The 57,671-nt window shown below is 31.4% G+C and carries 46 protein-coding genes (2 of these 46 only partly in view); 17 read left to right on the top strand and 29 right to left on the bottom strand.

Translation table 11 applies throughout. The annotated features are described in order from the left end of the window. Nucleotides 1–529: the 3' end of a TonB-dependent receptor gene (locus tag ACKTTR_RS10480; RefSeq protein ID WP_408027792.1), read on the top strand. It extends 1,700 nt beyond the left edge of the window; only the last 529 of its 2,229 coding nucleotides appear in the window; the start codon falls outside the window, past its left edge; the stop codon is at nucleotides 527–529. A 116-nt stretch (nucleotides 530–645) separates the two neighbouring features. On the opposite strand, the gene ACKTTR_RS10475 is transcribed toward ACKTTR_RS10480, so the two are convergent. The 6 genes from ACKTTR_RS10475 to ACKTTR_RS10450 all read right to left on the bottom strand — a co-directional run bounded on the left by ACKTTR_RS10475 (nucleotide 646) and on the right by ACKTTR_RS10450 (nucleotide 7,201). After that, a complete protein-coding gene (locus ACKTTR_RS10475; RefSeq protein ID WP_408027791.1) occupies nucleotides 646–1,443 on the bottom strand; it encodes an anti-sigma factor in 798 nt (265 codons plus the stop codon). Next, on the bottom strand, nucleotides 1,443–1,970 hold the full coding sequence (locus ACKTTR_RS10470; protein WP_408027790.1) for an RNA polymerase sigma factor: 528 nt from the start codon (nucleotides 1,968–1,970) through the stop codon (nucleotides 1,443–1,445). Before ACKTTR_RS10470 ends, ACKTTR_RS10475 begins: the two co-directional genes overlap by 1 nt. A gap of 164 nt (nucleotides 1,971–2,134) precedes the next feature. Then, nucleotides 2,135–4,729 (bottom strand): zinc-dependent metalloprotease, encoded by a 2,595-nt coding sequence (locus ACKTTR_RS10465; protein ID WP_408027789.1) that lies wholly within the window; start codon nucleotides 4,727–4,729, stop codon nucleotides 2,135–2,137. Between the two features lie 87 nt (nucleotides 4,730–4,816). Continuing rightward, nucleotides 4,817–5,383 (bottom strand): YdeI/OmpD-associated family protein, encoded by a 567-nt coding sequence (locus ACKTTR_RS10460; protein ID WP_408027788.1) that lies wholly within the window; start codon nucleotides 5,381–5,383, stop codon nucleotides 4,817–4,819. 1 nt (nucleotide 5,384) lies between these two features. After that, nucleotides 5,385–6,713 (bottom strand): M28 family peptidase, encoded by a 1,329-nt coding sequence (locus tag ACKTTR_RS10455; RefSeq protein ID WP_408027787.1) that lies wholly within the window; start codon nucleotides 6,711–6,713, stop codon nucleotides 5,385–5,387. Between the two features lie 104 nt (nucleotides 6,714–6,817). Next, on the bottom strand, nucleotides 6,818–7,201 hold the full coding sequence (locus ACKTTR_RS10450; protein WP_408027786.1) for a DUF6249 domain-containing protein: 384 nt from the start codon (nucleotides 7,199–7,201) through the stop codon (nucleotides 6,818–6,820). Between the two features lie 138 nt (nucleotides 7,202–7,339). Here ACKTTR_RS10450 and ACKTTR_RS10445 point away from each other — a divergent pair, with 138 nt between their 5' ends. Then, a complete protein-coding gene (locus ACKTTR_RS10445; RefSeq protein ID WP_408027785.1) occupies nucleotides 7,340–7,924 on the top strand; it encodes an RNA polymerase sigma factor in 585 nt (194 codons plus the stop codon). Continuing rightward, entirely contained in the window at nucleotides 7,911–8,324 is a 414-nt protein-coding gene (locus ACKTTR_RS10440; protein WP_408027784.1) for a hypothetical protein, read from the top strand. The genes ACKTTR_RS10445 and ACKTTR_RS10440 overlap by 14 nt, the downstream gene beginning before the upstream one ends. 4 nt (nucleotides 8,325–8,328) lie before the next feature. Here the strand turns inward: ACKTTR_RS10440 and ACKTTR_RS10435 are convergent, their stop codons facing one another. The 6 genes from ACKTTR_RS10435 to ACKTTR_RS10410 all read right to left on the bottom strand — a co-directional run bounded on the left by ACKTTR_RS10435 (nucleotide 8,329) and on the right by ACKTTR_RS10410 (nucleotide 16,221). Beyond that, entirely contained in the window at nucleotides 8,329–9,501 is a 1,173-nt protein-coding gene (locus tag ACKTTR_RS10435; protein WP_408027783.1) for a nuclear transport factor 2 family protein, read from the bottom strand. Between the two features lie 169 nt (nucleotides 9,502–9,670). Further along, a complete protein-coding gene (locus ACKTTR_RS10430) occupies nucleotides 9,671–11,485 on the bottom strand; it encodes a DUF885 domain-containing protein (RefSeq protein ID WP_408027782.1) in 1,815 nt (604 codons plus the stop codon). 49 nt (nucleotides 11,486–11,534) lie between these two features. Continuing rightward, nucleotides 11,535–12,155: an SGNH/GDSL hydrolase family protein gene (locus ACKTTR_RS10425; protein WP_408027781.1), complete on the bottom strand. Its 621-nt coding sequence runs from the start codon at nucleotides 12,153–12,155 to the stop codon at nucleotides 11,535–11,537. 122 nt (nucleotides 12,156–12,277) lie between these two features. Further along, on the bottom strand, nucleotides 12,278–14,191 hold the full coding sequence (gene htpG / locus ACKTTR_RS10420) for a molecular chaperone HtpG (RefSeq protein ID WP_408027780.1): 1,914 nt from the start codon (nucleotides 14,189–14,191) through the stop codon (nucleotides 12,278–12,280). A gap of 66 nt (nucleotides 14,192–14,257) precedes the next feature. After that, nucleotides 14,258–15,337 (bottom strand): phosphotransferase enzyme family protein, encoded by a 1,080-nt coding sequence (locus tag ACKTTR_RS10415; protein ID WP_408027779.1) that lies wholly within the window; start codon nucleotides 15,335–15,337, stop codon nucleotides 14,258–14,260. Then, entirely contained in the window at nucleotides 15,328–16,221 is an 894-nt protein-coding gene (locus ACKTTR_RS10410; RefSeq protein ID WP_408027778.1) for a sugar phosphate nucleotidyltransferase, read from the bottom strand. Before ACKTTR_RS10410 ends, ACKTTR_RS10415 begins: the two co-directional genes overlap by 10 nt. A gap of 70 nt (nucleotides 16,222–16,291) precedes the next feature. On the opposite strand from ACKTTR_RS10410, the gene ACKTTR_RS10405 reads away from it, so the two are divergent. Then, nucleotides 16,292–18,094, top strand: a complete 1,803-nt coding sequence (locus ACKTTR_RS10405) for a sodium:solute symporter family protein (RefSeq protein ID WP_408027777.1) — start codon at nucleotides 16,292–16,294, stop codon at nucleotides 18,092–18,094. Nucleotides 18,095–18,169: 75 nt separating this feature from the next. On the opposite strand, the gene ACKTTR_RS10400 is transcribed toward ACKTTR_RS10405, so the two are convergent. Next, a complete protein-coding gene (locus ACKTTR_RS10400; RefSeq protein WP_408027776.1) occupies nucleotides 18,170–19,561 on the bottom strand; it encodes a Gfo/Idh/MocA family protein in 1,392 nt (463 codons plus the stop codon). Nucleotides 19,562–19,670: 109 nt separating this feature from the next. On the opposite strand from ACKTTR_RS10400, the gene ACKTTR_RS10395 reads away from it, so the two are divergent. Continuing rightward, nucleotides 19,671–20,681, top strand: a complete 1,011-nt coding sequence (locus ACKTTR_RS10395; RefSeq protein ID WP_408027775.1) for a 3-oxoacyl-ACP synthase III family protein — start codon at nucleotides 19,671–19,673, stop codon at nucleotides 20,679–20,681. Between the two features lie 446 nt (nucleotides 20,682–21,127). On the opposite strand, the gene ACKTTR_RS10390 is transcribed toward ACKTTR_RS10395, so the two are convergent. Next, nucleotides 21,128–23,497 (bottom strand): TonB-dependent receptor domain-containing protein, encoded by a 2,370-nt coding sequence (locus ACKTTR_RS10390; RefSeq protein WP_408027774.1) that lies wholly within the window; start codon nucleotides 23,495–23,497, stop codon nucleotides 21,128–21,130. Nucleotides 23,498–23,583: 86 nt separating this feature from the next. Beyond that, on the bottom strand, nucleotides 23,584–26,022 hold the full coding sequence (locus ACKTTR_RS10385) for a TonB-dependent receptor domain-containing protein (RefSeq protein ID WP_408027773.1): 2,439 nt from the start codon (nucleotides 26,020–26,022) through the stop codon (nucleotides 23,584–23,586). Between the two features lie 96 nt (nucleotides 26,023–26,118). Between ACKTTR_RS10385 and ACKTTR_RS10380 the strand changes: the two genes are divergently transcribed. After that, nucleotides 26,119–26,481 carry a CoA-binding protein gene (locus ACKTTR_RS10380; RefSeq protein ID WP_408027772.1) on the top strand — a complete coding sequence of 121 codons (363 nt, stop codon included), beginning with the start codon at nucleotides 26,119–26,121 and terminating at the stop codon, nucleotides 26,479–26,481. Here the strand turns inward: ACKTTR_RS10380 and ACKTTR_RS10375 are convergent. The 5 genes from ACKTTR_RS10375 to pyrR are packed head-to-tail and all read right to left on the bottom strand — an operon-like array spanning nucleotide 26,478 to nucleotide 29,630. After that, on the bottom strand, nucleotides 26,478–27,419 hold the full coding sequence (locus tag ACKTTR_RS10375; protein WP_408027771.1) for a ribonuclease Z: 942 nt from the start codon (nucleotides 27,417–27,419) through the stop codon (nucleotides 26,478–26,480). The two genes, ACKTTR_RS10380 and ACKTTR_RS10375, sit on opposite strands and share 4 nt — an antisense overlap. Next, nucleotides 27,420–27,740: a T9SS type A sorting domain-containing protein gene (locus tag ACKTTR_RS10370; protein WP_408027770.1), complete on the bottom strand. Its 321-nt coding sequence runs from the start codon at nucleotides 27,738–27,740 to the stop codon at nucleotides 27,420–27,422. A 43-nt stretch (nucleotides 27,741–27,783) separates the two neighbouring features. Further along, nucleotides 27,784–28,116: a hypothetical protein gene (locus tag ACKTTR_RS10365; protein WP_408027769.1), complete on the bottom strand. Its 333-nt coding sequence runs from the start codon at nucleotides 28,114–28,116 to the stop codon at nucleotides 27,784–27,786. 2 nt (nucleotides 28,117–28,118) lie between these two features. After that, a complete protein-coding gene (locus ACKTTR_RS10360) occupies nucleotides 28,119–29,051 on the bottom strand; it encodes an aspartate carbamoyltransferase catalytic subunit (protein ID WP_099213737.1) in 933 nt (310 codons plus the stop codon). A gap of 24 nt (nucleotides 29,052–29,075) precedes the next feature. Then, nucleotides 29,076–29,630, bottom strand: coding sequence for a bifunctional pyr operon transcriptional regulator/uracil phosphoribosyltransferase PyrR (gene pyrR / locus ACKTTR_RS10355; RefSeq protein ID WP_408027768.1), 555 nt, complete (start codon nucleotides 29,628–29,630; stop codon nucleotides 29,076–29,078). A 147-nt stretch (nucleotides 29,631–29,777) separates the two neighbouring features. Between pyrR and ACKTTR_RS10350 the strand changes: the two genes are divergently transcribed. Further along, nucleotides 29,778–31,670 (top strand): SulP family inorganic anion transporter, encoded by a 1,893-nt coding sequence (locus tag ACKTTR_RS10350; RefSeq protein ID WP_408027767.1) that lies wholly within the window; start codon nucleotides 29,778–29,780, stop codon nucleotides 31,668–31,670. An 82-nt stretch (nucleotides 31,671–31,752) separates the two neighbouring features. Here the strand turns inward: ACKTTR_RS10350 and ACKTTR_RS10345 are convergent, their stop codons facing one another. Then, nucleotides 31,753–32,694, bottom strand: coding sequence for a hydrogen peroxide-inducible genes activator (locus tag ACKTTR_RS10345; protein ID WP_408027766.1), 942 nt, complete (start codon nucleotides 32,692–32,694; stop codon nucleotides 31,753–31,755). Between the two features lie 116 nt (nucleotides 32,695–32,810). Here ACKTTR_RS10345 and ACKTTR_RS10340 point away from each other — a divergent pair, with 116 nt between their 5' ends. Both ACKTTR_RS10340 and ACKTTR_RS10335 read left to right on the top strand, forming a co-directional pair. Continuing rightward, complete coding sequence (locus tag ACKTTR_RS10340; protein ID WP_099213733.1) at nucleotides 32,811–33,281, top strand: Dps family protein; 471 nt, start codon at nucleotides 32,811–32,813, stop codon at nucleotides 33,279–33,281. A 114-nt stretch (nucleotides 33,282–33,395) separates the two neighbouring features. After that, nucleotides 33,396–34,784 carry a serine hydrolase domain-containing protein gene (locus ACKTTR_RS10335; RefSeq protein WP_408027765.1) on the top strand — a complete coding sequence of 463 codons (1,389 nt, stop codon included), beginning with the start codon at nucleotides 33,396–33,398 and terminating at the stop codon, nucleotides 34,782–34,784. 28 nt (nucleotides 34,785–34,812) lie between these two features. Here the strand turns inward: ACKTTR_RS10335 and ACKTTR_RS10330 are convergent, their stop codons facing one another. Next, nucleotides 34,813–35,592: a sulfite exporter TauE/SafE family protein gene (locus tag ACKTTR_RS10330; protein WP_408027764.1), complete on the bottom strand. Its 780-nt coding sequence runs from the start codon at nucleotides 35,590–35,592 to the stop codon at nucleotides 34,813–34,815. A gap of 46 nt (nucleotides 35,593–35,638) precedes the next feature. Next, nucleotides 35,639–36,559 (bottom strand): AraC family transcriptional regulator, encoded by a 921-nt coding sequence (locus ACKTTR_RS10325; protein ID WP_408027763.1) that lies wholly within the window; start codon nucleotides 36,557–36,559, stop codon nucleotides 35,639–35,641. Nucleotides 36,560–36,760: 201 nt separating this feature from the next. Between ACKTTR_RS10325 and ACKTTR_RS10320 the strand changes: the two genes are divergently transcribed. The 3 genes from ACKTTR_RS10320 (at nucleotide 36,761) to acs (ending at nucleotide 40,658) form a co-directional block, all read left to right on the top strand. Continuing rightward, entirely contained in the window at nucleotides 36,761–38,260 is a 1,500-nt protein-coding gene (locus tag ACKTTR_RS10320; RefSeq protein WP_408027762.1) for an aldehyde dehydrogenase family protein, read from the top strand. A 56-nt stretch (nucleotides 38,261–38,316) separates the two neighbouring features. After that, nucleotides 38,317–38,658, top strand: a complete 342-nt coding sequence (locus ACKTTR_RS10315) for a DUF779 domain-containing protein (protein WP_408027761.1) — start codon at nucleotides 38,317–38,319, stop codon at nucleotides 38,656–38,658. A 92-nt stretch (nucleotides 38,659–38,750) separates the two neighbouring features. Further along, on the top strand, nucleotides 38,751–40,658 hold the full coding sequence (acs, locus tag ACKTTR_RS10310) for an acetate--CoA ligase (protein ID WP_408027760.1): 1,908 nt from the start codon (nucleotides 38,751–38,753) through the stop codon (nucleotides 40,656–40,658). An 18-nt stretch (nucleotides 40,659–40,676) separates the two neighbouring features. Here the strand turns inward: acs and ACKTTR_RS10305 are convergent, their stop codons facing one another. The 3 genes from ACKTTR_RS10305 to ACKTTR_RS10295 form a co-directional block, all read right to left on the bottom strand. After that, nucleotides 40,677–41,360, bottom strand: coding sequence for a response regulator (locus ACKTTR_RS10305; RefSeq protein WP_408027759.1), 684 nt, complete (start codon nucleotides 41,358–41,360; stop codon nucleotides 40,677–40,679). Beyond that, entirely contained in the window at nucleotides 41,341–43,374 is a 2,034-nt protein-coding gene (locus tag ACKTTR_RS10300) for a tetratricopeptide repeat-containing sensor histidine kinase (RefSeq protein ID WP_408027758.1), read from the bottom strand. Before ACKTTR_RS10300 ends, ACKTTR_RS10305 begins: the two co-directional genes overlap by 20 nt. A gap of 65 nt (nucleotides 43,375–43,439) precedes the next feature. After that, the gene (locus ACKTTR_RS10295; protein ID WP_408027757.1) at nucleotides 43,440–43,670 is read right to left on the bottom strand and encodes a hypothetical protein; all 231 of its coding nucleotides are present in this window, start codon (nucleotides 43,668–43,670) and stop codon (nucleotides 43,440–43,442) included. A gap of 1,669 nt (nucleotides 43,671–45,339) precedes the next feature. Between ACKTTR_RS10295 and ACKTTR_RS10290 the strand changes: the two genes are divergently transcribed. The 4 genes from ACKTTR_RS10290 (at nucleotide 45,340) to ACKTTR_RS10275 (ending at nucleotide 51,264) form a co-directional block, all read left to right on the top strand. Next, nucleotides 45,340–46,803, top strand: a complete 1,464-nt coding sequence (locus ACKTTR_RS10290) for an alkaline phosphatase PhoX (protein ID WP_408027756.1) — start codon at nucleotides 45,340–45,342, stop codon at nucleotides 46,801–46,803. Between the two features lie 41 nt (nucleotides 46,804–46,844). Beyond that, nucleotides 46,845–48,596 carry a cytochrome-c peroxidase gene (locus ACKTTR_RS10285; protein WP_408027755.1) on the top strand — a complete coding sequence of 584 codons (1,752 nt, stop codon included), beginning with the start codon at nucleotides 46,845–46,847 and terminating at the stop codon, nucleotides 48,594–48,596. A gap of 115 nt (nucleotides 48,597–48,711) precedes the next feature. Continuing rightward, nucleotides 48,712–49,473 carry a hypothetical protein gene (locus tag ACKTTR_RS10280; RefSeq protein WP_408027754.1) on the top strand — a complete coding sequence of 254 codons (762 nt, stop codon included), beginning with the start codon at nucleotides 48,712–48,714 and terminating at the stop codon, nucleotides 49,471–49,473. A gap of 129 nt (nucleotides 49,474–49,602) precedes the next feature. After that, on the top strand, nucleotides 49,603–51,264 hold the full coding sequence (locus ACKTTR_RS10275) for a sodium:solute symporter (RefSeq protein WP_408027753.1): 1,662 nt from the start codon (nucleotides 49,603–49,605) through the stop codon (nucleotides 51,262–51,264). Here ACKTTR_RS10275 and ACKTTR_RS10270 read toward each other — a convergent pair. The 3 genes from ACKTTR_RS10270 to ACKTTR_RS10260 all read right to left on the bottom strand — a co-directional run bounded on the left by ACKTTR_RS10270 (nucleotide 51,261) and on the right by ACKTTR_RS10260 (nucleotide 55,684). Then, a complete protein-coding gene (locus tag ACKTTR_RS10270) occupies nucleotides 51,261–52,748 on the bottom strand; it encodes an NAD(P)H-hydrate dehydratase (RefSeq protein WP_408027752.1) in 1,488 nt (495 codons plus the stop codon). The genes ACKTTR_RS10275 and ACKTTR_RS10270 overlap by 4 nt on opposite strands. Nucleotides 52,749–52,838: 90 nt before the next feature. Next, nucleotides 52,839–53,528, bottom strand: coding sequence for a (d)CMP kinase (gene cmk / locus ACKTTR_RS10265; RefSeq protein ID WP_408027751.1), 690 nt, complete (start codon nucleotides 53,526–53,528; stop codon nucleotides 52,839–52,841). 116 nt (nucleotides 53,529–53,644) lie between these two features. Next, entirely contained in the window at nucleotides 53,645–55,684 is a 2,040-nt protein-coding gene (locus ACKTTR_RS10260) for a leucine-rich repeat domain-containing protein (protein WP_408027750.1), read from the bottom strand. 301 nt (nucleotides 55,685–55,985) lie between these two features. Here ACKTTR_RS10260 and ACKTTR_RS10255 point away from each other — a divergent pair, with 301 nt between their 5' ends. Further along, a protein-coding gene (locus ACKTTR_RS10255) for a T9SS type B sorting domain-containing protein (protein ID WP_408027749.1) crosses the window boundary here: on the top strand, nucleotides 55,986–57,671 show its 5' portion. 564 nt of this gene lie beyond the right edge of the window; only the first 1,686 of its 2,250 coding nucleotides appear in the window; it begins with the start codon at nucleotides 55,986–55,988; its stop codon lies beyond the right edge, outside the window.

Here is a 57,671-nt window from a genome sequence, read left to right as displayed (position 1 = left end):
GTACTTGTTATCAGAAGACGAGTTGGTATATGTTGGAGATGCTGGTATTGTAGAGCCTTCAGGAGAAGCACAACGTTATGGTATCGATTTAGGTCTTAGATATCAGTTAACAGATTGGTTATATTTTGATAGTGATGCTACTTTTACAAAAGCAGAAAGTGTTGAAGATCCGTCTGGAGAAAACAATATTCCTTTAGCACCTAAAGTAACTGTAACAGGAGGATTATCAGTAAATAATTATAAGAACTTTTCAGGAGGAATAAATTACAGATATATAGGAGACAGACCCGCAAATGAAGACAATTCAATAGTAGCAGAAGGTTATTTTGTTACCGATGCAAATATTAGCTATAAAATAAATAACATAACACTAGGTGTAGCGTTAGAAAATATTTTTGACGTAGCTTGGAATGAAACACAATTTGCTACAGAATCGAGGTTACAAAATGAGCCAAATCCTGTAGAAGAAATTCACTTTACACCAGGAACTCCGTTTTCTGCTAAAGCGACAATACGATATTCTTTTTAAAAAAAATGATAGTCCTGGGGGACTTGATAAGTTGTCATTTTTTTAGAAGGATTAATGACAACAAAAAATATAGCCGCTTTAAGCGGCTATATTAATTTATAAAATAGATTGTTATTTTATACTGCACCTAAAGTATATAACTGTTCTAAAGTAGGAGTTTCGCTTCCACCAGCTGGCTCCAGAGTAATACCGAAAGCTTGCGAATCATTAGGGTTATCAATAGTGAATATTTTATTATCACTAGCTGTAAAATTATCTATAGTTCCTAAACTAGTAGGAGATAAGGGGTCTAGTTTTAAAGACCATACTTGGTATACCTTTCCTTCTGGAGGATCAGGTAACCCTTGAACATCTAAGTAAATATTTTTAGAGTTTTTATTCCAGTATACTTTTGCATAAGCTTCTGGATATACTTTTTGACCTTGTAATGGAACCGTAACTATGTCTTTGCTTCTTATTACTGCTAAAAGTTTTTTATTTTCAGCTAAATCAGCATTAGTTTCATCTAACTGAATTTCATATTGTTCTTTAGCTTCATTAATAGTGTCTATTTGACCTTGTAAACTAGCACTCTTATTTAACGATAAAATTAAAGTACTACCAACAACTAAGGCAGCAGCCCATCCTGTATAAGTTACCCAATTATTTTTAGATGTTCGTAAAGGAATTGTTTTAGCTGAATCTTCTTTTTCTTGTAACATTTTTATTAAAACGTCTTTAAAAGAATTTTTAGCATCCTTAGGAGCAACATGAGAAGTAAGAATAGAAATAGACTTTTCAATTTCTTTTACCTCTTCTAAAATCTCTGGATGTTCCATCATCAAACTATATACTTGCTCATTTTCTTTATCAGAAAGAGCCCCAGCTATATATAGTTCTAATATTCCAGATTCTATGTGTTTATTTGTAGCCATTATTTAAGCATAAGTCTTAATTCGTTAATACAATTTCGGCTTCTAGTTTTTACAGTACCAAGAGGTATTTTTAAACTTTCAGAAACCTCCTTTTGTGTAAAGCCTTTAAAATAAAGAAGCTCTATTACCTTAATACAAGTATCTTTTAACTTGTTTACAAAGTTTTTTATACCAATTGCATCTGTTTTAGAGTCCAAACTATCGTGGTTCTCTAATATATCTACGAAAATTTCGGCATCAAGGTTTTTTGAACTATTCTTAAAGTTTTTAGATCTAGTTTTGTCAATAGCAGCATTTCTAGCAATATTGATAATCCATGTAAAAAAACGTCCTTTTTTCTCAGAATAAGTGTTTGCATTATTCCAGGCTTTTATAAAAACATCCTGTGTTATTTCTTCGGCTATTGTTTGATCTCTGACAATATTATAAACCACGCCAGTAACGCTTTGTTTATACATTTCGTAAAGACTTTCAAAAGCTTTTACATCTTTGTTTTTAAAATTTTTAACGAGGGATTCTAGTTGCATATAGTTAATTGATTGGAGTACAAAATACTAAAAATCATTTAGAATCTAACTAAATATCTTTTCTATTAGGTTTATTACTTAGTGATTAAAAGTCATAAGTGTATAGTAAAAAAGAAACCCCATCATTACAAAATGATGGGGTTGTGTTATAGTTATTAATACTACTATTTTACGTCTTTAAGAGTATTATTAATTAATAGTTTTAATTGATTTTTATGAGCTTTAGTAGCAATATTTCCAACACCATTACTTACCCATGACTTAATCCTATTTAAGTTGTATAAAGCCATAGCTTTAGAAGCATTTGTATACTTACTTTTACCATTAATCATTTTTAATAGCATCTTAGTATACTCTGTTTGTAAGTTTTGACGGAAAGAGTTTACATTGGTATTTATATCAGCCTTAAAAATAGCATTGTTAAGGTCTGTCATAAAATAAGCCAGTTTATATTGATTTCCATATAATTCTGAATCAGAAATTCTTTGTAAAGTGTTTCTGTGTAAAATATGATTTAAAACTCTTTTTTGATAGCTTAATACTTCAGCATGAATTTTAGGATCTTCAGATCTTACAAAGAAGTTAAAACCACGTCTTTGTCTTGCTAAATAGTTGTATAAATCTTTAGGAGCGTTAAAAGCGTTAGGAGCAAAAACATAGGTCTTTAGAGCTTCCATAGCTCTTTTTTGATCAGCTAAACTTACTGGTGTGTATGGTTGGCTAGCATTTTCTTGACCAGATACAGCTCTATCTACATAAACACCTCCAATGAATCTTGAAATTACATCACCAGCTCTAGCAGCTTGACCGTTTAAAGTGTAATAAGCGTTTCTAAGTTCTTCATAAGTTTGTCCTTCTTTTGAAAAACGTTGTTTAATGTTCTTCATCATGTTGTTGGCTAACTTGATACGATCAATTGAATATTTTATTTGATCGTTTGATAAATCGCCTGTCATAACACGAGGATCGATAGCCTTACCTGGAGAACGCATATCATCAGCATCGTTACCAAAAATTAATTCTGGTTTTGTTGATTGTGCTAATAAAGCGTCCATTTCAGCTCTGTTTTTAAAAGGAGTATAACCGTATTGGATAGCCCAAATATCGTAAGGTCCTACAGCAGTATCGTAATATTGACCTTGTTTACTTCTATCAAGTGTTAAGTTAATAGCAGCATAGTCCATAACAGAACCAGTTAAGCATTTCCCTTTTATAAAATTAGCATCCGCTAATTGTTCAGGAGAAAATAATTGACTAGCTTTCATATTGTGATTTAAACCTAGTGTATGACCTACTTCGTGCATGATTAAAGATTTCATAGCTTCTCTTTTCATGCCTTCCATTTCTAAATCAGAAGCCCCAGTTGCTGCTAAAACTGTTTTACCAAACATTGTGTTTTCGTGCATCAAATGACCTGCAGAACAGTACATGTGGTTGTTTTCATTTGTAAAAATAGCACGTGCTTCTTGTTCTGAAGAAGCTTTTGACACATCACCAAATATTTTATTGTATTTTACACGATTGGTAAAATGAACATATTCAAGCATAATATCAGCTCCTAGAATTTCTCCTGTTTTTGGATTCACAAAACTTGGTCCGTAACCACCAAAAGGAGGATTAGGAGATGAAGTCCATCGTAACACATTATAACGAACATCGCCAGCATCCCATGTAGCATCATCTGGCTGAACTTTTACAACCATAGCATTTTTAAATCCAGCTTTTTCAAAAGCCTCGTTCCAAGCTAAAACACCTTCTTTTATGGTTTCAATAAACTCTTTAGGTGTTGAGTTTTCAATCCACCAAGTAATTGGTTTTACAGGTTCAGAAATGGCTAATTCAGGGTTTTTCTTAATAAGTTTCCAACGATGTATAAAATCTCTATAGTTTACCGTTTCTGTAGAGGTCATGTCGTTAGTAGTAGTTAAAAAATAACCTACTCTAGGGTCATCCATTCTAGTTTGGTAATTATTTTCCGGAACGTTCATAAACGTGTGAAAAACCTTTATAGAAATATATCTACCATCTTTAATAGCTCTAGAACCTTGATTTAAGACTGAAGGGTTGTTGTATACATATTCAGTTTTAAGATTGGTATTTTCAGGATAGTTTTTTATGTTGTTTATTTTCGATTTGTTTTTATCGAATCTACCTAGTTTAAATGCAAAAGGTGAACTTTTAGGGAAGTTTGGAGCTTTAATTCGAGTAAAAGCTTCAGATATAAATAAGGTATTAGCATCTATTAAATATTCCCCTTTCTTTTCATCAGAAGCTAAAATTTTAGTACTAGCTATAATAGCATCACTAATATTTGCTCTTGCTGATTTTGAAATTGCATTATTTTCATCAAAATAAAATGAAGTGTTAGGAGCAACAAACTCAATTTTATTGAAGTGTTTTTTTATATTGAAAATGCTTGAACCTCTGTAAGCACCTCTAAAAGCACCAGCTTCCGTAACACCGTCAGCTATTTGCGAGAAATAAATAAAATCTTTGTTTAATTGTTCTTTCTTCAATAATAGCTTAATGTCTCCAGTAACTGTGTCTTGATAAATAGTAAATAAACCATCTAATTTTTTACTGCTTTTTGTTAAGCTTTTAATTGTCTTTTTAGGTTTCTTTTTATTTGATTTAGAAGAAACTTCTGTTTTAGCTTTGTTCTTTTTCTTTTTCCTTTTTTGAGCATTTATGTCTTGAATACCCGTTATTGAAATGGTTAAAAAAAGTAAACAAACTAATTTTAGTTGTTTTGTAAACATAATAATTTGTTTGAGTTGATAAATAAGGCAACCAATTTACTTTTATTATTGTTTAAAATTGTTAATTATATTATAAAATTTAACAGGTTATTTAGACTTTATATTGGCTTCGCACAAACAAATAATTTCATTAATTCGTTTTGCTCTTGTAGCTTCTCTTTTGGCTTGATGTATCCAGTATAAGTAGCTCTTACGGTAAGACGGAGCAAAGTTTTGATAGTTGTTAAAAGCAGTAGGGTTTTTGTCAAATTCAATTTGTAAATCTTCAGGAATAATTAAATTTTCTACAGCATCTAAAGCATTCCATGAGCCATTTTCTTTAGCAATTTTAACTGAATTAATACCAGCAGGATGCATTAACTTGGAGGTAGTTAGCTCTTTGATGTATTTTTTATTTAAAGCACTCCAAACACTTTTAGGCTTTCTGGGGCAGAAGTATTGTCGTCTTTTACCATCGCCTAAACTTTTCACAGTACTATCTATCCAACCAAAGCATAAAGCTACTTTTACTGCTTCTTCCCAACGCATACTAGGTATGTCTACGTCAACTTTGTATAAAATTAGATGAACTCCATCACTTTCATTATGGTTATCTAATAACCAAGCTCTCCATTCAATATGTGTTTTAAAATATAGATGAGGTTTGTCTTCCATTTTAGCGTATAATTTTTGAAGGAAACGAAACAATACTTTCGTGTCCGTCTTTACCTATAGCACTTACCCCAAAGAAGTAGTTGTCAAGAACAATCCCTTCTAAAGTAAACTCAGTAGTGTTTTCTACATATTTAAAGTTATCCCAAGTAGGAGAAGTAGTATCTCTCCAATAAATTTTATAGCCTTTAGCACCAATTACCTTATCCCATTTAAGTTTAGCAGAAGCTTCAACGATGCCTCCAATTCCCACATTTTTTGGAGAAGGTGGGGCAGAAGCAATACTTGCTAAATTAATAGCATTTACAGCTGTCAATTTTTTTGCATACTCAAAATTTACAAACTTTAAGCGGTCTCCATACTCAATACCATTTTCAGTTCTAATGTCTTGGTGTTGTTGTGTATAGTTTTCATGTGCCTCCATAATTCGTATACCCGCAAAACCAGCATCGTTAAAAGGCCTGTGGTGCCCACCACGACCAAATCTATCTAAACGATAAATCATTTTAGGATTCATTTCAGGCATATAAGTTTTGGTTGTTGTATAGATATAGCGTGCTAATTGACGTGAAATTCCGTCTACCTCACCACCATAAAAACGACGCGCTCTTCTTTGACGTTCAGTTTCGGTTGGAGGTACAGGTTCAGAAAAGATTCTAAACATACGATTGTCTATGACTCCATCAACACCTTTAATGTTTCCAATCATATCATTATTCATAACACCAACAATATTCCATTTTTTTTCCTTGGCATAGGCAGCTAATCCTTTTCCTCCAAACAAACCTTGTTCTTCACCAGACAATCCAACATAAATAATACTGTTTTCAAAGTTGTAGTTACTTAAAACACGAGCTGCCTCAATAGTTCCGGCCATTCCAGAAGCATTATCATTAGCTCCTGGTGCATCATCAGTAAAATTATTAGGATCGGAAATTCTTGAATCAATATCACCACTCATTACAATGTAATTGTTTGGATATTTAGTTCCTTTTTGAATAGCCACTACATTCACCACCCAAACATCTTTGGTAATTCTACTGTTGGTTCCTTTTTTTACCAAGTCTTTTTGATAAAATACCTCCAAGCAGTTATTACAATCAGAAGAAATTTTATCGAATTCAGATTTAATCCAACGACGAGCTGCACCAATTCCACGCGTATTAGAAATGGTGTCACTTAATGTATGACGGGTACCAAAGTTAGCTAGTGTAGTAATATCAGCTTTAATTCTGTCACTAGAAATAGCATTGATAATATCGTATATTTTAGTATCGGTTTGTGCTAATATATTTGTAGAAATAAGTAAGAATAGTATTGTAATTTTTCTCATGTTAAGGAATTTAGCTCACTAAATTACAAAACAAAAAAGAGAATAAAATTAGCTTTATTCTCTTTTAACATATTTATTCAAGTAGACGTTTATTTAAACAAATTCTATTCGTTATCTAATTTTTTAGTTTGATTAAACCCGATTAATAAAGCTCCTCCAGCACATAGAAAAATAGAAGCTACAAAGAAAATTTCAGAATCAATAGCATCTGTTGGGCGTGTTTCCCAAGGACCACTGTAACCAAAGAAAGAACTTAAAATAGCACCTAATAAAACGCCGACACCTATTCCCATAGCTAATAAGGCCAAGTTTAAGATAATAACTCTTCCTGTTAATGTAGAGCGCTTTTTTTCGCCTTGCATAAAAATTTTGGCATCTACACCTTTTTCAATTAAAGCTAAACGTTCTTTATTTCTTGTTGAATAGAATAAATAAAAGATTCCGAATATTACTGCAAACAAAAACATAAATACAATTGCTACTTCCATATTTTTAAGTTTAAAATGATTATTTTTAATGTGTTTGCAAGTATGACAGTTGTACTTTAAAAAAGGTTACAGAAAATTTTTACTTTTTTTTGATAAATACTTGTAACCTTTTCTAAAAAGATACAGTCATAGTATAAAATGACTATTATTAACGATCAAACTTACATAGATAAAATTCTTGAAGGAGATGCCAATGCTTATGCTTTTTTAGTAGAAAAGTATAAAGTAATGGTTTTTTCGTTAGCGTTAAAAATGGTAAAGAGAAGAGAGGAAGCTGAAGAAATATCACAAGATACTTTTATCAAAGCTTATAAGAACTTAAGCAAGTTTAAAGGAGAATCAAAATTTTCTACTTGGTTATATAAAATAACGTATAGAACTTGTTTAGATAGTTTGAAAAAGAATAAAGAAAGATATAATACTGATGCAATTGATGAAGTTACTATCAATAGAATAAAATCTACGGATAGTATTTTAAAAGGTATTGAACAAAAGGAAAGAGCACAAGTAATAAATAATTGTTTGTTAAATTTGTTAGAAGAAGAACGTTCTATATTGTGGATGTTTTATTTTGAAGAACTAAGTTTAAAGGAAATAGTAGAGATTACAGGCTTTTCTGAAGCTAATGTTAAAGTAAAATTACATAGAGCGAGAAAGAGTTTACTGAGTATAGTAGAGAAAAAAGTAGAACCAGAATTGATTAATCATTATGGGAGAAAATAAAAACATAAAGGAGTTAGACGCTTTTATAAAAAAGTATATCAACGAAATAGAAGAGGAAACACCATCTATTGATTTTACTGCAAATATTATGGGTACTATTTTAAAAGAAGAGCAATCTTCTATTTATAAAGCTACACCATTAATTTCTAAAGAAGTATGGGTTGTTTTAGCTAGTGTATTAGCTGTTAGTATGTTGTTTGTGTCAAAAGGAACTTCATTGAATTGGTTGAAAATACCCAAGATGAGAATAGATTACTTATCAAATATTCAAATACCTAATTTATTTGAAAACATTACAGTATCTAATCTAATGCTGTGTGCGTGTTTCTTTTTTACTGTAATGGTTTTTGTACAAATCTATTTTTTAAAAAATCACTTTACTAAAAGATTAAAAATGTAAACTATTACCGAACAAACCTAACCACACTAATTTTTCCATTAACTATTTCATAAATGGCAACAGCATGAAAGGTAGCTCCGTTTGCTGTAACTTCTTCTTCATCTATCACTACATTTCCTTTAACTACTCTACTAATAATTTTACAGTGTAAGTCTTTTGTAGCTTTAAACTTAGGAGCATATCGTTTACGCATTTCTTCAATACCTTCATATTCTAATTTATTTGGGTAGCTATACACTTTTACATCTTTAGCGTAAGGTTTTAAAAAAGCGTCTATATCTCTTTTATTATAAGCCTCTAATTGTTCTTGTGCTAAAGATCTAGGTGATACTTCTGCTACGATTGCTAGTTTTGTTCCCTCAGAATTTGCCATAATTCTTGAAATATTATTGATGTTTTCATTTTTAAACTGGTGAAAAACAGATACCTTTTTGTTAGTTCTAGGGTTGTATTGAAAAATCATGTTCTGATAAGCAATTAACAGCGTACCATCGGGAAGCCAACAAACATCCTGACTTGTTCCTGTTGAAATGATTTTTTTAGTTTCTTTAGAAATAGGGTTTAATGACCAAACTTCCCATTTTTTACTATTTTGTTTCATAAAGCTGACCAAGTTAGAGTTTGGAATTTTATGAAATGAACGTCCAGTTTGTTTAGCTACTGAGATGTTTGTGTTCTTTTTTAAGTCACTAATATAAAGTTCAAGAGTATCATTTACAATTACTGAAGAAATTATAAGGTTTTTATTATACCACATAGGGTATGCTACTACTAATTCTTTAATTACTTCTTTACTTTTACCTGTTTTAAAGTTATACTGATAAAAACGTTGTAAGCCATTATCATCTAAACGTACAGCAGAAACATCTTTTGAGTTGGGAATTCGTTGAGGAGAATATTCACCTCCATTAGGCGTATAATTAATAAAGCTCTTAGTTCTGTTATCAATAGAATATTTTACAATATCGGTTTGTCCATTTCTATTGGAAGCAAACAGTATAGTGTTGTCATCATAAAAATAAGGTTGGCTATCATATCCTTCATTATTTGAAATGTTTTTTCCATTGGTCACCTTCCATTTTCCATCTTCAGAATTGATATCAAATAAATGAATTTCGGTATTTGTTTGAGCAAAAGTAAAAGAAGTAATGAATAGGGAGTATAATAGCTTTTTCATCTGTTTATTTTTATCGTTTTTTATTGGTCCGATGTAATTCGCCAACAAAGATTTTGATAAGGGTCAATATTCCTTATGGCTCATTTCATAATAAATAAATTCAGGTCTAAAATACTAAAAAAGTCCGCTCTGAATAGTTAGAACGGACTTTTTATAAAGATTTACAAAGTTACTTTTGAGAAGCTATCCATTTGTCAATTTTGTTTTCTAATAGAGCTAGAGGAATACATCCTGTTTCTAAAACCTGATTGTGGAATTCTTTAATATTGAATTTATCTCCTAATTCCTTTTTAGCCTTAGCACGCAATTCACGGATTTTCAATTGTCCGATTTTGTACGATAATGCTTGTCCAGGATTTGCCATATAACGCTCAATTTCAGAGATAATACTTGCTTCACCTTCCGCTTCATTATCTAATGAATATTGAATCGCTTTTTCACGACTCCAACCTTTAGCATGTATTCCTGTGTCAACTACTAAACGAATCGCTCGGTGCATTTCCATACCTAACATTCCGAAGTATTGATAAGGATCGGTATATAAACCTAATTCTTTTCCTAAATTTTCAGTATACAATGCCCAACCTTCACCATAAGCACTGTACCATAAAGTTTTTCTAAAATCTGGTAAGTCTTCATTTTCTTGCGTTAATGAAATTTGATAATGGTGACCCGGAATAGCCTCATGCAAAAATAAAGCTTCATCAGAAAATACATTGTATTTAGTAGCATCAGGAATTGGTGTATAGAAAACTCCAGGACGAGTTCCGTCTAACGAACCAGGGTTGTATTCAGCACTTGCTGATGCTTCTCTGAATTTTTCAGTTTGCTTTACCACAAATGGAGTTTTTGGCTTGTTACCAAATAACTTTTCTAATTGTGGCTTCATTTTTTGGTGAATCGCATTAAAATTATCAATAATTTGTTGCGGCTCTGTATATGGCATTAACTCTTTGTTATTACGAACAAAATCAAAGAATTCTTTTAAACTTCCTTCAAAACCAACTTGTTCTTTTACTTTTTCCATTTCTGATAAAATTCGAGCAACTTCTTTTAGTCCTAATTCATGAATTTCATCAGCAGTCATATTGGTAGTTGTGTAGTTTTTGATAGCGTGTTGGTAATATTCTTTTCCATTAGGAATATCAGAAATACCACTACTTTCTCTACCAGCAGTTAAATAATCATTTTTCAAGAATTCATACATGGCTTTGAATGACGGAATTAATTTATCATTCAAAATATTGGTATATGCTTCTGTTAGTCTAGTTTTATCAGCATCAGAAAAATCAGTTGGTAAAGCGTTTATTGGAGAATAGAACAAATGCTCAGAAAAATCTGTGATTCCTTCAGATGATTTTTTAACAACAATTAGGCTTTCAAATTGAGGAATTACTTTTTGGATTAATGATTTTGGTAATACATATCCTTCTTCGACTCCTTGTTGCATACGTTCTTTAGCTGATTGTAACCACGTATTGTATTTGTCTAATCTACTTAACCAATTGTCGTAATCTTCAACTGTTTTAAATGGTTGTGCACTACTACCACTAGCCAATTGCCCCATAGTAAGGTTAATTGTCCACATTTGGTTAATAGGCATTAATAAGTCATTTTTATAACTAGCTTGTGCCAATGCCATATCACAGTCCCAATCCAATACAGCTTTACTCATTTGTTGACTTTCGGTTAAGTCAGCATCATTAAAATTGCTAAGTTTTGTTTTGTAGTTTTTGAAAAACTCATTGCTTTTCGCTTGATATTCGTCTGAAAGTGTGTTAGGAAACTGATCGTTAAAACGATTGTCACCAGCAAAAGTTGCATTTACAGGGTTTAATTGTAGTTTTCCTTCGTTATAGTCTTTTAGTAACTGATTAAACTCCATATTTTCTGGAGTAGTAGTGTTAACCGCTTCTTTTTTTTCTTGTTTGCAAGAAGAAAGAAGAGTAGCGGTAGCTACAATGGTTAAAAGGATTTTCTTCATGATTATATTTTTGAATGTGAACAAATATATCAAAAAGAAAAAGAGAGGGTTAGGTTGTTAATTGTGATTTGCTAAAAATAGCCTCTTTAATTAGGTTAAAAGCTTTTTCATGTCCCTCTGTGTTAGGGTGAACCCCATCATAGGTAAGTAAATTCTCTTTAACAATGTCAAATTTGCTATGTAAATCAATAAAATGAATGTCTTGCTTTTGAGCTATTGATAATAAAATGTCATTATATCTTAAAATATCTTTTAGTAACCTCTTTTTAATATTATTATCGTCTTCTATAACTGGAAGTATATTGATTAAATAGACAGTTGCATTGTGTTTTAAGGCATGTTCTATACATAAATTAAGATTATCACGGAATTTTTCTAAGGAAACTGCGTTTTTACCATTTAATAAAGCAATATCGTTAGCACCATAGGCTAGTGTTACAATATTGTTCCCGTCTTTCAAAAGTCTTGTGTTGAATTCGTTTGCAAACCTTTTAACTAAGCCTTCTGTTGTTTCTCCTCCAATACCCATGTTGAAAACACAAATCTCATCTTTTCTGGTTTTTAGAAAAAGTTTCATGCAGTGAGCTTTTAAACGATCTGCCCAACCACCTTTATCACTGTCATTTTCGCCTCTAGTAATACTATCTCCAAAACAAATAATATGCGTCATAATCTCAGTTTATTGCTGTTTTTTAGTGAAACGAATCTAATGTATTTTGTAGAGAATTAAAAACAAAAAACCTCTCTGTACATACAAAGAGGCTTTTTAAATTTATCTATGGAAGTTTACCATTATTTAATTAGTTCATATGAACGTTTGATAAAGTTGGTTAACTCTTCACCATGTAACAGGTTTTGAGATAATTTAGCTAAATCAAATGCTTGTGTAACTAATTGTTTCTGCTTGTCTTCATCAGCATTTAAAATTTCCGATACTAACTCGTGATTAGTATTTACTACTAAGTTGTACATTTCTGGCATGTTACCCATTCCCATCATTCCGCCACCACCAGTAGCACTCATTTCTTTCATACGGCGCATGAATTCTGGTACAGTAATTATGAAAGGAGAAGCATTAGAATCCATTGCTTCTAGCTGTACTGTATAGTTTGTGTTGTTTACAGCTCCTTCAATAACTGGCTTTAACTTCTCTTTTTCTTCGTCAGAAAGTTTTGAAATTACAGTGTCATCTTTCTTAATTAAGTTGTCAATATGGTCAGCATCCACACGCTTGAATTGTACTTTAGCATCGCCAGACTCCATCTCCAATTTTTGCATTAAATGCGAAACGATAGGAGAGTCTAATAATAATACTTCGTATCCTTTTGCTTTTGCATCTTCAATATAACTGTGTTGCGCATCTTTGTGGGCAGCATATAAAACGATATGATTTCCGTCTTTGTCAGTTTGGGCATCTTTGGTTTTTTCAACTAATTCGTCAAACGTAAAGAACTTGTCATCAACAGTAGGGTATAAGGCAAACTTCTTCGCTTTGTCAAAGAATTTTTCTTCCGATAACATCCCGTACTCAATAATAACCTTGATGTCGTTCCATTTTTGTTCAAAATCTTCACGGTTATTTTTGAATAAAGAAGAAAGTTTATCTGCTACTTTCTTAGTAATGTATCCAGAGATTTTCTTTACAGCTCCGTCTGCTTGTAAATAAGAACGAGAAACGTTTAATGGAATATCTGGAGAATCAATTACCCCTTTTAGCATTTGTAAGAAATCAGGAACGATTCCTTCTACGTTATCGGTAACAAATACTTGGTTTTGGTATAATTGGATTTTATCCTTTTGCATATCCAAGTTCTGCGTTAACTTAGGGAAGTATAAAATTCCTGTTAAGTTAAATGGATAATCTACATTTAAGTGAATGTGGAATAAAGACTCTTCAAATTGCATTGGATACAACTCACGGTAGAAGTTTTTATAATCCTCATCTTCTAAATCTGCTGGTTTTTTAGTCCATGCAGGATCTGTATTGTTGATGATATTGTCTACTTCAATTTGTTTGTGAGGTTCCGTTACTTCTTTACCATCTTCGTCTGTCGTAGTTTGTGGAGTAAAGTCAGGATCATTTATTTTCTTTGTTCCAAACTTAATTGGCACTTGGTTAAAACGGTTGTATTTAGTTAATAACCCACGGATTTTACCTTCTTCTAAAAACTCAGTAGAATCTTCAGCAATATGTAATACGATTTCAGTACCTCTGTCAGACTTGTCGTGCTCCACTAAAGTATATTCTGGCGAACCATCACATGTCCAGTGAGCAGCTGGTTCATCTTTAAATGATTTAGTGAAAATTTCTACTTTATCAGCAACCATAAAAGCCGAATAGAAACCTAATCCGAAGTGACCGATAACACCTGTTTCGTTTTTATCATCTTTATACTTTTCTAAGAACTCTTCAGCACCAGAAAAAGCGATTTGATTAATGTATTTTTCAACCTCTTCCATAGTCATACCAATTCCTTGGTCTTTAATAGTTAAGGTTTTCGCATCTTTATCAATACTTATTTCAATTTTAGCGTCGCCTAATTCTGTTTTAGCTTCACCAATAGAAATAAGATGTTTTAATTTAGTAGTAGCGTCAGTTCCGTTAGAAATTAACTCACGTAAAAAGATTTCGTGGTCAGAATACAAGAATTTTTTAATCAGTGGAAATATATTTTCAACCGATACATTAATGTTTCCTTTACTCATAAGTATATATTTTATTTGATATTATTTTCTGCTGAATGAATAGTCAAAAAAAATACCAAATAAAAATTAGTGACAAGATGACATATAAATGCTTTTTACAAAGGAATTTATTTCATGTTGTTGTTGACGAATTTTTTGAACCAAGGTAAATTGATTACTGGCTCTATCTAAATTATGTTCAGGATGTTTAGTTTTATAATAAACATCATTGTTTAAGTAATCTGTCAAAAAACGAAGTCCCATAATAAATGTCATAATTTGAATACTTATTGGAAGGTAGTTTACTTCTTGTTTAGAAATATTACTAGCTAAATTTTTTAGAAAACCTTCTGTATAACTTTTAAAATAATCAATATTAAAGTTTATCTTAGAAATGGTAGCCTCATCTTCTTCAGCAGTGTTGCAGATAGTACGTAAAGCATCACCATAATCAAAATGTATAGATCCTTTCATTACGGTGTCTAAATCAATCATGCAAATAGCTTTATTATTGGTGTCGAATAAAATATTAGAAATTTTAGTGTCATTATGAGTTACCCGCAACGGAATTTCTTTTTGATTGATAGCATGTTCAAGTACCATCATTTCTTTTTTGCTTGCTAATGCAAAATCAATCCATTTTTGGGCTTGTTTTTTTCTTGTTTTTGAAGCTGAAACTAGAGCCTCTTGAAATTCTTGAAAACGAAAAGACATCGAATGAAAGTTGGGTAATGTTTCTACCAAATCGTTTTCGAAATCTGATGTTTGTGCTAAAAATTCTGCTGTAATTAAGCCCGCTTGATATGCGATATCGTTAGAATTAACTTTTAAAAATGTTTGAGAGTTTTCAATAAACTCAGACAAGTTCCAAAGATGTTTATCATTATCTATTAGGTAATAGCTATTTTCTTTAGTAGGAATAAAATGAATTGTTTGTATTCCTTTTTTTGATAAATGTTGCGTGATTTTTATTTTGTTATGAATAACAGCGGCCGCTTTTTTAAAAACATTTGTGTTTATTCTTTGTAATACATAATTTACTCCTTTTTGAGTAATAATTAAGAAGGTATCGTTAATGTGCCCAGAATTGAATGTTTCAAAACGTTTAAAGGTATGTTTTGTTTGAAATTGCTGAAAAATAGCGGTTAATTTTTTTTCTAACTCCATAAACTTTCAGGATATATACCGTCTTTTTTTAATTTAGTTATTTTAGAAATCACCGCCGATTTATCTTCCTTATAGGTAACTCCTAACCAGCTTGAGTTCGTCTCTAAAACTTTTACGGTTGCTTTTTGGATTTCTAGTAAATGATTTACTACACTAGGTAGGAAAAATTCTTCTTTTTCCGTTTGATAGTTTTTCTTCAAAAATTGATAAAACAGCGTATCCATTTCTTGAAAGATAGTGGGAGCGAATCCCCAAAAATTCATTGAAACTAAGCTGTTTTTTTGAATTTCTTTTTCTTGGTTGTTTTCGGTATAAACTATACGATTGTTAACCGAACTTATGTTAGTGCGTTCAACAACTCTTTTTAAATAATTATCTGAGTCAAGGTAACATTCTCCTCTTGAAACACTTCCATTTTCAGAAAGTGTATTTTGAATTTTAAATCCGGCCATGGCATATTTACAAGAAGAAGAATCAGTTTTGTTTAAAAACTCAGCCATTTTTAAAAAAGCATTAGCTCCATAAAAATCATCGGCATTAATCACACAGAAATTTTCTTTAACTGCATCCTTAGCGGTTAAAAGAGCGTGAGCTGTTCCCCAAGGTTTTACTCTGTTATTATTTTTGAATTCTTCCGGAATATTGGTTACTTCTTGACAAACAAACTCTACCTTAATTTTGTTTTGAAGTTTAGGTAAATACAAGGCCTTTATGGTTTCTAAAAAATCTTGCCGAACTACAAAAACTACTTTTTTAAAGCCACATTTCACAGCATCATATATAGAAAAATCTATAATAGTTTCATTTTCATTACTAATAGTGTCCAATTGCTTTAATCCGCCATATCTAGTTCCCATACCAGCAGCAAGAATAACTAAAGTCATAATATTTATTTAAAAAGCCCAATATAATTTAATATGATTGATTATTTTGGTCGACATTAAATTTTATTTCATGAACTTAACTACGATTGATTATACTTTTATCTTTATTTTTTTCAGTATCACATTAGGAATAGGAATTTGGGTTTCAAAAAAATCAAAGCAAAGTACTTCTGAGTATTTTTTATCGGGTAGAAATATGCCATGGTGGTTGTTAGGAGTTTCAATGGTTGCCACAACTTTTTCGACAGATACTCCTAATTTGGTAACAGATATTGTTAGAACCAATGGTGTTTCTGGAAACTGGGTTTGGTGGGCTTTTTTGCTAACAGGAATGTTAACCGTTTTTATTTATGCGAAATTATGGAGAAAGAGTCAATCAACGACAGATTTAGAGTTTTATGAACTTAGATATGGAGGAAAACCAGCTAAATTTTTAAGAGGATTTCGTGCACTATATCTTGGAATATTTTTTAATGTTTTAGCAATGGCTGGTGTAACCTTAGCCGCTATAAAAATAGGGGAGGTAATGTTAGGTTTAACTCCAATTCAAACAATAGGAATTGCTTCGGTAGTTACTGTGATTTTTAGTGCTATAGGTGGATTTAAAGGGGTGGTGTACACCGATTTTTTATTGTTTTTTGTTGCTATGATTGGAGCTATTGGAGCTGCATTTGTAGCAGTAAACCATCCTGAAGTAGATGGTTTAGAGAATTTATTAACACATCCTAATGTAGTAGATAAATTATCAATTTTACCAGATTTTAATAATAAGGAACTACTTATATCAATTTTTATTATTCCGTTAGCAGTACAGTGGTGGAGTGCTTGGTATCCTGGAGCAGAACCAGGTGGAGGAGGGTATATCGCTCAAAGAATGCTGGCTTCTAAAGATGAAAATCACGCTATTGGAGCAACTTTTTTCTTTAATATTTTACATTATGCTTTGCGTCCGTGGCCATGGATTATTGTAGCATTGGCCTCGTTAGTAGTTTTTCCTGATTTAGCGAGTATAAAAGAAGCCTTTCCTAATGTGTCAGATGATAAATTAGGGCATGATTTAGCATATCCAGCTATGTTAACATTCTTACCTAGTGGATTAGCAGGTGTTGTACTTACATCGTTAGTAGCTGCATACATGAGTACAATTTCTACCCATTTAAATTGGGGAGCTTCTTATATAGTAAATGATTTTTATAAGCAAAATGTAAATCCGGATGCTAGTGAAAAATCATTGGTAAATGTAGGGAAAATAGCCACTGTTGTTTTAATGGTTTTTAGTGCTGTATTAGCTTTATCTTTTACTAATGCCTTAGAAATATTTAAGTTTATATTAATGTTTGGTGCTGGTACCGGACTTATTTTTTTATTACGTTGGTTTTGGTGGCGTATCAATGCTTGGAGCGAAATTTCGGCGATGGTAGCGTCTGGGATTTTTTCTTTAATATTTTATTTTAATTCAGAATATTTGTTTGGGAAAGATGGGGTGTTTGAGAGTTATTGGCAGTTTCCTTTAGTGGTGTTCTGTACTACTATTGTTTGGGTATTGGTTACTATGTTAACGAAACCGGAAGATGATGAAGTATTGATTAATTTTTATAAGAGAATTCAACCTAAAAAGGCAGGATGGTTGTATGTGTTAGATAAAGCAAAGGAGAAAAATATTGTAATAGATGAGCAGAAAGAAACAGTTAACTTAGGAAATGGTTTACTAGCTGCTTTTATAGGATGTATCTTAGTTTTTAGTTGTTTGTTTGCAACTGGGAATTGGATTTACGGAAACTACACAATTGCTACAGTCTTAACAATTATTTCATTAATATCAGTATATATTCTACTTGGATTATGGAAAAAAATTAAAGTTCATTTCCTATAATTTTTTTAAAAAAGATATAATAAAAAAACACTAAGCTTTCTAGCTTAGTGTTTTTTAGGTGTATATTGTAATAGGTTAAATGTCTCTTAACATTTCTGATTTATTTTTGTTTTTCCACGTTCCGCCTGTGAAATCTGGAACTTTAATAGAACTACTGTTCTGGGCTACAGATAATTCTGAAATAGGCGTAATAGCACTCCATAAAACACTATCATATACATTAATATCTAATGGTAACCCTTCATTTAAACATCTAATTAAACGGTAAATCATTACAAAATCCATACCTCCGTGACCTACAGAGTTGTCTGAAATTTGTGATTTTAGTTTGTCCCAAAGTGGATGGTTATATTTTTCTCTATATTCTTTATATTTTTCTGGTTTTAGCCATTCGTGTCCCCACCAAGCTAATTCTTCATCATTAATATACAATTTAGAAGGGTACCCTTCGTGTACAGCTTTTGTACCCACAACAGTATTTAAACGGTCGTAAGGCCTACCTGTATGTACATCAAATTGGAGCATAATAGTTTTACCTAATTTAGTTTTTATCATGGTGGTATTCATATCACCACACTTAATATTAGAAAACTTATTTATTCCTGCATGTTTGGCAGCGTCGCTTAAACTTTTTTCACGAGAACTCATAGATACTACATGGTCATATGTGTCACCACGACCAATATCCATATACTGACTTATTGGTCCCAATCCATGTGTAGTATAAAAGTTACCATCTTTATTTAAGTGGTGTTTTATTCTCCATTGATCTTCATAGTATTTTTCATCTAATAAATGTTTGCGTAAATCATGAATATAAGCACCTTCAGCATGTGTTAAATCACCAAAGACACCTTGATTAACCATATTCAATACCCATAGTTCTTCATTATTAAAACAACAGTTTTCTAACATCATACAATGTTTTTGAGTGCGTTCTGCTGTTTCTATCAATTTCCAACAATCTTCTAAGGTATAAGCTACAGGAACCTCGCAGGCTACATGTTTACCTTTCTCCATTCCATATAAAGCCATTGGTGTATGCCATTCCCAAGGAGTAGCAATTATTAATAAATCAATATCATCACGTTCAACAACTTTTTTCCATTCTTCAGGGTTACCATAATACGCATCAGCAGTTTTATTGTGTGTTTTTTTAAGATGTTCGTTTAGTTTGTCTGTTTTCTCTTTACGTAAATCAGAAACAGCTACAATTTCAGCGTTATCATTTTTTACTAACCAATCAAACATTTGTACTAGTACTTGCCCTCGGTTCCCGCAACCAATAATTCCAACATTGACTTTGTTTATTTTTGGAGCTTTTAGGGCAAAAGCAGTTCCTTTTGCAGTTTTATTTAATAAAGGAATGGTTTTGTCGCTAGCTTCTTCTTTACAAGAAAAGGCAGTAGACAAACCAAAAAACATAGCGGCTTTGGTTGATAATGAGAGGAAATCTTTTCTATTCATAAATAATTAGTTAATATTTGTAGTTTTATGTCTTTTTGTAAAGGTATTAATTAATTACTATTTTTACAGGCTGCAATTGACAACAACAAAATAATCAACATAAGAAAATATGTATAGTTCAAAAATTACAGGATTAGGTTATTATGTTCCTGAGAACGTAGTGACTAACGATGACTTGACTCAGTTTATGGAGACGAGTGATGAATGGATTCAAGAAAGAACTGGTATCAAGGAGCGTCGTTGGATTGATCCAAAAACTTCTGATGACTCAACATCAGTTATGGGGGCAAAAGCCGCTAAAATTGCTATTGAGCGTGCTGGGTTGACAAAAGATGATATTGATTTTATCATTTTTGCTACGTTGAGCCCTGAATTATACTTTCCAGGAGGTGGAGTACAAATTCAAGATTTATTAGATATGCCTACAATTGGTGCATTAGATGTACGTAACCAATGTTCTGGTTTTATTTATTCACTTTCTGTAGCTGATCAGTTTATTAAAACAGGAATGTATAAAAATGTTTTAGTAATTGGTTCTGAAAATCATTCAGGTGGTTTAGAACGTTCTACACGTGGTCGTGGAGTTACTGTAATTTTTGGGGATGGAGCAGGAGCAGCTGTTTTATCTCGTTCGGAAGAGGAAGGAAAAGGTATTTTATCTTCTCACTTGCATTCTGAAGGAAAGTTTGCGAAAGAATTAATGTTAGAAGGTCCTTCAACAGGACGTTGGGTTCCTGAAATCATAGAGGCCAATGATCCAGATGATACTTCTTACTACCCATACATGAACGGTCAGTTTGTATTTAAACATGCAGTTGTTCGTTTTTCAGAAGCTATCATGGAAGGTTTACAAGCAAACGGATTGCAAAAAGAGGATATTGATATGTTAATTCCTCATCAAGCGAATTTACGTATTGCACAATTTATTCAAAAGAAGTTCCAGTTATCTGATGATAAAGTGTATAACAACATTATGAAGTATGGTAATACTACTGCTGCTTCGGTTATTATTGCATTAACGGAAGCTTGGGAGAAAGGAAAAATAAATGATGGTGACTTGGTAGTATTGGCTGCCTTTGGTAGTGGATTTACTTGGGGGTCTGTAGTGATTCGTTGGTAATTTTAGTTTACATATAAAACAACAAATCCGAAGTTTTTTAACTTCGGATTTGTTTAGGTAATCTTACAGAAAATAGTTTTGATTTTATAAAAGTTATTTTTTGGTATTTAATCAATGATTAATCCTTATTGAATTCTGTCAAAATCATTATCGTCTTTGCATTCACAAACAACGAGTCTTGGTTTTTTGCAACAAATATCATCGGTGTATGCCCCTCTAATCTGTTTTTTTTCATCAATACTTAGTTGTTTTCCTAAAGTTGTTACTTTTTTTTCATGATTTTTTAATTTTTATTTTCTTAAGTGAAAAAATAGTAGTTTTGTTTACTAAAACCAAATGTTAAGTTAATAATAGAATATTTATAGGGTAGATTCAAGACAAGATTTGTTAGAAATACCAATGATAAGCGTTTTAGATATATAGTTAATGTATTAGATATTTTATTATTAAAACATACCTCCTTGGGCTTCATTACTATCTCTATATTTTCTGCTTTTACTCTTGTTCTTCCCGCTTCCAAAATTATAGGAAAAACCTAAGTAAATTGAGTTGTACTCCAGTGTATACTTTCCTTTTTGTATAAAAGGAGTGTTTGATGTATAATCAAAGTTTACATTATTAAAAATATCAGTACCCCTTAAGGTGATGCTTCCTTTACCTTCAAATACTTTTAATCTAGCTCCAGCATTAATCATAGTATATGGTTGTACAGTGTATTGAATGTTTTCACTTTTACCTCTAAAAATACCTGATAACTGGAGACTCAGTTTTTTTGAAGCTTTAAAAGAGTTATTTATGCGTCCCTTCACCAAAGTGTTTTTAACTGTTTCTAAGTTATTATTTAATATTCCTTGAGAATCTTGTATGTAGGTTTCAAAAGAAGGTCTAAGTGTCCACCATTTTATGGGTTTAAAGCTAGCAGAAAGTTCAATACCATAACTATCAGCAAAGTCATAATTGGTAAAAGAATTAATTGTCCTATCAGGGTTTTGATTGTCTTTTTGTAGTAATCGACCAATTTTATCGTTAGTTCTTCTATAAAATGTACCAAAAGAGATATAGCCTTTTGTAATTGTCCTAGTATAATTGAGCTCTAGTGAGTTTGTAAATTGCGGCTGTAAATAAAGGTTTCCTCTTGATATAGTTAGAGGCGAAAACCATTCTTGAATAGGAGTTACTTGATAAGCAGAGGGTCTGTCAATTCTTCTACTGTAAGCAAATTGTAACTTGCTTTTTTCAGTAAAGCTGTATAGAACTGATGCTGAAGGGTACCAATTAAAAATAGCATCTTTCAGGTGTGTGTTTCCTTGTTCAGTATTCGAGAAATGAGCATCTAAGTTAAATTGTTCTAACCTTATACCTGCTTGAATTGAAATTTTTTTGAACTCCTTGTTAAAATTTAGATATCCTGAATAAATACTTTTGTCATAATTTAACGTTGTACTTCCTACGAGTTCAAGAGAAGCCGAATCATTTATGTGTTCTCTATCAGTAAGTATTAAATTGTAAAAATCTTGCTTTCTAAATTCAACTCCAAATTCTAGTTTTCCAGATTTTATAGGTTTTACATAATCAATATTCAGCAACCAAAGTTTTCGTGTGTCTTTGATATTATTTGTATAATTATATTCTTTTGAATCAGGATTGATAAGTTCTTCGTTAATTGTTTTTTCAGGGTTTTTTGTTATAGAGTGATTGAATTCAATCTCTAAATGTTGTCCTTTACTATCAAAGTTGTAAACATAATCTATGTTATAGGTCTCATCTTTTTGATCATAATCAGAAAAACTCTTGTTATCAAAAACTAAAGAATTGTTTTCATGAACAAGGGTATTGGTTGCTAAACTATTATTATCGAAATTTTGAGATGTATATACAGATAATATACTTTGTGAAGTGATGTCTATGTCCACACCAAATTTAATATTATGAATATTTGAATTACTTAAAAAATCAATATTTTGAGTTAAGTTAGTGTCAGTTCTTTCTAAATCATTGAAGGTTTCATAATCACCCCAGCTTGTATTATAGTTTAGGTAAAAGTTAGTGATACCAGTTTTATAGTTAGTATTTAAGGAAATATCGGGTTTTAAATTTCTACTTTGTTTAGCACCAGCAGAAAAACTTCCATTAAATCCAATTTTAGTATTTTTTTTAAGAATTAGGTTGATAATACCGCTCATGCCTTCTGGAGTATGTTTTGCAGATGGATTTGTAATTATTTCAACACTTTTTACCGAGTTAGAAGGTATTTGTTTTAATAATTGAGCTGTATTTACGTTGGAAGGTTTTCCATTCACTAAAACTCTAACATTTTCATTTCCTCGTAAACTTATAGTTCCAGAAAGTTGATTAATATCTACAGAAGGAATATTTTCAAGCATCTCTAAAGAGGTAGCTCCAGAAGCTGTTAAATCATTACCTACATTAATAACTTTTCTATCAATTTTTTGAATAATAGTTGAAGTTTCCCCTTGTATTTCAACTTCATCTAATTGAGTGGTATTTTCTTCAAGAAAAACTATCCCTATTTTACTATTCTTTTTTAAGTCAATTTTCTTTTCAAAAGTTTTGTAACCAATGAATTGAAAAGTTAAAAGTAAATTTTCCTTTGGAAGATTTTCAATCTTAAAATTCCCTTTTTCATCAGAGATACTACCCGTTAGTATTTTATTGGAAGTGTTTTTGCAGGTAATTGTAACAAAAGGTAGTGGATGGTTGTTTTTTTTATCTAAAATGGTTCCTGTAAGTCGCTGGTTTTGTGCTTGACAAAAATAAGTACCTAGTAATAAAATTAATATTAGCAATCTTTTCATATGTTGAAGGGAATGAAATTGCGCTAAAAATAAAAAAAACGAAGTATTTAACTTCGTTTTTTTCAAATAATTAATAAAAAACTATTTTATAAGAAACCTCCGCCTCCTTGTCTTTCATTATTATCACGTTGTTTTCTAGCTCGGGCTTTGTTTTTTCCTCCACCAAATCTGTAGTTAAATCCAATATAAGCCGTTCTACTTTCCCATTTGAAACGTCCATTTTGAACAAAAGGTCTTTCAGAGTTAAATTTGAACCTCATAGTATTAAAAATGTCATTTACTCTCAAATTAATGTTTCCTTTTCCTTTAAGAATACTATAGTTAGCACCAATGTTAACCATTTTCATAGGTTCAACATTCCATTGAATGTCTTCTCTTGGACCTCTATACATTGCAAATAATTGTAAACGTAACTTTTTAGATACTGTAAAACTATTGCTTATACGTGCATTAAAAATATCTGTTTTAACTTCAGTAGTAGGAGCGTTAGGGTCACTTAAATCAGTAGTTCCAAATTGTTTTTGAGAATAGTAATCCATACTAGCGTTAGCTCTCCACCATTTTGCAATTTTATAGTTTGCAGAAAACTCTAAACCATACGCATCGGTATCATCAAAATTAGCAAAAGTTAATATTTGTTTTACATTATCAGCGTCAGCAGGATCTTTATAAGTAGCTCTGTTAATTACGTCATTAATGTTTCTGTAAAAGCTTCCTAAAGTTATAGATCCGCCTTTTATTTTTCGTGTATAGTTAAATTCAACTGAATTAGTGAACTGAGGAACAAGGTCAGGATTACCTATTGATGTAATTAAAGGTGTACTCCATTCTCTAATAGGGTTTACTTGTTGTATTCCTGGTCTGTCAACTCTTTTACTATAACTTAATTGAAATTGATCATTGTCATTTGGGTTAAAGGTAAAGAAAGCAGATGGGTATACAGTAAAAATATCATCAGTTACTTTCTCGTTCTTTACATCCCCATTTTCATCTAGTCCTGTAAAGTTTCCTTCAATTTTATATTGTTCAAAACGAGCACCTAATTGCATGTTAAGTTTACCAAACTTGTGGCCATAGTTTACATAAGCAGAGTAAATATCTCTATCGTAGGTGAAAGAAGAATTACCTACGTCTCTATAAGTATCAGGTTCTTCTACTAAAATTTGTTGGTTTGTTAAGTTAGTATTATCAGCATTGTTTACTCTATACTCTAAGCCTAGTTCAAGTTTCCCGTTTTTAGAAATAGGATTTGTATAGTCTAAGTTTAATAAAGTGCTTTTTCTGTTGTTATTAATATCATTAAAATAATCTGGTTGTGAATTTTCTAAAAAAATATTTTCTAAAAATTTTGGAGAATCATTTTTAGAGAAATTGGCTTCAAACTCTATGTTATGTCCTTCCTTTTCGAAATCATGTTTATAATTTACATTATAAGCTTGATTATGACTTTCATTTGTTTGTGTGTTAGGAGAGTGAGATATTAAATCACCATTGTTATCTGTAATTATAGCACGACCACTAGCATTACTATCAAACCAGTTTTGAGTAGTGTAAAGAGATAAGGTGTTTTTATCATCTAAATATATATCAGCTCCAATTTTAAATAAATGAGATTCATTATCATTAACAAAAATAAAGTCTTGGTTGTTAACTCCGGGTCTATTAACATAACCAAAGTTATAACGATCTCCACCATTAAATCCGTAGTTACCAAAAAAGTTAACCTTTCCTGTTTTATAGTTCATGTTTGTAGACGCATTGTAACGAACATAATGTCCAGCTTCAACACCAGTATTTATAGATCCATTAAAGCCCATGTTGGCATTTTTATTAAGAATAATATTAATAATACCACTCATTCCTTCAGGATTGTATTTTGCAGAAGGGTTAGTAATTAATTCAACGCTTTTAATAGATGTAGAAGGAATTTGTTTTAATAATTCAGAAGCAGGAATGTTGGTAGGTTTTCCGTCAACTAACACACGTACATTTTCGTTACCACGTAAACTAATGTTACCCGATTGGCTATCAACACTTACAGATTGTACGTTGTTTAATAACTCAGAAGCAGTGGCACCAGCTGAGGTTAAATCTTTACCAACGTTAATTACTTTTCTGTCTACCTTTTGGGTTACAGAAGAGGTTTCTGCACGAATTTCCACTTCGTCTAGAGTAGTACTATCTTCTTCAAGAGAGATAACTCCTAAATTAACTTTACTTGATTTACGATTTACAGAAACAGGCTTAGAGAAGGTTTTATATCCTATAAATTGAACTTCAACAATACTATTTCCTTCAGGTATATTTTTTATAGAGAATAAACCGTTGTCATCAGTAATTCCACCAGTAATAATTTTTTTGGCAGTATCTTTGATTATAATATTTACATAGGGAAGAGGTTGCTTGGTTGCTTGATCGACTACTTTACCAGTAATAACTCCTGGTTTGGGTAGGCTACTTTTAGGCATTTGTGCATAAATAGTTGTAGTAAATACAGCTAAAAGTATTAGTAATATGTTTTTCATTTTTGTTGTTTTTGAATTGTTTTGACGCTTAATAGACTCTTTATTGCCTAACTTTGTTACTTAGTTTAAGAGAGTTTAACGTATTATTAACAGAAAATGAAAAAACGTACTTTAGTACTAGGAGCTTCTTTAAAACCTTCTAGGTACTCGAATATTACTATTAAAAGGTTAAGAGATAGTACTATAGAAACTGTAGCAATTGGTTTACAAAAAGGAATTGTAGCTGATGTTGTTATTGAAACAGAGAGTATTTTTTTTGAAGATGTTGATACTGTAACTTTATACTTAAATCCTAACCGTCAGAAATCATATTATCAATATATAATTAATCTGCAACCTCGCAGAGTAATTTTTAATCCTGGAACCGAAAATTTAGAGCTTATAGAGTTGTTAAAAGAAAATGGAATTAAGAGCGAAATAGCTTGCACTTTGGTGCTTTTATCAACAAAACAGTATTAATTTAAAATTTCAACAGGAAAAGAATTGGTACTATATCGCTTTCCTGCTTCAGCTAATTCAGTATTTTTAAAAACTGTTTGAGCTTCGACTTTAAAATCATTAATGTTTTTATATCTGCTTGAATAATGCCCAATAATTAATTTGTTTGCATTTGCTTGATTAGCAATAGAAGCTGCTTGTTCCGCGGTAGAATGTTTAGTTTTATCACATAAATCTTCTCTATCTTTTAAAAATGTGGCTTCATGGTATAGCAAGTCTACATCTTTAATGAGAGGAACAATATCTGGTTTATAGGCTGTATCACTACAGAAAGCAAAACTTAAAGGTTTGGGCGGATCAATAGTAAGTTCTTCATTAGGAATTACTTCTCCAGTAGAAAGAGTAAAGTCTCTGCCAGCTTTAATGTTATGAAAGTCACAAGTTTCTATTTCATCATATTGCTGAATATTTTTAATGTGTAACTTTCTAAGTTTAGGTTTCTCAGTAAATAAAAAACCATTAGTATACACTCTATGATTTAAAGGAATGGTTCTTACAGAAACCTTATCGTCTTCAAAAATAAGTTCACTTTCTTTAGATTCTAATTCATGAAAAATAATAGGGTACTTGGTCCACGATTTTGAAACTTTTAACTGAAGTATTGTAACCTCTTTTATTCCTTTTGGACCATAAATATGTAACTCCTTTTCCCTGTTTAAAATTCCAAAAGTAGCAATAAGTCCAACTAAACCAAAAAAGTGATCACCATGTAAATGAGAAATAAAAATATGGTTGATTTTTGAAAAACCAACCTTGTATTTTCGCATTTGACGTTGTGTACCTTCTCCGCAATCAATTAAAAAATGACGATTGTTAATTTCTAAATATTGGGCAGTAGGGTAGGCATTAACTCTTGGGGTAGCAGAATGACAACCTAAAACAGTTAAGTGTAAGCTCATTTATTTAATTACAAAGCGTTTTGAGATTATTTCCTTATTGCTTTGTATTGCATAAATGTACATTCCAGATTTTAAATCATTACGTTGAAACGGAAAAGAGTTACGTCCCTCAACCACTTTAAGCTCTCTGCTATAAACTGTTTTACCTAATACATTTCTAACAGTTAAAATAACTGTTTGGCTATGTTTAGCATTAAAGTAAATAGTAGTATTGTTCGTAAAAGGGTTAGGGGATGCTACCAACTTCTCGATTGATTTTTCTTGAGAAAAACCGACGGAAATAGCTAAGAAAAAAGTTATAAATAGTATTTTTTTTACCATAAATTATCATTTAGGGGATGGATAATTATTTAAAAATATAAGGTTAAAAACCTAAATCACGTTGAATGTTTTCCATTTCTATAACATCTTCTGCTTCTACTAAAGTAGGAACAATGTTAAAGGTTTCAGGAAAATCATCAATAGTAACATCTTTAGATACAACTACAAAAGACATGCCATTGTTCTGATGTTCTTCCGCGTATTTCAAAAATAGCAAAATATTTTTGTTAGACGCATTAAAATCTTCTGAAATTACAATAATCAGGTTTTTTCCTGTAAGGTTTATATATTCATTTTCAAAGCTTTCAATGAAGTCAGAAAATGTTTTTTCATCAGAAGTTACTAAAGTGTAATCAGTTTTATCAGTTATGTTCATGACTATCTTTTTATTTGTTGTGCTAACAAATAAATAACTGCCATACGAACAGCAACTCCATTTTCTACTTGGTTTAGAATAATTGATTGATCACTGTCAGCAACATCACTTGTTAGTTCTACACCTCTGTTAATAGGTCCTGGGTGCATAATGACAATTTTTTTGCCAAGATTATCTAAAATTTCTTTGTTGATACCAAAAAGCTGTGTGTATTCTCTAGTTGATGGAAAATATTTTATATCCATACGTTCGTGTTGCACACGTAATACATTAGCAACATCACACCACTCTAAAGCCTTTTTAAGGTTCGTTTCTACTTCAACACCTAAACTAGAAATGTATCTAGGAATTAACGTACTAGGTCCACAAACTTTCACTTTAGCTCCTTGTAATTGCAGCGCAAAAATATTTGATAAAGCTACACGAGAATGTAAGACATCACCAACAATTACAATTTTCTTTCCTTTTAAGTCGCTATTTAAAGCTTCACGCATAGAAAAACTATCTAATAATGCTTGGGTTGGATGTTCATGTGTACCGTCTCCAGCATTAATAATTTTAGCATCTACATGGTTTGATAAGAAAATTCCTGCTCCTACATTTGAATGACGCATCACAACAATATCAACTTTCATTGATAAAATATTGTTAACAGTATCGATTAAAGTTTCTCCTTTTTTTACTGAAGATTGTCCAGCAGAAAAATTGATAACATCTGCAGATAAACGTTTTTCAGCTAATTCAAAAGAAAGCTTTGTACGTGTACTGTTTTCAAAAAATAAATTAGCGATGGTAATATCACGTAACGAAGGAACCTTTTTTATAGGTCGGTTAATGACTTCTTTAAAATGAGCAGCAGTTTCAAAAATAAGCTCAAGGTCATTTTTGTTAAGGTATTTAATTCCTAATAAATGTTCAACACTTAACTGCTTCATTTTAGTTTGTTTTTTTTATCATAACTAATCAAGCTTTGAGGGCTTGGGTTCAAGGTAAATTGTATCTTCTTTATGAGTTTCTTGCCAGTTAACAACTACTTTTTCTTCATTGATGGCATCTACTTGTCTTCCTCTATAATTAGGTTGAATTGGTAAATGACGGCTAAAACGACGATCAATTAATACTAATAATTCAACATTATCAGGTCTTCCATATGATTGTAGTGCTGTTAAAGCACTTCGAACGCTTCTTCCTGAAAATAATACGTCATCAATAATAACCACCTTCTTTCCTTCAATTAAAAAGTCAATTTGTGTAGAAGTGGCTTCTAAGGGTTCTTCTCTCCTGCGAAAATCATCACGATAAAAAGTAATATCTAACAAGCCTAACTTTAGGTCTTTAATGTCATACTCTTCTCTTAATAACTTAGCTAACCGATTAGCTAAATAAGAACCTCTAGGTTGTAATCCTATTAAAATGGTGTTAGAAAAATCGTTGTGATTCTCGATTAACTGACACGCTAATCGATGCAGAATGATTTCAATTTCTTTCGAAGTAAGTAGTGTTTTTCTGCTCATTTGTTGCTACCAAATTGGTTTGATAGTTCAACGTTCAAAATTAAGGCAAAAATTTACGCTGACAAAATTAAACTTAATGAAACGTAAAACTTGGTCTATAAAATTATCTTTACATTTGCGCACTTTTACAAAAGACTCTTAGAAATTATGATGAAATACATTAAAAGTAAGAAGATTAACATAAAAGACGATTCGTTAGCTGGTATTACGGTATCGTTAGCAATGATACCAGAAGTAGTAGCCTTTGCTTTCGTAGCCCAAATAAGCCCTATTGTAGCATTGTTTGGAGCTTTCGTGGTAGGAATTGTTTCCGCAATTTTTGGAGGAAGACCAGGGTTAATCTCTGGAGCAGCTGGTGCGGTGGCTGTAATTTTTGTAAACATGATACAAGAAGGACATGCAAAAGGGCTGTTGTTTGATACACCTGTAGAAAATATGGGGTACTTCTATTTATTGGCAGCTGTGGTTCTAATGGGGGTTATTCAAATATTAGCAGGAGTATTTAAGCTAGGGAAATTAGTTCGATTAATTCCACACCCAGTAATGATGGGATTCGTAAATGGTTTAGCGGTAGTTATTTTTATAGCTCAATTAGGAATGTTCAAAGAAAACAAGAAGGATATTTTTGGGCAAAACATGCGTAAAACTGAATCGAAAGAGTTGGTGTACAAAGTTGCAGATAACCAGGTGCAAGACTTAGCATCAAATGCAGCATTGTTTTCAATAAAAGGAAATTCAATTATTAATAATCAAACAAACCAAGAAGTTTTTGTAAAATCAGATACACAAGTTTTTGATGCAAAAACAAAAAAAGTTGTTTATAATATTGAAAACGACGGATTTTATTCAGTAAAAGATAGTGGAGTAGTAAAATCTACTTTACAAGGAACAAAGCTATATACTATGGTTGGATTAGTATTGTTAACTATGCTAATTATATGGTTACTTCCAAAATTAACAACAAAAGTACCAGCAGCATTAACAGCTATTTTAATTGTAACGTTTGTATCTATTTTTGGAGGATTAGAGTCTATAAATGTTGGAGATTTTATTAGAGATGGTGGAGGAGCTGGTTTAAATGGTTTTGATGAGATTTCTAAAAAAATGAATTTAGCAGAGCTTTGGAGTAATTTACCATTCAACTTAGATACTTTAAAATTTATAGCGCCTTATGCCTTTTTAGCAGCTTCGGTTGGGTTGATTGAAACGTTAATGACTATGAATTTAGTAGATGAATTAACTGACTCTCGAGGAGATGGAAATAAAGAATGTGTAGCTCAAGGTGCAGGAAATATGTTAAGCGGATTGTTTGGAGGAACAGGTGGTTGTGGTATGATTGGTCAAACCGTAATTAATATTAATGCAGGTGGTAGAGGGCGCTTATCAGGAGTTATGATGGCTGTTACTTTATTAATTTTTATCCTTTTTGCTGATAAATATATAGAGCAAGTGCCTATCGCAGCTTTAGTAGGAGTAATGTTTATGATGGTTATTGACACTTTCGCATGGTCTAGTTTTAGAATTATGAATAAAATTCCAAAATCGGATGCAATTGTATTAATTATAGTATCTGCGGTAACTGTAATTTTTGATTTAGCAATTGCTGTATTTGTTGGAGTTATTATTTCAGCATTAGTTTTTGCATGGGAAAATGCTAAAAAAATTAGAGCTAGAAAACGATTTAAAGAAGATGGAACCAAGATTTACGAAATTTGGGGACCTTTATTCTTCGGAAGTATTACTGCTTTTAACGAAAAATTTGATATTAAAAATGATCCAACTAATGTGGAGATTGATTTTGTAGAATCTCGTATTTCAGATCATTCAGCTATTGAAGCTATTTTTATATTAGTTGAAAAATATCAAAAGGCAGGGAAAAAGGTAACCTTAAAACATTTAAGTGAAGATTGTAAGGTATTGTTATATAAAGCAAGTCCAATTTTTGCAGATGTTATTGAAGAGGCGGTAGATGATCCTCGCTATCATTTAGCTGCAAATCCAGAAGATTTTCCAAAGTCTTTATCGGAGTACCGATTTTAAATCGCAGAGAGATAGCCAAATATTTAGATTAGGTTTGATAGAAAATAAAAAATCCCGCTAATTGCGGGATTTTTGTTGTTCTTTATTTTTTCTGAAGAGGACTTATAATTTCCACATCGCTAAAAGCAATAGCACCTCTAATCACACTATCAATAGTACTTTTTAGAGCTTCTATCAATTGCATTTTTAACTGAGACTTGTGATAAATCAAGCTAACTTCACGTGCAGGTGTTGGAGTTTCAAACTCTCTTAAATGAGTTTTATCTCGTTCATTTAAATCCAAAGTGTTTAAATAAGGAAGTAATGTCATTCCTAAACCATCTTTAGATAGCTTAATTAATGTATCAAAACTCCCACTTTCTAATTGAAAGTGATGTGTAGAACTTCTTTTATTAGTTCTACAAAGATTAATTACACTGTCTTTAAAACAATGCCCGTCTTCTAATAATAAAATATCATCAACCTCTAAATCATCAACTTTTAATTTCTTTTGTTTAAACAAACGATGCTCGCTAGGAACTAAACCAACAAAAGGTTCATAATATAAAACACGCTCTTTTATAGCTTCATTTTCTAATGGAGTAGCGGCAATGGCAGCATCAATATAACCATCCATTAATTTTCTAACAATTTCCTCTGTAGTTAATTCCTCAATAACTAATTGAACTTTAGGATAGTTTTTACTAAACGTTTTTAAAAACATAGGAAGTAGCGTAGGCATAATTGTAGGGATTATTCCTAGCCTAAACTCACCACCTACATAACCTTTTTGTTGATGTACAATATCAATAATACGGTTACTCTCATCAACTATAACTTTGGCTTGTTCTACAATACGTCTACCAACTTCAGTTAATTCAATAGGTTTTTTAGAGCGGTTAAAAATTTTAGCATCTAATTCTTCTTCTAATTTCTGAATTTGCATACTCAACGTTGGTTGTGTAACAAAGCAATGTTCTGCCGCTATGGTGAAGTTTTTATATTCAGCAACAGCTAGTGTATATTTTAATTGTGTTATAGTCATTTCAATAATAATTTTCGATAAAGATATTAAAACAATCGATTACCTTTATGGTAAAACTGTTAAAACTTGCCTTAAATTTGTAGTAGAAAAAGTAAAAAACTTAAAATCAAAACAATATGTCAACTACAATTTTAGGATTAGATAAACAAAAAACTGAAAACTTGGTAAATGAGTTAAATACATTGTTAGCAAATTTTCAAGTGTATTATCAAAATGCAAGAGGATTACACTGGAATATAAAAGGGAAAAACTTTTTTGAGTTGCATATGAAATTTGAAGAATTTTATACGGATGCACAAGAAAAAGTAGATTTAATAGCAGAGCGTATTTTAACATTACAAGGAACACCTTTACATACTTTTGAAGATTACACCAGTGTGTCAAGAGTACCAGTAGGAAAAAATATTTCAAATGATGTTGAAGCAGTAAAATTAATTATAGATTCTCTTTCAGAACTATTAAAAATTGAGCGTACGATTCTTGATTTATCTGATAAAGCAGAAGATGAAGGAACAAACTCAATGATGAGTGATTTTATTGCAGAACAAGAAAAAACATTGTGGATGATGAATGCTTGGTTAGGCTAAGAATAGTTATCTATGTTTTGGGGATGAAAGAGCAACGTATTTACGTTGCTTTTTTTTGTTTTTGGTAAAACCATGTAACCTATTTACTCTTATGTCGTCCTAAATGTAATAATCATGAAAATAAACCGAATGAAAATCCGAATTCAAATTAAAAAAGTACTGTTCTTCTCTTTATGTTTTTTATTAACAAGTATAGTTTCTGCTCAAAATTTAGAGTCAAAAATTGATGAAATTTTAAAAGCTCAATTTAAAGATAATGAAAGTGGAGTTGTTACTTTGGTTGCTAAAAAAGGAAATGTTATTTATAGAAAAGCTTATGGAAAGGCTAATTTAGAATTAGATGTAAACATGAAGCCAGAAAATGTTTTCGAAGTTGGTTCAATTACCAAACAGTTTACAGCAGTTTCAATACTAATGTTGCTAGAAGAAGGAAAGCTAAGTTTAGAAGACGATATAACTAAGTTTATACCTAATTATCCAACCAAAGGAAAACAAATTACCGTTCATCACTTATTAACTCATACATCAGGAATTAAAAGTTACACTTCAATGCAAAAATTCGGTGAAGTAACAACTAAAGATGTAGAACCTTTAAAATTTATCGATTTCTTTAAAAATGAACCTATGGATTTTGAACCAGGAGATAAATATAAATACAATAATTCTGGGTATTTTATTTTAGGATATATTATAGAAAAGGTAAGCGGAATGAGCTATCCAAAATTTGTAGAAGAACGAATTTTTAAGAAACTGAACATGAATTCTTCTTATTATGGAAGTCATACAAAACTGATTAAAAACCGAGCCATAGGATATCGAAAGAGAAATGGAGAATATTCGAATGCTCAATACATAAGTATGTCATTACCGTATGCGGCAGGGTCAATTATGTCGAATGTAGATGATATGTTACAATGGCAAAGAGCAATTCGTAATAATATGCTAGTAAAAAAAGAAACAATTGACAAAGCTTTTACCAATTACACATTAAACAATGGTAAGAAAATAAATTATGGATATGGGTGGCATCTAAATGAAATAAATGGAGTATCAACTATTGAACATGGTGGAGGAATACCTGGGTATAAATCTATGGGAGTATTTGTGCCGAGTGAAGATGTGTATGTAATTGTATTTTCTAATTGTGGATGTAAGTCACCAACAAGTACAGCTATAAAAATAGCAGGTTTGGCTATTAATAAACCTTTTTCTACAGGTAATAATGCCGTTTCTTTATCAAAAGAAGAGTTGCAAAAATGGGTAGGTGCTTATAAATTTGAAGATGGAGGAATTCGTTTAATTACGATGGAAAATAACCAACTGTATAGTCAAAGAGAAGGAAGTTCAAGTAAATTTAAAATTTACCCAACATCACCAAATAATTTTTCTTTTGAAGACGGATTTTACACGTATAAGTTTTCAGAAAAAAAAGGAAAGAAAACAGTAATTTTTCAAAACAGAATAAAAAAAGAAAAGGGTATGCTTACAGCTAACCAAAGCTAAAGAGTAATGAAAGGAATTTAAAAGTAAATTAAAACAAGTATTTAATTAAAATACGAACACTCACAAAGGCAATCAAAATAGCGGTTGCCTTTTTTAGTTGAGTAGGAGTGAAGAATTGATTACTCATTCTGCTACCAATTTGTCCGCCAATAAAAACAGTAATTAATAAAATAGAAGTAAGTTTCCAGTCGATAGAAAACTCAGGGTTTGTATATTGACCTATCAATCCAGATATAGAATTAACCAAAATAAAAAAGCTTGCTGTAGCAGCTATTTTTTTAGGAGTATCCCAATTGGTTAAATGAAGTAACGGAGCTAAGAAAATACCGCCACCAATTCCAACCATTCCAGAAACAAAACCAATAATTCCGCCATAACCTGCATTTTTTGCTAGGTTTAAATCGGTAGTTTTATTGTTGTTGGTAACTACTTTGTTAGAAATCCACATGGTAATAGCAGCAAAAAGTAGTGTAAAACCTAAAAGAATAAAGAAAAAGGTTTGACTTATTCGTAAGTACCCACCCAAAAAAGCCATAGGAATACTAAATAAAGTAAGCGGAATAACCTTTTTCCAACTATATTGTTTTTGTTGCATATAAAGTAAAACATTACCTGTAACAACCATTACATTACAAAGTAAAGCAGTAGCTCTTATTTGTGTAAAAAGTAAGCCGGTAAGTGCTAAAACAGCCAAGTAACTAGAACCTCCTCCAAAACCAACTGAAGAGTATAGAACAGCTACAATAAAAAAAAGTAAGATTATGTACCAATTAGTACTTAAAACATCTAGAAAAAGAGATATCACCATATAAAACAAATGTAACTATAAAATTTTTTTGAAAAAAGTTGATGATTTATTCTTTTATAAAAGACTTTTTAAATTGCTGAGGAGTAATCATTTCCATTTTTTTAAACTGCCTGTTAAAGTAGCTAATATTGTTAAAGCCTGATTTGTAGGCTATTTCAGAGATTCGTAGGTTTTTAGATTGCTTTATAAGTTTTTTAGAAAATTTAATCTTTTCAGAATTTATATAATCAATAGGAGAAATTCCCAAGGTGTTTTTAAACTTTTTATGAAAATGAGATGTACTCATACAAGCCTTCTTAGCTAACAATTCTACAGTGATATCTTTATTAGTAAGATTGTTTTTAATAAACTTAATAACCATGCCAATACGGGTGTCTGTAAGTGTGCCAGAAGGATCATTTAAAATAAAAGCTTTAGCCTTCGTTTGTAATAATCTAACAATCAATTCTTGTATCATAAGATCAAGAAGAATGTCTTTAGATTTGTTTTGATCGGTAAATGTATGTACTAAACGTCCAACTAAATGATTAATATCCGTATTATGAACAAGGTGAGAAGAAGTTTCGTTTAGTTTCCAATTATTATTTTCGCGCTCTATGGCTACATTTTGATTAAACTTTTCTACTATCTCGTCAATTTTATCAGAGTCAATACCTAAAGCTAAACATTGGGTAGGGTTATTTTTTTCAGCCAAGGGGAAATCTATAATCATTTCTTTGTTAGTTGGCATTACCACAGATTCACCAGGGAAAAAATCAAAAGGCTCCATACCTTCTAAATGCATTACTTTTTTTCCAGTGAGCATACTTGCAATCACAGGAAAATCAAAAGTCAAAGAGACTTGTTCAGCACTTTTATGAGTCTCAAAAATATTTAACTCAGCATATTCAGCATTATACGTAGTTCTGTTCTCTATTAAAGTAGTAAGCTTTCTACTTTCTTTATGTCGACTTAATAAATGGTTCATAATCAATAGTACAAAAATCTATTTATCCTTTTTTTGAGATAATAGATATGTGTTACAATTTAATAAATACGTTCAATATATTGACTATATGATATTTTAATTTTACAAAAATTACGAAATATTCATTTTTAACACGTGTTGATTATAGAAGTGTTATTTCGGGATGGTTAATTTAAGTAAAGAACAAAAATACAAAGTTTTATGAGTTACACGAAACCAAAATTTAAAGACACTTATGCAAATTTTATCAATGGAAAGTTTGTGTCTCCATTAGGTGGAGAATATTTTGAAAACAAATCTCCAGTTGATAATAGCATCATAGCAAAATATCCGAGATCACAAAAAGAAGATGTAGAGTTAGCTCTAGATGCAGCAAATGCAGCAAAGGAAAGTTGGGGCAACACATCAGCTGCAGAACGAGCTTCATTGCTAAATAAAGTAGCAGATATAATTGAAGCAAATTTAGAAGAGTTTGCATTAGTAGAAACATGCGATAATGGAAAGCCAATACGAGAAACATTAAATGCTGATGTCCCTTTGGCAGTAGATCATTGGCGCTATTTTGCTGCTGCTATTAGAGCAGAAGAAGGAAGTGCAACAGAGCTTGATCAAAATACCTTATCAATGAATATTAAAGAGCCTTTAGGGGTTGTGGGGCAAATTATTCCTTGGAACTTTCCTCTTTTAATGTTGTCGTGGAAGTTGCCACCAGCATTGGCTACAGGTAACTGTGTAATATTAAAACCAGCAGAACAAACACCGTCATCAGCAACATTGTTAATGGAAAAAATAGCCGATGTTTTTCCTCCAGGAGTTATTAATGTAGTTCATGGTTTTGGTCCTGAAGCAGGAAAGCCATTAGCATCGAGTCCAAGAATTGATAAAGTAGCATTTACAGGAGAAACTACTACAGGACAGTTAATAATGCAGTATGCTTCTAAAAACTTAAATCCAGTAACGATGGAGCTAGGAGGGAAGTCTCCAAATATTTTCTTTAATAGCGTAATGGATGAAGATGATGCATTTTTAGATAAAGCAATTGAGGGAGCGGTGTTATTTGCTTTTAATCAGGGAGAAGTATGTACTTGTCCTTCGCGTATTTTAGTACAAGAAGATATTTATGATAAGTTTATGGAGCGAGTGGTGGCAAGAACAGAAGCAATTGTACAAAAGAGTCCGTATGATGTAAATACGATGGTAGGTGCGCAAGCATCAAACGATCAATATGAAAAAATTCAAGCGTATATTAAAATAGGAAAAGAAGAAGGAGCGAAAGTGCTATGTGGAGGAGAAGCTAATAAACTAGAAGGAGATTTAGCAAATGGATTTTATATTAAACCAACTATTTTAGAAGGACACAATAAGATGCGTGTATTTCAAGAAGAAATTTTTGGGCCTGTTGTGTGTGTTACAAAGTTTAAAGACGAAGCTGAAGCGTTAGAAATAGCAAATGATACGATGTACGGATTAGGAGCAGGAGTGTGGACACGAGATGCGCATCAATTGTATCAAATTCCAAGAGCTATTAAAGCAGGAAGAGTTTGGGTAAATTGTTACCATGCTTATCCAGCGCATGCACCATTTGGAGGATATAAAAAATCAGGATTTGGTAGAGAAACCCACTTAATGATGATGGATCACTATCGTCAAACTAAGAACATGTTGATATCGTATGATAAAAACAAGTTAGGGTTCTTTTAGTTGTTTGAAAATACTGAGCTTTTAAAGCTCAGTATTTTATAATTAAAAAATGTAATATGCAAAGAGTAGCAATAACAGATTCAGCAAAAGAAATAGTTGAGAAACTAAAAAAGCAACATGGCGAATTAATTTTTCATCAAAGTGGAGGGTGTTGTGATGGATCATCACCAATGATTTTTCCTAAAGATGAAATGTATTTAGATGAAAGTGATATTTTGTTAGGTGTGTTAGGTGAAGTCCCCTTTTATATGAATAAAGATCAATATGAATACTGGAAGCATACGCACTTAACAATTGATGTAACTGAAGGAAGAGGAGCAAGTTTTTCATTAGAAATTCCTTTAGGAGTTCGTTTCATTATACATTCACGTTTATTGCAACAGGAAGATGAAGGTTAGCATATGTTTTAAGAAGAAGAATTAATAAGTTGATAAACAATTAAAAATGATTTATTTTAGTAGCTTAAGCTAAAATAAAAAGGAGTATAAGAATGAGTAACTACCACGTAAAAACATTAGAAGAATATTTTCAAGTATATAGAAAGTCCGTTAGAAATCCAGAATTATTTTGGGAAGAAATAGCAGAAGAACACTTTGTTTGGAGGAAAAAATGGGATACCGTTTTAGACTATAATTTTGAGAAAACTGAGTTCAAATGGTTTGAAGGAGCAAAGCTAAATATTACAGAAAACTGTATCGATCGTCATTTGCATATTAGAGGAGACAAAACAGCTATTTTATTTGAGCCTAACAACCCAAAAGAAGAAGCTCAACATATCTCTTACAAAGAACTACATAAACGTGTTTGTAAGTTCGCTAATGTGTTAAAAGATCACGGAATTAAGAGAGGAGACAGAGTTTGTATTTACTTACCAATGATTCCAGAATTAGCTATTTCGGTTTTAGCTTGCGCACGAATTGGAGCAGTACACTCGGTTGTTTTTGCAGGATTTTCATCAACAGCATTAGCTACGAGAATTAATGATTGCGAAGCAAAAATGGTAATTACTTCAGATGGTTCTTATAGAGGAGCAAAAACTATTGATTTAAAGAGTATTGTAGATGAAGCATTAGAAGACTGTCCTACCATAGAAAATGTATTGGTTGCTAAAAGAATTAATTCAGATATTCAATTAAAAGAAGGACGAGATAAGTGGTTAGAACCTTTATTAGAAGAAGCTTATCAAGATTGTGTTCCAGAGATTATGGACGCTGAAGATCCACTATTTATATTATATACTTCTGGTTCAACAGGAAGTCCAAAAGGAATGTTACATACCACAGCTGGTTACATGGTGTATACAGCATATACGTTTAAAAATGTATTTAATTATAAAGAAAATGATGTGTATTGGTGTACCGCAGATATTGGTTGGATTACAGGGCATAGTTATATCGTGTATGGTCCGTTAGCAAACGGAGCAACAACTGTAATGTTTGAAGGAGTTCCTAGCTATCCAGATTTTGGTCGTTTTTGGGAAATTGTAGAAAAGCACAACATAAATCAATTTTATACAGCGCCCACAGCAATTAGAGCATTAGCAAAAGAGAACTTAGAATTTGTTGATAGCCATAATCTTTCATCAGTAAAAGTGTTAGGAACGGTAGGAGAACCTATAAATGAAGAAGCATGGCACTGGTATAACGATAATGTTGGAAAAAAGAAAAGTCCAATTGTAGATACTTGGTGGCAAACGGAAACTGGCGGAATTATGATTTCACCATTACCATACATTACTCCAACAAAACCAACTTATGCAACGTTGCCTTTACCAGGGATTCAAATAGCATTGATGGATGAAAACGGAAAAGAAGTAAAAGGAAATCAGGTTGACGGAAGATTGTGTATAAAGTATCCATGGCCATCTATGGCAAGAACTATATGGGGAAATCATCAGCGTTATAAAGAAACGTATTTCTCTGCATTCGATGATATGTATTTTACGGGTGATGGGGCACTTCGTGATGAGGTAGGTTATTATCGAATTACAGGTAGGGTAGATGATGTAATTATTGTTTCAGGACATAACTTAGGAACCGCACCTATTGAAGATGCTATAAATGAACATCCAGCAGTGGCTGAAAGTGCTATAGTTGGTTTTCCACACGAGGTAAAAGGAAATGCCTTATATGGTTATGTGATTTTAAAAGAAACAGGAGAGGTAAGAAATCAAGATAACTTACGTAAAGAGATAAATCAAATTATTACGGAGCATATCGGTCCGATAGCGAAGCTAGATAAAATCCAGTTTACAGAAGGATTGCCTAAAACACGTTCAGGAAAAATTATGCGTCGTATTCTTCGAAAAATTGCACATAATGAATTAGATAATTTGGGAGATGTTTCTACACTCTTAAATCCTGAAGTAGTACAAAGTATAATTGATAACAGATTGTAAAATAGTGAAAAGGGATTCTTATAAGAATCCTTTTTCTTTTGCTATTAAAATCAAATCGCGATCATCAGAGTTGTCAACGTCAAAAATTTTAGCCATTTGTCGTTTTCTTTTTTGAACGGCAGCTAATGACAATGGAAGAATATTAGGTAATTTATTCACACGATTACCAATAGATAATTCATATAAGATTTTTCTATCTAAATCATCTAAAAAATATTCATTGGATACTTGATTCCTCAGCATTTTCATTACAGTTTTACTGTAATATGGAGGGTCGCTAAGAACTTCTTTAATAGCATGTACTAATTCTACAGGAGTGATGTCGTTTTTAACTAAAAAACCATCAGGATTTACATTTTTTAAAATGCTGTGTACTCGGTAATTATCGTTAAAAGTAGTAGAAATGATAATTTTAGATTCAGGTAGTTTTTCATTTATAATCAAACCTAAATCTTCACCAGATAAAATGCCTTTTTCTTCCATAGGGGGAAGGCTAATATCTAAAAAGATAATTTCAATTGGTCGATTAGAAGAGGAATATGTCTCTATAATTTCATCGGCAGCACCACAATTATTTGCTATTTGTACCTGAAAAGAAATGTTTTCACCTTGACTTTCAATATAAGTAAAAGCGCTTTTATAAGCTTCTGATATTAAGGGGTGATCGTCAATTATTAAAGCGTTATACTTTTTGTTTTCCATTTGTTGTATTAAAAGGGGTTATAATGACAAGCGTAGTTCCTTGGTTTTCTTTAGAAATAAATTCTAAATTACCACCTAGTTTTTTTACTCTTGCTGTAATATTTTTTATGCCAATTCCCTTTTTCTTTTTCTCGGTATTAAAACCAATTCCGTCATCTTTTAACGAAATAATAAGCTCTTTTTTATTAAATGAGACGTCTAAGATAACATTTTTTGCCTTTGCATGCTTTATAATGTTTTGTAAAGCTTCTTGTATTATACGATAAACATTAGCTTTTGTAACCTCACTAATTTCACTCCAAGGAATAGTTTTATCAAAATCAAATTGATAGCTAAAGTTACCAATGGCACTCCTGTCTTTTAAAAGCTGTGTTAAAATTGTTGTAAAGTTAATATTAGCGCTATCAAAATTATCGCTTAATCTGTGAGAAACATCTCTAATTTCCTTTTCTATCTCTTGTAGTTCGTTTAAAAAAGCTTGGTGTTTTTCTTGAGTTTCAGGTTTCATTTGCATTGCTAAAAAACCAAGGTTTACTCGAGTACCGAAAAGTTTTCCTAAAACACCATCGTGTAGTTCAGCTGAAATACGGTTACGTTCGTTAACACGTTCTTCTTCTAACTTAGCCTGTTGTTGTAGTGTTAATACATACACTTCTTCATTAGCTTTTTGTTGTTCCGCTTCTAGTTTTAATTTTTCATTTCTTACTTTTTGTACACGTAAAAAATATAATAAACTAAGAACTAATAGACCTGCAAAACTAGTTACAATAATCCATACACGTTGTTGACTTAAACGCTCGGTTTCTTCAATATATTCATCTGTTTCAAACTCAATACGCGTAAACTTGTTTTGCACTCTACGTTCTGCGCTAATTAAACTGTCATTAAACACAATGTATCTATCTAAATATTTTTTAGAATTTTGTTTGTCTAAGTTGGCAAGTTGTTGCAAGGAAGCTAAATAATCCCGACCATTTTTTAATTTATGAGCAAGTAAATATGCTTTTTTAGCATATTTCAGGGCTTTTAAAGTATCTTTTATCTGTTTGTAATAGTTTGATATATATATGTATGAAGCTAAAATTGCGGTTTTATTTCCTAAACTATCTCTAATGGTTAATGCTTTGTGTAAATCTTTTTTTACATTTGAAGTATCGTTAAGTAGTAGTTTTGTATGAGCTTTATTACTTATAATTGTAGCAAAGTGTATAGGTTTTACCTTTTTTTTTAAATCTTTATTATAAGCCTCAATGGCAAGTTTATAATTTCCTTTTTCCCTGTAAACGTTACCTATGTTGTTATAGGTTATTAGATAGATGTCATTTTTATTACTAACTTTTGAGAAGTATTCAAGAGATTTATCGTAGTAAAATAAAGCCTTATCGTATTCTTTAATATCTCTTTGTAATTGAGCTAAGTGATTGTAGGAATAATATAACCATTTATAGCTTTTAGTTTTTTTGAATATTTTAATTGCTTTAAATATTAATATTTCGCTACTAATGTAGTCTCTATACCTACCTTTAATAAACGACATTGAATATAATATTCTTGCCATTTCATATTCTTTATTTAATAACTTGAAGTTGTTAAATGCTTTATTGTAAAACGTATATGATTTTTCATATACTTGTTCATTGTTATAATAGTCAGCATAACTCCAATTAGTATCAGCAATAGTAAACGTATCTTTGGTTTTTAAGGCATGTTCAAAAGCCTTTTTGTTTAGTTTTAAAAATTTTGTAGTATCATTTAAATTGTAAAATTCATAAGCTATAACACTTAATGTTTTGCAATAATTTTTATTTTTAATAGATAAGTTTTTATAAGCTTTAACTAAGAGTTTCTTTCTTTCTAAAATAGAAATATCACTTTTTTTTGAGAAGTTAATCCATTCTTTTATACTATCATTATTAGTATGTTTTTTTTTTATGTTTGATGTAAAAGAGGTTAGGTTTAAAAATAAACTAAAGAGAATAAAAAATAATACTACTGTTTTGATAAAATTATACAATTCTAAGGTTTTAAAGACAAAACTAATAAAAAAAGTCTTTAACTTTAAAGTTAAAGACTTTGAGTTTAATTACCTTTACCCGTACCCCCACTATTACCATCATCACCACCTGTATCAAGGTCGGTAGTTCCACCAGTACCGTCATCACCAGTACCATCGGTAGGTACATTAGTACTTGTAACTAATTCTGTTTGGTTAACAGTGTTGTTTGGTACAATATCTTCTGTTAAGTCTGTACAACTTGTAGTTAACAAAAATAACATGCTTATTAGTAGTGTAAATTTTAAAGTTCTCATAATTTCAATTTTTAAATTTTGACAATAGTTTTCCTAGCCGCATCTGCAGCTCATATAGCATCGAAATAAATTTTCGTGTGTATTACATCATTTTTTAAATGAGGCAATAGTCATCTAACCCAAGTGTTTGGGTAGTAGGTAGAATTAAATTGATTGAAACATCAATTCATGAAGATGCGTTACTACTAAGGCCTATTGAGTACAACAGACTTCAGGGAATTCTACTTTGTCATAAAGGAAGCGTTTGCAATTTTTGAATAAACGCTAGTTGATTTTTACTCTAAAATAGTGACAACACTATAAATAACGAGTAAGTTTTTAGTAAGCGTTCTTGTTTAATGAGTAAACGTCCTTTTTCATTTAGTGTGCGCAATTTTAATGTTTTCATAGCTTTAAATTTGTCCTAATAATATAGTGAAAAAAAACGAATTATACAAGTTTTTAACTTGTTAAAATGTACTTCAAAATAAAAAAAGGCGTCTTTTTAAAAAGACGCCTTTGTGTTATATATATTAGTATAGAATAATTGCTAATTCTTCATCAAATACTTTGCTTCACAATAAACATCCTTGTCTTTTTTTGTTCTGTAATCAGCCCCTTTTCTATAAGCTAAGCTGATACTTGTGTTTATATTAGTTAATACCATAGTTTTAAATTATTATTTATTAATAATACCAATTAAGGATATCTTAATAAGTATGGTACAAATATACGAAATTTTTACAATAAAACAAGTGTTTTTGGTGTTTAGTTTGTTGGTAATCAGGTGGTTATGTTGTTTTTAGGGTGAGGGAGGGCTGTCCGGATAATATCCAGATAAGTAGTGGTTTTGTAACGTTTTGTACGTTAGTAGCTTAGAGTTCAATTAAGAGTTCTTTATATGTTTTAAATTAAAATTTCATTTTTCAAAAAAAAATATAAAAAAAGCGTCCAAAATTATTTGGACGCTTTATATATTACTAGTTTTTATAATCAAATCATATTTGAGTTTTCATTATAATTAACATACAACGTCCGTTTTCGAAAGATTCCTTCATCAGGATTCCCACGAAAACTACATGTTAAGCTTACAAGCTCTTGTGCTATATGTAAATTCATTTTTTTCATAAAAAGCAAATATATAAAATTTTAAATAATTACTGTTTTAACAAAATTTTTGGCTTTTGAGGTCTTTTTTACCTCATTTTGGTGAAAAAGTAAGTCAGTGACTTACTAAAAGTAAGTCACTGACTTACCAAAAAGAAAATTAGACGGTTTATTTTTGTCTCGGTTAAAATTTAGACCTTCAATAAGGTTAAGATATAAAATGGGGAATTATATCACGTCGTAGGGAAAGTTCTATGAAGAAAAAGAAAAACAAAATGATTTTTTACTCTAACCAAAGTAAAATTTTGATGCAAATTAAGAGTACCTTTTATAGGTGCTCTTTTTTTGTTAAAAAAAAAAAGAGATAAATAATTATAGAAATATATTAATTAAGTTAAGAGAAGGTTAGGTTGTATAGGGTTGATAATTAGTGTTTAGAAGTTCTTTTTGTAAGTGATTGTTTAGAGTTGTTTAAGTTTAGTTAAAGTTGGTAACCTTTTGATGAGGTAGATTTAAACTATAGCTAAGAACTTCTTAAAGTAAGTGTTGTTGATTTGCGGGTATAAACAAAATTAACATAATAATGAAAAACTTACTTAAATTAGGATTCTTAGGTGTTTGTGGTGCGATTGCTTTAACATCTTGTGATTCTGATAGTACACCTAACCAAGGAGACTTAATTGAATTAAAAGCACACTCAAAAACTCCAAACTTTTTAAAATTAGAATCAGAGTTTTCTGGAGTAAACATTTTTCCTTTATTATCTTCTGAAGATAAGTTAGAAGATACACCAAACTTTGTATACGGTTCTATGGCAGATGGAGCTGGGTTAATGAGAAACTCAGATGGAACTTATACATTAATAAATAATATTGAGGCAGATTTTTCAATTGCTCGTATTAAATTAGATAAGACTTTTAAGCCTGTACATGGAGAATATATCTTAAACGCTATAGCAACAGGAGGTTCTGCTCAATGCTCAGGAACATTAATAACACAAGAAGAGCATGGTTTTGGTCCTCTATATTTATCTGGAGGTGAATGGGGAGATGGACCTCAAGGAGTTTTTGCTACAGACCCTTTTAAAGATGCTTCAGGAGCAAGTAGTCCAAGAATGTTAACTGCTATGGGGCAGTGGGTAACTGAAAACGCAGTACCGTTAAGTAAAGATGCTTATACTGATAAGACGGTTGTGTTTATAGGAGATGATCACGGAGATAATATGGTTCCTTCAGGACAATTAGGGATGTATGTTGGGAGTAGAGGAGACTTAGAAGGAGGTAAGTTATATGGTTTAAAAGTAACTGATGAAGGTATTACTTATGAAGTAGACATGAAAGAAGGTACAACTTACAATGCTTCTTTTGTTGAGTTAACTGAAAAGAATATCGATTTATTAGATGCTGAAGCTAAAGAAAAAGGAGTGATGGGATTCTCTCGCTTAGAAGATATTGACTGGAGAAGAGGTTCTGCTAAAAACAATCGTGAAATTTATTTTTGTGTTACAGGTCGTAAAAAAGATGGTTTAATAGGGAAGGGAACTATTTACGGACGTGTGTATAAAGTAGAATTAAATGAAAATGATCCTATAGGAGCTGCTAAAATTACATGTGTATTAGATGGTGATAAGTTAGACGGTAAAGCAGGTGTTTTTCATAGTCCTGATAATATCGTAGTTACTGAAAACTATGCTTATATTCAAGAAGATCCTAACGGATATTTTGATAGTGCAGAAAAACAACATGCTGCAAGTTTATATCAATATAACCTAAAAACAGGAGTACTGAAAAAAGTATTAGAATGTGACCAAGTGGCAGCTGCGGCAGCAGGTTATGGTTTAACTTACCAAGAAAAAGCATGGGAGATTACGGGAATGATTGATATTTCTAAAACTATAGGAGTAAGCAATACATTTTTATTAATTACTCAAAATCATGGTTGGGTTCCAGCAGACGGGGGAGCATTTACAGATCCTTTAGCAAATGATGCAGCTGAAACATCAAAAGAAGGAAGTCAATTATATGTGATTCAAGGATTAGATAGATAATGATAAACAGTTTTCAAAAAATACAAAAGGCACATGTTATCATGTGTCTTTTTCTAGTATCTATAATTAGTTGTAAACAAGAAAAAACAGCGAGTTACACAAAAGTTGATAATAAAGTTTTAGTAGTAAAAGTTGAAGAATATTACTCGCACCATTTAGATAGTTGCATTACTCTTTTAGAAGAAATTAATGCTGTTGATGAGTTTTCAGAAAAACTTAATAAATACAAATTAGCAAGAAAAGAGTTTAAGTTAATTGAGCCTATTTTATCATTTGTTGATAAAGAAAATTATAAGAGTTTAAATAGTCCCAATCTTTTAAGAATTGATGAAGAAGATGCTACAAACATAAAAATAAGAAACCCTTTTGGATTTCAGGTTATTGAAGAGTTATTGCATCAAGATGAGGTTGATGTTATTGCTTTAAAAGATGCTGTAAATATCACTAAAAATAGACTTAAACTAATAGCAGCAAACAATACATTGTATTTAAAAAAGCATCATATTTTATGGTTGTTACGCGACCAAATTGCTCGTATTGCTTTGGTAGGAATTACAGGTTTTGATTCACCAGTATTAGAGCAATCATTATTAGAAGCAAAAACAAACTACGAAACCTTACTCTTTATTATAAATACGTATAAAAGTGAGTTTTCAAAAGATAAATTATATACCGATTTTGTAAATGAGTTGCAGGCAGCTCAAAAAGTGTTACAAGAAGGTAATTTTGAGTCGTTTAATCGCTATAATTTTATCAAAAATCATGCGCATAAGCAATTAGAATTATTAGCGAGTACTGCTGAAGATTGGAAAGTGGAGTTTCCATTAACTATGGCATTTAATAACAATATCACTTCGTTATTTTCTAAAGAAACATTTAATATTGATTTCTTTAACGATTATCATCAGCTAGAAAAGGCAATGTCTAATGAAAAAATAGCTTTGGGAAGAAAGCTATTTAATGATAAGAATTTATCAAAAGACGGAGTAATGAGCTGTGCAACTTGTCATATTAAGGATAAAGCTTTTACAGATGGACTAGCAACTTTTCCGAAGCAAAAAAGAAATACACCAACATTACCATATGCAGCTTACCAACAAACCTTTTTTCACGATGGAAGAGCAGGTAGTTTAGAAGGTCAGATTGTAGGAGTTGTTGAAAACAAGAATGAGTTTCATACCAATTTAGAAAACTTGACGGAAACTGTAAAAAATGATAATGTATACACGAAATCGTTTACTAATTTATATGGAAAAGTAACAGATTTTAACATCCGAAATGCGATAGCAAATTATATCAGAAGTTTGGGCGATTTTAGTTCTAAATTTGATAAAAACATCAACAATAAAGAAAACACTTTAACAGTTTCAGAAGTTAATGGGTTTAATCTTTTTATGGGGAAGGCAAAATGTGCAACTTGTCACTTTCCACCTGTGTTTAACGGAACAGTTCCGCCTAATTTTACGGAAACTGAAATAGAGTCTATAGGAGTTCCAAATATGAAAGAAACAGGGTTAGATGATGATTTAGGAGCTTATAATATATTTAAAACTGAAGAACGAAAATACTTTTTCAAAACTTCTACCGTTCGTAACATATCCAAAACGGCTCCCTATATGCATAATGGGGTATATGAAACCTTAGAACAAGTAGTTGATTTTTATAATAAAGGTGGTGGACAAGGATTAGGGTACGAAGTGCCAAATCAAACGTTACCACTGGATAAATTGAATTTGTCAGAAAAAGAAATTAAAGACCTAATAGCTTTTATGGAAGCCTTAACGGATGAATAATTCATTCAATTTTTTATAGTTAACATAAAACTCTCTAAATATATTTTTAGAGAGTTTTTTATTTTTACTGTAATTTCTAATGGTAGTTTCGACCAATTAGAATAAATCAATTATCATGAAAAAAATAGTAGTACTAATTGCTATAGCTCTTGTTTCAGTAGCATGCAAAAAAGAAGTTAAAAAGGAAACAATAAAAAAAGAAGAAGAGGTAGCGTTAAAATATCCAAAAGTTTTAGAAGAAGTTCTAAAAAATCATGGAGGAGTTGAACAGTGGAAAAAAATGAAAACATTGTCATTTACCTTAAAGAATGAAGAGCATACTACAGATTTACATTCGCGAAAAACAGTAGTGAATTCACCAGAATATTCTTTAGGGTTTGACGGAAAAGAGGTGTGGTTACAACAACAAGATTCAACAGCGTTTAAAGGAAATCCTGAATTTTATTACAATCTATATTTTTATTTTTACGCAATGCCTTTTGTGTTAGCTGATGATGGCATTGTGTATTCAGAAACAAAACCACTGACTTTTGAAGGAGTTACCTATCCAGGAATAAAAATTTCATACAAAGCCAACGTTGGAACTTCACCAGATGATAATTATTTTATATTTTACCATCCAGAAACAAAACAAATGGCATGGTTAGGGTATACGGTTACTTATTTTAGCAAAGAACCAACTGATGCTTATAAAATTATAAGATATAACGATTGGGAAAATGTTAACGGTTTGTTATTACCAAAATCCATAACTTGGTATGCTAAAGATGAAAACGGACAGCCAACAGAACCAGGAAGAGAACCAATTCAGTTTAAAATGCCTTTGTTAAGTGAAGCATCATTAGCCAATAGTTTCTACGAAAAACCAAAACAATAATCAACTAATAAAAAACAAAGTATGGATAAAAAGTATGTATGGAAAAAAGAATACACATTAGTCTTAGTGGCTAATGTAGTATACATCGTGTTATTTTACATAATCACTAACATATATACAAAATAAACCATGCAGCTAGTAGATTGGATTGTTCTTTCGGTAACTTTATTGTTTATTGTATTATACGGAGCTTGGAAAACCAGAGGAAGTAAAAATGTTGAAGACTATATAAAAGGAGGAAACGAAAGTAAATGGTGGACGATTGGATTGTCAGTTATGGCAACACAAGCCAGTGCCATTACTTTTTTATCTACTCCAGGACAAGCGTTTCATAGCGGAATGGGTTTTGTGCAGTTTTACTTCGGATTACCAATAGCAATGGTAATTATCTGTTTGGTGTTTATTCCTATTTACCACCGATTAAAAGTTTACACAGCTTACGAATATTTAGAAGGAAGGTTTGATCAAAAAACTCGAACCTTGACAGCGATTCTGTTTTTAATTCAACGCGGATTAGCAGCAGGAATCACCATTTTTGCACCGGCTATTATTTTGTCTGCTGTTTTGGGTTGGGATTTAATTACTTTGAATATTATCATAGGGGTTTTAGTAATTATATATACTGTTTCTGGAGGGACGAAGGCAGTGAGTGTTACGCAAAAACAACAAATGGCAGTGATTTTTGCAGGAATGTTTGTAGCATTTTATTTGATATTACAGTATTTACCAGATGATATTACATTTACGAAAGCATTAGAAATTGCAGGAGCTTCCGATAAGATGAAAGTGCTAGATTTTTCTTGGGATTTGAATAACCGTTACACGGTTTGGACAGGTATTTTAGGAGGTACATTTTTAATGTTATCGTACTTTGGAACAGACCAAAGCCAAGTGCAACGCTATTTATCAGGGAAATCGTTACGAGAAAGTCAGTTAGGATTAATTTTCAATGGCTTGCTAAAAGTACCAATGCAGTTTTTTATTCTGTTAGTAGGAGTGATGGTGTTTGTATTTTATCAATTTAATCCGTCACCGTTAAATTTCAATCCAAAATCAGGAGAAGCAATAGCAAATTCTAACCTTGAAACAATAGAGCAGTACATTAAGTTAGAAGAAGAACATCGTTTTATTGAAGGAAGAAAAAAAGCGTTGATTTTTGAAGGGTTAACACCTGAAAATGTAGCACAGATTCAAGAGTTTAATGAACAAGATAAGGTACTAAAAGAAGAAGCAAAGACTATTATTTCAAAAGTAGATCCATTGGTAGAAACAAATGATAAAGACTATGTGTTTATTCACTTTATTCTGAATAATCTACCCAAAGGATTAATAGGTTTGTTGTTGGCGGTGATATTGTCTGCAGCAATGTCTTCTACAGCATCTGAATTAAACGCCTTAGGAGGTACTACAGCTATTGATTTATACAAACGAAATACCAAAATAGAATATAGCGAAGAACATTATGTAAAAATGTCAAAATGGTTCACCTTAGGTTGGGGTATTTTGGCAATTTTAGTCGCCTGTATAGCTGATTTATTTGATAATTTAATTCAGCTCGTAAATATTATTGGTTCTATTTTTTACGGAAATGTGCTGGGAATATTCTTATTAGCTTTTTTCATAAAGTTTGTAAAAGGAAATGCAGTATTTATTGCAGCGATAATTACGCAATTAATTATTATAGGAGTTTGGTATATCGACTGGTTACCGTATTTGTGGTTAAATGCTTTAGGTTGTGGTTTAGTAATGTTATTAGCAATACTAATTCAATCAACGTCTAAAGAAAACTAACTTTTTTCTATTCGTAAAGCATCAATAATATCAGAAGCAATTAACGCTTTGTATCCTTTTTTGCAAGCGGCATCGTCACCTGCTTTTCCGTGGAAAAATACACCTAATAAAGCGGCATGTAAAGGCGGGTAATTTTGTGCTAACAATCCAGTGATAATTCCTGTGAGGACATCGCCACTACCACCAGTTGACATTCCTTGGTTTCCAGAAGTGTTGAAATACAAATTTCCTTCAGGAGAAGAAATAGTAGTATATGCATTTTTTAAAACCACGACGCATTGATATTTTGCAGAAAACTCAAGTTGCTTCTGAAAACGTTCAGTTGAAGTGTCAGATTTTCCTACCAATCTATCAAACTCTTTAATATGTGGAGTTAAAATAGAATTTTTAGGAAGCAATGATTTTAACTCCTCGTTTTTAGCAATAATATTTATAGCATCAGCATCAATAACTAACGGAGTATTGTTTTCTGATAATAATTTTTTTACAACTAGCGTCGTTTTTTCGTTAACATCCAATCCAGGACCTATCGCGAGAACGGCGTATTTGAAAATTTCTGGGAGTTGGGTCACGAATTCTTCATTCTCATCGGTTAAGCACATTGCTTCTGGAACGGAAGACTGTATAATTTGATACCCACATTTTGGTACATAACTAGTTAACAAACCTACACCACTTCGTAAGCAAGCTTTTGAAGAAAGTACAGCAGCCCCCATTTTCCCGTAAGAACCGGCAATTAATAAGGCGTGTCCGTAACTTCCTTTGTGTGATTGACGCGGTCTAGAAGTTAAAATATTAGCAATTTTATCGTTCAGAATGAAATAGTTGCTTTCTTGTTGTTGAATAAAATCTTCATCTAAGCCAATATCAACTGTTTTCCAATTTTTTACAAATGTTCCATTTTCAGGAAAAAAAAATGAAAATTTTGGTCGCTGAAAACTTACAGCAAGGTATGCTTGTACAACAGTTTCAGAATCAGGGAGCTTATCGCAATACAATCCAGAAGGAACATCAACAGCATATACAGTTTTTTTAGCATTATTAATACTTTCAATAACATGTTTTATAAAACCAGTAATAGGTTTGGAAAGGCCAAAACCAAAAATAGCATCAATAATTACATCATATTCAGAGAAGTCAGGAACTTTACTAGTTGATTTTATAATGATAGTATCATCAAGTTTTTGAAAATTAATATCACAATCTGGGCTAAGTGTATCTTTAAACTGAACTAAAAAAGGTTGTACAGTATATTTTTTACTTCTTAAAATTCTGGTAATAGCAAATCCATCACCACCATTATTTCCAACACCACTAACAATGGCAATTTTTAGAGAGCGATTTAATAAAGGCTCAATGGCTTTAACAAACGCTAAAGATGCTTGCCCCATCAAAGCAAAAGAGGTAATTCCTTTTTTAGTAATAGTGTGTTCGTCAGCTTTTCGTATTTGGGTAACGTTGATTATTTTTTGAAGATTTTCCATGTAAGAAATTTACAACTTTACACAAAAAAAGCAAAAAGAAACCCACAAAGAATTTTGTGGGCTTGTTATAATTAATTGTATACGTAGTTTTTATTGAACTCTGGCGTTAACCAAACTCATAATACGTTCAAATTGTTCTTTAAGTCCCATATCAGAATTATCAAATTCAATAGCATCATCTGCCATGACTAAAGGAGAATCTTCTCGGGTAGAATCTATTCTGTCACGTTCTTGTACATTTTGTAAGATTTCTTCATAGTTAACCTTGTCACCACGGTCAATTAATTCTTTATAACGGCGAGTAGCACGTTTGTCGGCAGAAGCAGTCATAAATAACTTTAGTTCAGCATTAGGAAAAACTACGGTTCCAATATCACGACCATCCATAACAATACCTTTGTTTTTACCCATTTCCTGCTGCTCACGAACTAACTTTTTTCTAACTTCAGAAATTTCAGCAACTTTACTTACCAATTTAGAAACTTCAATGGTTCTAATTTCTTTTTCAACATTGGTTCCGTTTAAAAACATTTCAGCAAAACCAAGTTCTCCATTAAAAGCAAAAGACAAAGAAATGTTAGGTAAATCAGCAATTAAATCTTCAGAGTTAAAATGACTTTCAGAAATATAGTTTTGCTGCATAGCATACAAAGTAACAGCTCTATACATTGCTCCGGTATCAACATATATATAGGTCAATTCTTTGGCTAATTGCTTAGCAATAGTACTTTTTCCTGTAGATGAAAAACCGTCAATGGCTATGGTGATTTTCTTTGTCATGATTCAAAAAAATAGATAGCAAATATAGGGTAGAATTCTAATACTTTTGAAAGATATAGACAAAAAAGAGAGAGGTTAGAACCTCTCTCTTTGAAAATATGCTATTAACTATATTGTTACATTTTAATAAAATTAGTAGTGTGTGTACCTCTATTACTGTTAACTCTAAATATATAGCTACCAGTAGCTAGGTCGTTAACATTAATAGGAGCTCCATCTTCTAAATTAATAGGGTCACCCAACCTTTGAGTTGTTGTTGAAGTTGTTGATTTTTTGAATGATAAACTACCAAAACCTCCTCCAAAAAGAAGATTAACACTTTTTACAAAACTACCTGTTTGAGAATTAAAGATATCTGCTGTAGAGGCTGTTGTACCTGTGTCTTTTTTAGATAAGATCATACTTCCAGTGGTAGGATTAGGGGATAGGATAAAGTAACTACCAAAATCGTTTCTTGGTAAAGTACAGTCTGAAACTACGTTACAAGTGCTATAACCTAAGGTATTTTTAATATAATTTGACGTTTGAGTTAAATAAGTCGGTTCTACGCAAGCAAAACTTATGTTAGGGGAATCTTCAAGTGTAAGATTATTAGTTAAGTCAAGATAAAATTCATGAGATCCAGTTAAATACAACTCTTTGAGTTGATGCATTTCTATTGCATCTAGATGTTTTAGAGACGTACAGTTTCTAATGTCAATTTTGCTAAGCGAAGATCCTTTTGTGACTAATCTTTTTAGTTTACTATTATTGCTAGTAATGTTCAAGTCGGTAATATTTGTATAGGCTAACTCTAACGATTCTAAATCAGGATTTTTACTAATATCTATGGATTTTAGAGGTGTGTCATAAGCATTAAAATAGTAAAGCTTAATGTTTTTACTTATATCTATTTGTGTTAAAAAGTTATTTCGATCTATTGATAAATAGGTTAAGTTTACATTGAGAGAAATATTTATATCGCTAAAATTATTGTGGGAAAGAAAAAGAGACTTTAGAACAATGTTGTTTGTAACGTCAATTTGAGATAAAAGGTTGTATCCTAAATCTAAATGATTTAGTTGTGTGTTTTTATCTACAGATATTGTACTTAGTTTATTGTCAGGTAAATGTAAAAAAGTTAGATTGATATTCTCATCAAGATTTACATGTGTTAATTGATTCTGAGAGGCGGCTAATAATTTTAATTTAACATTCTTTGTTATATTCAACTCAGATAAATTATTCTTATTTACATACAATGTTTCCAGTAATGTGTTACTTGTAACATTTATAGATGCTAATGTGTTTTCATTGATGTTGATTTTAATTAATTTAGTATTATTATTAAAGCCAGCTGAACTTAAGTTGTTGTTGCTAAGATCAATATTTGTAATGTTTGTAAAAAAGTTAATACCAGTAATGTCATTAATGTTTTTGTTAGAAAGAGAGAGTAAATAAATAGCCTCAGCTTCATTAATACAAATTTCGCCATCACCATCGGTGTCAATTACAGGTGAATGATTTAGCAAAGCTTGTTTAAAATTAGGGTCTGGGAAGTTAATTATAGGGCAGGTGGGTGTGGTAACAATTGTACATTCACCTATGTGGAGGGCGCTACCAATTCTGTCCCAAAACCCTCTATGATCTACACCATTCGATTGAGGCATGTATTGTGCATTGCTAATGCAAACATACTCTATAACGTCTAGATCAAAGTATATACCCCATTGAGCTTCCATTTGAAAGGTACTTGGGCCTGTTAAATATGCATGTTTAATAGGGTTGTCTTCCAGTCTCAGTCCCCATAATGCACAGTTTCTAACATCAACAGAAGATATTTGGTTTCTTCTAGCGGTTAAAAAACGTAATTTGGTTAGGGTAGAAGTTTGTGAATCATCAATCTTCTTAATATTATTATCACTACAGTTTAGAACTTCTAGGTTTTTAAAAAATTGAATTCCATCTAGGTTAGATATATTTTTATTATCTAAATTTAATCTGTCTACACTTAAAGCTTCAGCTTCTTCAATCTCTCCATTTCCAGAAGTATCTATGATAGGGTCATGGGTTAATAGTGCTTGTTTAAAATTAGTGTCTGGAAAATTAATTTGTCCATAAGAGTTTGTAAATAGGCATAGTAATACACCTAAAATGTAAAAGGAGTTTTTTTTCATAATACATAAATTTTTACACGCAAAATATTTTTTAAGAGCGTGGTTTTTGGGGTTAAATTTGATAATACAATTTTTTACTACGGCAATTTTAGTAGTATAGAAAATATAGCATATTTTTTCACTAACAAAGAAAGGCTTTTTCTTACAAAAAAAAAATAAAAAAGGTAGAAAACAAAGAGTTGTAAAACTTTAGTTGCCTGTTAAAAATAGATTTTATATATTTCCCTATTAATTTTATTAGTTTTATTATAGTTTTGTTAAGAAAAACTATAAATTTGACACCCTTAAAAGAATCCCTTAAATGAAAAGAAGCTCTAAAAGCATATTATTACTTTTAGCAACATTCCTACTGTGTATAAATTCAAGTGCTCAAGTGCTTGAAAGTATCGTTATTAACGATTTGGTAGGAGTGAGTAACAGAGCTCTTTGTGATCAGGTAGGAGGAACAGATTATTCTCTAGACATAACTTTTAGTGGAGCTGCTTTTGAGGATGGTAATACTTTTAAAATAGAACTTTCTGATGAAAACGGGTCTTTCTCAGATCCTAGCAAGGTAAAAACATTAAGAACACTTATAAGTACCGCTACAGATAATTACAACCAACAATTTAATATAGAAAATATAGGTTTCCAATTATTAGAAGGAACTTATGGTAAGAACTACGTAATACGAGTAACTACAAGTCAGCTACCTGTACAATCAGTACAAACAGCTCCTTTTGAAGCTTATTATGATATGTTTACAGAAGGTGAGTTATCTATAAATGATGGTAATGCTTTTACATTATGTAATGGTGAATCAAGAGAAGTTTTTTTAGATACTGATGTAAATAGAGAGTATTTATGGTATAGAAGAGTTGATGGCACAGATGAGTTGGTAGCAACTACTCAAGAGCCTAAATATACAATAACAGAAACAGGGGTGTATTATGTTGTGATTGATTATGGTTTGTGTGGAGGTCCAAAGTCAAGGTTTTTAACCGTTGATGGTCTTAGCGGGGCAGATACGCAAATTAAAGGGGCATCAACTATTGAAATTTGTGGAGACCAATCTCATACATTTGAAGCGAATGTAACAAATACATCTTATACGTATAATTGGTATTTAGATGGTGAATTAAAACAATCTTCAAACAACCCAACATATACCACGCCAACTGTAGGGCAATTTGGGACATATCGTTTAGAGATAGAAGCAGGAACATGTACAACAGTTTCAAATGAGGTAGTACTACAACAACAAACAGATGCAGGATATACGGTAACCAATGAAGGTGCTCTGAAAAGAATTATATTATTTGGAGAAACAAAACAGCTGTGTATAAGTCATGATGCTACACCTGTTGAAGATGTAACTGTTGATTGGTTTAGAAACGGGGGGACAATGGGAACAGCTGTGCGAAATCAATTATGTATTAGTGCAACAACAGCAGGGACTTACTTTGCAAGAGTTACAAAAAGTACAGGTTCTGCTTGTGATGCTGTAGTTGATTCAGAAGAGTTCGTGCTATTAGCTGTAGATTCATTTAATGTAGTAATTAGAACTGCTACTGATTACGAAGAGTGTAATTCAGCTACTACAAAGTTAAGTATGGTAGGTGTAAAAGCGATAGCAGAAGATGGAAACGAATATGATTTAACCTCCGACCAAATAGCAATGTTGAACTTTGACTGGAAAAAAGATGGAGTTTCTATTGGAGCAACAAGTGAAGAATATACTGTCAATTCATATGCTGATAATGGTTCATATACATTAACAGTAAGTACAAATACTGGAAAGACTGGTGATTCTAATGCTATTGATGTAAAGCTAGTAGAGGTTCCTCAGGTGTCTTCTACATCAACTTCAAATTCTTTATGTGCAGGTTCTTCTATTATTTACACAATAGATAACTTTAATACGAGTTATACTTATCAATGGATAAAAGATGGGGACGAAGATGTAACTCCTACAGACCCTCAAACATTAGTAGTAACTGAAGTAGGA

It is taken from the genome of Tenacibaculum litoreum (assembly GCF_964513915.1).
GTDB classification, from domain to species: Bacteria; Bacteroidota; Bacteroidia; order Flavobacteriales; family Flavobacteriaceae; genus Polaribacter; species Polaribacter litoreum.
This window is presented reverse-complemented; position numbering and strand designations above follow the sequence as displayed.

Bases quoted from the DNA above. Each gene is read 5' to 3' on its own strand.
- ACKTTR_RS10475 (WP_408027791.1), bottom strand. From the start codon at position 1,443: ATGGCTACAAATAAACACATAGAATCTGGAATATTAGAACTATATATA.
- ACKTTR_RS10470 (WP_408027790.1), bottom strand. From the start codon at position 1,970: ATGCAACTAGAATCCCTCGTTAAAAATTTTAAAAACAAAGATGTAAAA.
- ACKTTR_RS10465 (WP_408027789.1), bottom strand. From the start codon at position 4,729: ATGTTTACAAAACAACTAAAATTAGTTTGTTTACTTTTTTTAACCATT.
- ACKTTR_RS10460 (WP_408027788.1), bottom strand. From the start codon at position 5,383: ATGGAAGACAAACCTCATCTATATTTTAAAACACATATTGAATGGAGA.
- ACKTTR_RS10455 (WP_408027787.1), bottom strand. From the start codon at position 6,713: ATGAGAAAAATTACAATACTATTCTTACTTATTTCTACAAATATATTA.
- ACKTTR_RS10450 (WP_408027786.1), bottom strand. From the start codon at position 7,201: ATGGAAGTAGCAATTGTATTTATGTTTTTGTTTGCAGTAATATTCGGA.
- ACKTTR_RS10445 (WP_408027785.1), top strand. From the start codon at position 7,340: ATGACTATTATTAACGATCAAACTTACATAGATAAAATTCTTGAAGGA.
- ACKTTR_RS10440 (WP_408027784.1), top strand. From the start codon at position 7,911: ATGGGAGAAAATAAAAACATAAAGGAGTTAGACGCTTTTATAAAAAAG.
- ACKTTR_RS10435 (WP_408027783.1), bottom strand. From the start codon at position 9,501: ATGAAAAAGCTATTATACTCCCTATTCATTACTTCTTTTACTTTTGCT.
- ACKTTR_RS10430 (WP_408027782.1), bottom strand. From the start codon at position 11,485: ATGAAGAAAATCCTTTTAACCATTGTAGCTACCGCTACTCTTCTTTCT.
- ACKTTR_RS10425 (WP_408027781.1), bottom strand. From the start codon at position 12,155: ATGACGCATATTATTTGTTTTGGAGATAGTATTACTAGAGGCGAAAAT.
- htpG (WP_408027780.1), bottom strand. From the start codon at position 14,191: ATGAGTAAAGGAAACATTAATGTATCGGTTGAAAATATATTTCCACTG.
- ACKTTR_RS10415 (WP_408027779.1), bottom strand. From the start codon at position 15,337: ATGGAGTTAGAAAAAAAATTAACCGCTATTTTTCAGCAATTTCAAACA.
- ACKTTR_RS10410 (WP_408027778.1), bottom strand. From the start codon at position 16,221: ATGACTTTAGTTATTCTTGCTGCTGGTATGGGAACTAGATATGGCGGA.
- ACKTTR_RS10405 (WP_408027777.1), top strand. From the start codon at position 16,292: ATGAACTTAACTACGATTGATTATACTTTTATCTTTATTTTTTTCAGT.
- ACKTTR_RS10400 (WP_408027776.1), bottom strand. From the start codon at position 19,561: ATGAATAGAAAAGATTTCCTCTCATTATCAACCAAAGCCGCTATGTTT.
- ACKTTR_RS10395 (WP_408027775.1), top strand. From the start codon at position 19,671: ATGTATAGTTCAAAAATTACAGGATTAGGTTATTATGTTCCTGAGAAC.
- ACKTTR_RS10390 (WP_408027774.1), bottom strand. From the start codon at position 23,497: ATGAAAAGATTGCTAATATTAATTTTATTACTAGGTACTTATTTTTGT.
- ACKTTR_RS10385 (WP_408027773.1), bottom strand. From the start codon at position 26,022: ATGAAAAACATATTACTAATACTTTTAGCTGTATTTACTACAACTATT.
- ACKTTR_RS10380 (WP_408027772.1), top strand. From the start codon at position 26,119: ATGAAAAAACGTACTTTAGTACTAGGAGCTTCTTTAAAACCTTCTAGG.
- ACKTTR_RS10375 (WP_408027771.1), bottom strand. From the start codon at position 27,419: ATGAGCTTACACTTAACTGTTTTAGGTTGTCATTCTGCTACCCCAAGA.
- ACKTTR_RS10370 (WP_408027770.1), bottom strand. From the start codon at position 27,740: ATGGTAAAAAAAATACTATTTATAACTTTTTTCTTAGCTATTTCCGTC.
- ACKTTR_RS10365 (WP_408027769.1), bottom strand. From the start codon at position 28,116: ATGAACATAACTGATAAAACTGATTACACTTTAGTAACTTCTGATGAA.
- ACKTTR_RS10360 (WP_099213737.1), bottom strand. From the start codon at position 29,051: ATGAAGCAGTTAAGTGTTGAACATTTATTAGGAATTAAATACCTTAAC.
- pyrR (WP_408027768.1), bottom strand. From the start codon at position 29,630: ATGAGCAGAAAAACACTACTTACTTCGAAAGAAATTGAAATCATTCTG.
- ACKTTR_RS10350 (WP_408027767.1), top strand. From the start codon at position 29,778: ATGATGAAATACATTAAAAGTAAGAAGATTAACATAAAAGACGATTCG.
- ACKTTR_RS10345 (WP_408027766.1), bottom strand. From the start codon at position 32,694: ATGACTATAACACAATTAAAATATACACTAGCTGTTGCTGAATATAAA.
- ACKTTR_RS10340 (WP_099213733.1), top strand. From the start codon at position 32,811: ATGTCAACTACAATTTTAGGATTAGATAAACAAAAAACTGAAAACTTG.
- ACKTTR_RS10335 (WP_408027765.1), top strand. From the start codon at position 33,396: ATGAAAATAAACCGAATGAAAATCCGAATTCAAATTAAAAAAGTACTG.
- ACKTTR_RS10330 (WP_408027764.1), bottom strand. From the start codon at position 35,592: ATGGTGATATCTCTTTTTCTAGATGTTTTAAGTACTAATTGGTACATA.
- ACKTTR_RS10325 (WP_408027763.1), bottom strand. From the start codon at position 36,559: ATGAACCATTTATTAAGTCGACATAAAGAAAGTAGAAAGCTTACTACT.
- ACKTTR_RS10320 (WP_408027762.1), top strand. From the start codon at position 36,761: ATGAGTTACACGAAACCAAAATTTAAAGACACTTATGCAAATTTTATC.
- ACKTTR_RS10315 (WP_408027761.1), top strand. From the start codon at position 38,317: ATGCAAAGAGTAGCAATAACAGATTCAGCAAAAGAAATAGTTGAGAAA.
- acs (WP_408027760.1), top strand. From the start codon at position 38,751: ATGAGTAACTACCACGTAAAAACATTAGAAGAATATTTTCAAGTATAT.
- ACKTTR_RS10305 (WP_408027759.1), bottom strand. From the start codon at position 41,360: ATGGAAAACAAAAAGTATAACGCTTTAATAATTGACGATCACCCCTTA.
- ACKTTR_RS10295 (WP_408027757.1), bottom strand. From the start codon at position 43,670: ATGAGAACTTTAAAATTTACACTACTAATAAGCATGTTATTTTTGTTA.
- ACKTTR_RS10290 (WP_408027756.1), top strand. From the start codon at position 45,340: ATGAAAAACTTACTTAAATTAGGATTCTTAGGTGTTTGTGGTGCGATT.
- ACKTTR_RS10285 (WP_408027755.1), top strand. From the start codon at position 46,845: ATGTGTCTTTTTCTAGTATCTATAATTAGTTGTAAACAAGAAAAAACA.
- ACKTTR_RS10280 (WP_408027754.1), top strand. From the start codon at position 48,712: ATGAAAAAAATAGTAGTACTAATTGCTATAGCTCTTGTTTCAGTAGCA.
- ACKTTR_RS10275 (WP_408027753.1), top strand. From the start codon at position 49,603: ATGCAGCTAGTAGATTGGATTGTTCTTTCGGTAACTTTATTGTTTATT.
- ACKTTR_RS10270 (WP_408027752.1), bottom strand. From the start codon at position 52,748: ATGGAAAATCTTCAAAAAATAATCAACGTTACCCAAATACGAAAAGCT.
- cmk (WP_408027751.1), bottom strand. From the start codon at position 53,528: ATGACAAAGAAAATCACCATAGCCATTGACGGTTTTTCATCTACAGGA.
- ACKTTR_RS10260 (WP_408027750.1), bottom strand. From the start codon at position 55,684: ATGAAAAAAAACTCCTTTTACATTTTAGGTGTATTACTATGCCTATTT.